Source organism: Pantoea sp. X-Soil-OKNW-556 (genome assembly GCF_059730695.1).
The window spans coordinates 1-57671 of record NZ_AP035992.1; the positions used below are offsets into that span (position 1 = coordinate 1).

The 57671-nt window shown below is 49.7% G+C and carries 45 protein-coding genes (1 of these 45 running past the window's edge); 15 read left to right on the forward strand and 30 right to left on the reverse strand.

Going from position 1 to position 57671, the window contains the following annotated elements; translation table 11 throughout:
* Positions 1-182: 182 nt before the first annotated feature.
* Both AC6I8T_RS23760 and AC6I8T_RS23765 read left to right on the forward strand, forming a co-directional pair.
* Positions 183-1385: an AAA family ATPase gene (locus AC6I8T_RS23760; protein WP_497831658.1), complete on the forward strand. Its 1203-nt coding sequence runs from the start codon at positions 183-185 to the stop codon at positions 1383-1385.
* A 2-nt stretch (positions 1386-1387) separates the two neighbouring features.
* Complete coding sequence (locus AC6I8T_RS23765) at positions 1388-2371, forward strand: ParB family protein (RefSeq protein ID WP_497834526.1); 984 nt, start codon at positions 1388-1390, stop codon at positions 2369-2371.
* Positions 2372-2408: 37 nt separating this feature from the next.
* Here the strand turns inward: AC6I8T_RS23765 and AC6I8T_RS23770 are convergent, their stop codons facing one another.
* Both AC6I8T_RS23770 and AC6I8T_RS23775 read right to left on the reverse strand, forming a co-directional pair.
* Positions 2409-3608: an RHS repeat domain-containing protein gene (locus tag AC6I8T_RS23770; RefSeq protein ID WP_497834527.1), complete on the reverse strand. Its 1200-nt coding sequence runs from the start codon at positions 3606-3608 to the stop codon at positions 2409-2411.
* A gap of 75 nt (positions 3609-3683) precedes the next feature.
* On the reverse strand, positions 3684-5222 hold the full coding sequence (locus tag AC6I8T_RS23775) for a hypothetical protein (protein WP_497834528.1): 1539 nt from the start codon (positions 5220-5222) through the stop codon (positions 3684-3686).
* Positions 5223-5537: 315 nt separating this feature from the next.
* Here AC6I8T_RS23775 and AC6I8T_RS23780 point away from each other — a divergent pair, with 315 nt between their 5' ends.
* Positions 5538-6500, forward strand: coding sequence for a lipid A-modifier LpxR family protein (locus tag AC6I8T_RS23780; RefSeq protein ID WP_497834529.1), 963 nt, complete (start codon positions 5538-5540; stop codon positions 6498-6500).
* 284 nt (positions 6501-6784) lie between these two features.
* Positions 6785-8635: a glycosyl hydrolase family 18 protein gene (locus tag AC6I8T_RS23785; protein WP_497834530.1), complete on the forward strand. Its 1851-nt coding sequence runs from the start codon at positions 6785-6787 to the stop codon at positions 8633-8635.
* Between the two features lie 71 nt (positions 8636-8706).
* Here AC6I8T_RS23785 and AC6I8T_RS23790 read toward each other — a convergent pair whose 3' ends face one another.
* From AC6I8T_RS23790 to AC6I8T_RS23800, 3 genes are all read right to left on the reverse strand, one after another.
* Entirely contained in the window at positions 8707-9000 is a 294-nt protein-coding gene (locus AC6I8T_RS23790; protein ID WP_497834531.1) for a hypothetical protein, read from the reverse strand.
* Positions 9001-9405: 405 nt separating this feature from the next.
* A complete protein-coding gene (gene repA, locus AC6I8T_RS23795) occupies positions 9406-10269 on the reverse strand; it encodes a plasmid replication initiator RepA (protein ID WP_497834532.1) in 864 nt (287 codons plus the stop codon).
* 165 nt (positions 10270-10434) lie between these two features.
* Entirely contained in the window at positions 10435-11670 is a 1236-nt protein-coding gene (locus AC6I8T_RS23800; RefSeq protein ID WP_497834533.1) for a hypothetical protein, read from the reverse strand.
* Between the two features lie 201 nt (positions 11671-11871).
* Here AC6I8T_RS23800 and AC6I8T_RS23805 point away from each other — a divergent pair, with 201 nt between their 5' ends.
* Together AC6I8T_RS23805 and AC6I8T_RS23810 are read left to right on the forward strand one after the other, a co-directional pair.
* The gene (locus AC6I8T_RS23805; protein ID WP_497834534.1) at positions 11872-14034 is read left to right on the forward strand and encodes a glycoside hydrolase; all 2163 of its coding nucleotides are present in this window, start codon (positions 11872-11874) and stop codon (positions 14032-14034) included.
* A gap of 172 nt (positions 14035-14206) precedes the next feature.
* Positions 14207-16402, forward strand: coding sequence for a M60 family metallopeptidase (locus AC6I8T_RS23810; RefSeq protein ID WP_497834535.1), 2196 nt, complete (start codon positions 14207-14209; stop codon positions 16400-16402).
* A 45-nt stretch (positions 16403-16447) separates the two neighbouring features.
* Here the strand turns inward: AC6I8T_RS23810 and AC6I8T_RS23815 are convergent, their stop codons facing one another.
* Positions 16448-17908 (reverse strand): hypothetical protein, encoded by a 1461-nt coding sequence (locus tag AC6I8T_RS23815; protein WP_497834536.1) that lies wholly within the window; start codon positions 17906-17908, stop codon positions 16448-16450.
* Positions 17909-18204: 296 nt separating this feature from the next.
* On the opposite strand from AC6I8T_RS23815, the gene copM reads away from it, so the two are divergent.
* Complete coding sequence (gene copM, locus AC6I8T_RS23820; protein ID WP_497834537.1) at positions 18205-18570, forward strand: CopM family metallochaperone; 366 nt, start codon at positions 18205-18207, stop codon at positions 18568-18570.
* Between the two features lie 46 nt (positions 18571-18616).
* Here the strand turns inward: copM and AC6I8T_RS23825 are convergent, their stop codons facing one another.
* On the reverse strand, positions 18617-22756 hold the full coding sequence (locus AC6I8T_RS23825) for a hypothetical protein (protein WP_497834538.1): 4140 nt from the start codon (positions 22754-22756) through the stop codon (positions 18617-18619).
* A 222-nt stretch (positions 22757-22978) separates the two neighbouring features.
* On the opposite strand from AC6I8T_RS23825, the gene AC6I8T_RS23830 reads away from it, so the two are divergent.
* Positions 22979-23953 carry a hypothetical protein gene (locus AC6I8T_RS23830; protein WP_497834539.1) on the forward strand — a complete coding sequence of 325 codons (975 nt, stop codon included), beginning with the start codon at positions 22979-22981 and terminating at the stop codon, positions 23951-23953.
* A 129-nt stretch (positions 23954-24082) separates the two neighbouring features.
* Here the strand turns inward: AC6I8T_RS23830 and AC6I8T_RS23835 are convergent, their stop codons facing one another.
* The 7 genes from AC6I8T_RS23835 to AC6I8T_RS23865 form a co-directional block, all read right to left on the reverse strand.
* Positions 24083-27421, reverse strand: a complete 3339-nt coding sequence (locus AC6I8T_RS23835) for an ATP-binding protein (protein ID WP_497834540.1) — start codon at positions 27419-27421, stop codon at positions 24083-24085.
* Positions 27378-27974, reverse strand: coding sequence for a response regulator (locus tag AC6I8T_RS23840; protein WP_497834541.1), 597 nt, complete (start codon positions 27972-27974; stop codon positions 27378-27380). The genes AC6I8T_RS23835 and AC6I8T_RS23840 overlap by 44 nt, the downstream gene beginning before the upstream one ends.
* Before the next feature lie 204 nt (positions 27975-28178).
* Positions 28179-29537, reverse strand: a complete 1359-nt coding sequence (locus tag AC6I8T_RS23845; RefSeq protein ID WP_497834542.1) for a ComEC/Rec2 family competence protein — start codon at positions 29535-29537, stop codon at positions 28179-28181.
* A 130-nt stretch (positions 29538-29667) separates the two neighbouring features.
* Complete coding sequence (locus AC6I8T_RS23850) at positions 29668-30360, reverse strand: LuxR C-terminal-related transcriptional regulator (protein ID WP_497831675.1); 693 nt, start codon at positions 30358-30360, stop codon at positions 29668-29670.
* Between the two features lie 188 nt (positions 30361-30548).
* Positions 30549-32042: a phosphoethanolamine transferase gene (locus AC6I8T_RS23855; RefSeq protein ID WP_497834543.1), complete on the reverse strand. Its 1494-nt coding sequence runs from the start codon at positions 32040-32042 to the stop codon at positions 30549-30551.
* A gap of 167 nt (positions 32043-32209) precedes the next feature.
* Positions 32210-32881 carry a LuxR C-terminal-related transcriptional regulator gene (locus AC6I8T_RS23860; protein ID WP_497834544.1) on the reverse strand — a complete coding sequence of 224 codons (672 nt, stop codon included), beginning with the start codon at positions 32879-32881 and terminating at the stop codon, positions 32210-32212.
* 5 nt (positions 32882-32886) lie between these two features.
* Positions 32887-33579, reverse strand: a complete 693-nt coding sequence (locus AC6I8T_RS23865) for a response regulator transcription factor (RefSeq protein WP_497834545.1) — start codon at positions 33577-33579, stop codon at positions 32887-32889.
* A 142-nt stretch (positions 33580-33721) separates the two neighbouring features.
* Here AC6I8T_RS23865 and AC6I8T_RS23870 point away from each other — a divergent pair, with 142 nt between their 5' ends.
* The 3 genes from AC6I8T_RS23870 (at position 33722) to AC6I8T_RS23880 (ending at position 36066) form a co-directional block, all read left to right on the forward strand.
* The gene (locus AC6I8T_RS23870; protein WP_497834546.1) at positions 33722-34459 is read left to right on the forward strand and encodes a prepilin peptidase; all 738 of its coding nucleotides are present in this window, start codon (positions 33722-33724) and stop codon (positions 34457-34459) included.
* Between the two features lie 149 nt (positions 34460-34608).
* On the forward strand, positions 34609-35316 hold the full coding sequence (locus AC6I8T_RS23875) for a hypothetical protein (protein WP_497834547.1): 708 nt from the start codon (positions 34609-34611) through the stop codon (positions 35314-35316).
* Positions 35317-35340: 24 nt separating this feature from the next.
* Positions 35341-36066: a hemopexin repeat-containing protein gene (locus tag AC6I8T_RS23880; RefSeq protein WP_497834548.1), complete on the forward strand. Its 726-nt coding sequence runs from the start codon at positions 35341-35343 to the stop codon at positions 36064-36066.
* A 71-nt stretch (positions 36067-36137) separates the two neighbouring features.
* Here the strand turns inward: AC6I8T_RS23880 and AC6I8T_RS23885 are convergent, their stop codons facing one another.
* Positions 36138-37841, reverse strand: a complete 1704-nt coding sequence (locus AC6I8T_RS23885; protein WP_497834549.1) for a ricin-type beta-trefoil lectin domain protein — start codon at positions 37839-37841, stop codon at positions 36138-36140.
* A gap of 333 nt (positions 37842-38174) precedes the next feature.
* On the opposite strand from AC6I8T_RS23885, the gene AC6I8T_RS23890 reads away from it, so the two are divergent.
* The 4 genes from AC6I8T_RS23890 (at position 38175) to AC6I8T_RS23905 (ending at position 44049) form a co-directional block, all read left to right on the forward strand.
* Positions 38175-40067: a glycoside hydrolase family 18 protein gene (locus tag AC6I8T_RS23890; protein WP_497834550.1), complete on the forward strand. Its 1893-nt coding sequence runs from the start codon at positions 38175-38177 to the stop codon at positions 40065-40067.
* 148 nt (positions 40068-40215) lie between these two features.
* Complete coding sequence (locus AC6I8T_RS23895; RefSeq protein WP_497834551.1) at positions 40216-41268, forward strand: hypothetical protein; 1053 nt, start codon at positions 40216-40218, stop codon at positions 41266-41268.
* A 266-nt stretch (positions 41269-41534) separates the two neighbouring features.
* Complete coding sequence (locus tag AC6I8T_RS23900) at positions 41535-42626, forward strand: hypothetical protein (protein WP_497834552.1); 1092 nt, start codon at positions 41535-41537, stop codon at positions 42624-42626.
* Positions 42627-42687: 61 nt separating this feature from the next.
* Positions 42688-44049: an RHS repeat-associated core domain-containing protein gene (locus tag AC6I8T_RS23905; RefSeq protein WP_497834553.1), complete on the forward strand. Its 1362-nt coding sequence runs from the start codon at positions 42688-42690 to the stop codon at positions 44047-44049.
* A gap of 52 nt (positions 44050-44101) precedes the next feature.
* Here AC6I8T_RS23905 and AC6I8T_RS23910 read toward each other — a convergent pair whose 3' ends face one another.
* The 15 genes from AC6I8T_RS23910 to AC6I8T_RS23980 all read right to left on the reverse strand — a co-directional run.
* The gene (locus AC6I8T_RS23910) at positions 44102-45022 is read right to left on the reverse strand and encodes an Rpn family recombination-promoting nuclease/putative transposase (protein WP_497834554.1); all 921 of its coding nucleotides are present in this window, start codon (positions 45020-45022) and stop codon (positions 44102-44104) included.
* Between the two features lie 371 nt (positions 45023-45393).
* Positions 45394-46416 (reverse strand): hypothetical protein, encoded by a 1023-nt coding sequence (locus AC6I8T_RS23915; RefSeq protein ID WP_497834555.1) that lies wholly within the window; start codon positions 46414-46416, stop codon positions 45394-45396.
* 902 nt (positions 46417-47318) lie between these two features.
* A complete protein-coding gene (locus tag AC6I8T_RS23920; RefSeq protein WP_497834556.1) occupies positions 47319-47828 on the reverse strand; it encodes a hypothetical protein in 510 nt (169 codons plus the stop codon).
* Entirely contained in the window at positions 47803-48177 is a 375-nt protein-coding gene (locus AC6I8T_RS23925; RefSeq protein WP_497834557.1) for a type II secretion system protein, read from the reverse strand. Before AC6I8T_RS23925 ends, AC6I8T_RS23920 begins: the two co-directional genes overlap by 26 nt.
* Entirely contained in the window at positions 48164-48637 is a 474-nt protein-coding gene (locus AC6I8T_RS23930; protein ID WP_497834558.1) for a type II secretion system protein, read from the reverse strand. The genes AC6I8T_RS23925 and AC6I8T_RS23930 overlap by 14 nt, the downstream gene beginning before the upstream one ends.
* Positions 48637-50523: a secretin GspD/PilQ domain-containing protein gene (locus AC6I8T_RS23935; protein WP_497834559.1), complete on the reverse strand. Its 1887-nt coding sequence runs from the start codon at positions 50521-50523 to the stop codon at positions 48637-48639. Before AC6I8T_RS23935 ends, AC6I8T_RS23930 begins: the two co-directional genes overlap by 1 nt.
* Before the next feature lie 6 nt (positions 50524-50529).
* Positions 50530-51045, reverse strand: a complete 516-nt coding sequence (locus AC6I8T_RS23940; protein WP_497834560.1) for a hypothetical protein — start codon at positions 51043-51045, stop codon at positions 50530-50532.
* Positions 51042-51560, reverse strand: coding sequence for a GspMb/PilO family protein (locus tag AC6I8T_RS23945; RefSeq protein WP_497834561.1), 519 nt, complete (start codon positions 51558-51560; stop codon positions 51042-51044). Before AC6I8T_RS23945 ends, AC6I8T_RS23940 begins: the two co-directional genes overlap by 4 nt.
* Complete coding sequence (locus tag AC6I8T_RS23950; protein ID WP_497834562.1) at positions 51544-52056, reverse strand: hypothetical protein; 513 nt, start codon at positions 52054-52056, stop codon at positions 51544-51546. The genes AC6I8T_RS23945 and AC6I8T_RS23950 overlap by 17 nt, the downstream gene beginning before the upstream one ends.
* Positions 52053-52745, reverse strand: a complete 693-nt coding sequence (locus tag AC6I8T_RS23955; protein ID WP_497834563.1) for a hypothetical protein — start codon at positions 52743-52745, stop codon at positions 52053-52055. Before AC6I8T_RS23955 ends, AC6I8T_RS23950 begins: the two co-directional genes overlap by 4 nt.
* Positions 52729-54357, reverse strand: coding sequence for a GspE/PulE family protein (locus AC6I8T_RS23960; protein WP_497834564.1), 1629 nt, complete (start codon positions 54355-54357; stop codon positions 52729-52731). The genes AC6I8T_RS23955 and AC6I8T_RS23960 overlap by 17 nt, the downstream gene beginning before the upstream one ends.
* Positions 54358-55527 carry a type II secretion system F family protein gene (locus tag AC6I8T_RS23965; RefSeq protein ID WP_497834565.1) on the reverse strand — a complete coding sequence of 390 codons (1170 nt, stop codon included), beginning with the start codon at positions 55525-55527 and terminating at the stop codon, positions 54358-54360.
* Positions 55524-55997 (reverse strand): lytic transglycosylase domain-containing protein, encoded by a 474-nt coding sequence (locus tag AC6I8T_RS23970; RefSeq protein ID WP_497834566.1) that lies wholly within the window; start codon positions 55995-55997, stop codon positions 55524-55526. The genes AC6I8T_RS23965 and AC6I8T_RS23970 overlap by 4 nt, the downstream gene beginning before the upstream one ends.
* Before the next feature lie 2 nt (positions 55998-55999).
* Positions 56000-56419 (reverse strand): type II secretion system major pseudopilin GspG, encoded by a 420-nt coding sequence (gspG, locus tag AC6I8T_RS23975; protein WP_497831696.1) that lies wholly within the window; start codon positions 56417-56419, stop codon positions 56000-56002.
* Between the two features lie 459 nt (positions 56420-56878).
* Positions 56879-57671, reverse strand: the 3' portion of a protein-coding gene (locus tag AC6I8T_RS23980; RefSeq protein WP_497834567.1) for a hypothetical protein. It continues 542 nt past the right edge of the window; the window shows 793 of its 1335 coding nt (coding positions 543-1335); the start codon falls outside the window, past its right edge — the gene reads right to left on this strand; it ends in the stop codon at positions 56879-56881.

Here is a 57671-nt window from a genome sequence, read left to right on the forward strand (position 1 = left end):
GGATTTTTAACGTTATCTTCAGGCAGCAACAAGGCTGCCAGCCGCTTTATCATGAAAATATCAGTCAGATTAGATAAATCCAATCCTCGGGAAAAATTCCAGTTTTAATGTATTTTCCTGAAAAATTGGCAGGTGCCCGCTTTTTGTGTATCATGCCAAAAAACATTACATCTGAGGACGTTATGAAACGTGACTATGGCGATGTGCTGGAGACAGCCAAGCGAGCGCACAGTTTATTGCAGGGACTGAGCAATCACATTGAACAGCAACGGGCTGAATTCAACCAAACCGGGTATTATCAGACCTGGTCACGTAACGCGGTGGCGAACTTCCCATTATTAAGTAAACATGCGGTGGTAGCCGCCATCGGTGATATGGAAGAGGCAGGATACGAGTTCGGCAAAAAGCAGACCGGCAGCACCGCGCAATATGCGTTGACGCTGCAAAACGTCATTGATATCTACCAGCACCGCAACGTCCCAAAATACCGCGACAAACATAAAGGCCCGTTTGTGGTGTTTGTGGTTAACCTCAAAGGCGGTGTATCTAAAACCGTCAGCACCGTGACGCTGGCGCACGGCATGCGTGCTCATCCGGCCATGCTGCATAATGATTTACGCATTCTTGTGATCGATCTTGACCCGCAGGCATCCAGCACCATGTTTTTAAGTCATAAAGACAGCATTGGTTCGAAGGCAGAAACCGCTGCTCAGGCGATGCTCAATGACCTCGGACGTGACCAGTTACGCAGTGAATTTATTCAGCCGACGGTAATGCCAGGTGTGGATGTAATGCCCGCATCGATCGATGACGGTTTCGTTGCCAGTGACTGGGATGCGCTGGTTCAGCAATATCTGCCGGGTGTTGCGCCCTCGGAGGTGCTGCGCCGCAATGTGATTGACCGTCTGGCTGACGACTATGATTTTATCTTTGTAGATACCGGACCACATCTGGACTCCTTCATGTTGAACGCCATCGCTGCCAGCGACATTCTGCTGACACCGACGCCACCGGCGCAGGTCGATTTCCACTCCACGATGAAGTATCTCACTCGTCTGCCGGAAATGCTGGAGCGGATTGAGAAAGAGGGCGTTGAGCCTCGTCTGAAAGCAAATATTGGTTTTATGTCGAAGATGACCACCAAGCATGACCATCTCACGTCGCAAAGTTATGCGCGCGAGGTATTTACCAAATCGATGCTCGATGCATCACTGCCGCGTCTTGACGGTTTTGAGCGTTGTGGCGAGTCGTTTGACACGGTAATCAGCGCCAACCCGCTCTCCTATCCGGGCAGTGCCGATGCGCTGAGAAAGGCCAAGTATGAAGCAGAACAGTTCTCCCGTGCTGTTTTCGATCGCATTGAATACATCAGGAGTACGCTGTGAGTATGCATAAACCCGTTCAACGTATTGGTCGCACCATGGGCCAGACGGCTATCGCTAACTTTATCGACAGCAACAATGCGTCACGCACCTTTACCCTGAAATCAGGCAAGAGCGCCACCTTTACCCGACAGCTGATCCCACATGGCGACATTACATCTCGCACCTATGTCGATACCCAGATTAACGGGCGCGATCAGGCAACGCTGACTGAGGAGTCGGTGCGGGACATCACGCGTACCATTGGTCTGCAACAATTCTTCCCGGCAATTGGTCGGCAGAAAGATAATCGTATCGAGATCATGGATGGTTCGCGCCGCCGTGCCGCCTGTCTGTTCGCCGGAGCCAGCCTTGAAGTGTTGGTTACCAACGACGAGCTGGATATCAGCGATGCCCGCCAGTTGGCGGCCGACATTCAGACCGCGAAAGAGCATAACCTGCGTGAACTGGGCTTGCGCTTTGCCCTGATGAATCAGAACGGCATGAGCAAAAGCGACATCGCTAAAGTGGAAGGGATCTCTAACGCCAAAGTGACGCGCGCCTTTCAGGCCGCTTCAGTTCCGGCAGAGTTGATTGCGTTGTTCCCGGTGGTGTCGGAACTGACGTTACCAGACTATCAGTTACTGCTTGATGTGACTGACAACGCCAGAGCAGAAAGCGTGGCGATCGGTGACGTGGCGGAACAGGTACGCAAGCTTATCGGTGAGCATCCGCAGCAGATTAACAGCGCGGATGAACAAAAAAATCAGATCCTTGGCCATTTCCGTGCGGCTAAGCGCAGCCTGGTACCGCCTAAAGCAAAAGCATTGGTAACGGAAAAGCTGGCAGATTTTGACGATCGTAATATGCAGGCCCGTCGTAAGGTGAATGCGGAAAAGCGCGCGATCAGTTATGAATTTGTACGCTTACCTAAAGACGCTGTGGAGCAGATTGAAGCCGCTATCAAGCAGGTATTGGCGGGAGTAAAAGGGGTAAAGATAAAAGAGTAGGCTCCCGAAACGGCGCGATAAATCGCGCCGTTAGCATTTATACGGTGGATTTTGATAATGGATGATATTTAATTACATGTCTGTTCACTAAATATGGCGAGGTATACCAATTGTCGCAAAATAAGCAGAGAAATCGGTCTTCTTCATTGGTTTTCTGACAGAAGGCAACATGAGAGTCACGATTCTTCTTCGAAGAAAAGAGCATTGGACATGTTTCAGTCAAACAAGGGAATCTCTTTTCCATGTGGCAGGTGTTGAAATGTGACTTGCAATTATCTCTCGTAATAAACATTTTTCCACACCCCTCATATTCACAAGGGATTGTTTTTTCTTTACTGTGCGTTGTCATATGCCTCGCAAGCATACTTTTATTTCTCCATGCTTTGTTGCACCCCTCTACTTCACATTTATATATAAACTTGCATCCGTTTTTTTTGCGATGTTTTAATAGTTCTCTATCGGATACATATTTTTTTTTGCACTCATTACATTCAAAGGTTTCTTTGATTTTATATTCGCGAACTTTTGCCGTTACGCCGGAGGGTTGTAATCCATCAGGGTGTGAGGGCCCTGGATGCGGCGTATTATCTTGCTTGAGTACCTCATCAACGTCATGGTAGGACAATACCTGAAGACTTTCCGGTAAAGCTGTCGTGGCAAGAAACTGGTCAACATTATCCACTTCATTAACAGACGAACCTTCCATCATCCTTCCGTCCAGATCACGCAGCGTCTGGGGGTTGTTACCAACCATACGAAACATATTCAGCCCGTCAATGGTGCCTGCCGGGTCACTGTTCAGCCAGCGCATCAGCCACGGCACATAATAACGCCACTCATAGCAAGATAACCCGCTGGCATCGTGCTCCCTGCCAGCATAACGCTGAAACTTGATAGTTGCGCCCGCAAGACTGCCAGTTAACCAACAGGCGGTGCCACCAAATGGATAAAAGCATTCGCGGCTGATCCATTGTCCGACTTCATTCACCACGCCGGTTATGCTGTCGAGGCGGTCGCAGAGGTTAAAATGGGAAAAAGTCTGATCTGTACGGTAAAGGTGGCTGTGCCCCACGACAATGACATGTAATCGCGAAGATTGCGGAGTAGGGGAGGTGCAGATGCGTATTTCCAGACCCGGCAAATAACGCACCTGCTGCCTCCGCTGCGCAGAGGGGGCGTATTTCTCGCTGCGCTGACCGGGAGCGCAATAACGATAAAGTTCATGGTGTTGTGCCATAGTGGTTTTCCTCAATTTACGGAAAACGACTATCACTCATCAGTTATCCATTAATAATATCCACAGAGCACTCTGTTACTCTACCGTTACCGTGATATCGCTGTAATGCGTTTCACCCTGCTTATTTTTCACCTCCAGACGATAAGTGACCTTACCGGTCTTCCCGCCCGGAATCAGCGCTCGTGCGGTGGGTTGATAAACGTTACTGACCCAAACTGCACGGTCCTGCACCTGCAACCAAAAGTCGTCTTTGCCTGAGACGATACTCCAGCGATATTCATCGGCATTTTGGCTTGCCAGGCCATTGAGGTCATAACCTCTGCTTTCCGGGTTAGATTTCACCGTGAAGTCTTTTCCGGCGATCGCCACCGGGGCGGTATTCGCCTCCTCCGCTTTCACTTCGTAGCGGTAAAGTCCGCGTCCGACACCAAAGTAAAGCGCATGCTCCGTGACCAGCGGCGAAGTTACGCCAAATTCTCCTTTCGGTACCGGCAGGGTGAAAAGGGGATTAAATGCTGAGTTGTCTGCCGTGGTGGTAATGGCGCCCACTTCTTTGTTATCGGAGATAAACATTTGATAAAGGTGCTGGCCGCGCGGATCACTCAACATTTTTTTTGCAAACTGCGCGTTGTTTTCTGTCGGGATACTAATTTCAGACAGCAACTGACCGGTTTGGGCATTCAGGGCATACAGTTGCGTCGCGTTACCGGCATAAACCACCGGCGCGTTATCGCGCTCACCTTTGACGATGGTTGCATATTTCAGTAATCCATTCCCCGGCAACTGCTGTGTCCAACTCGGCCCGGCCTCGAGCCCGGATTCCGGCTGCGGATAGAATGAACCACAGCTAAAAGAGGGGGTGGATATCGTATAACCACAGATCAGATTGTCTGCATAACTGATACCTTGCTGAGCCATCGAAGTGATCACTTTTGCCGGTTGGTAACTGGCAGAGGCATAGTCCAGGTAAATATGTTGTGCAACGGATTCGCTTTGCCCGTGATTCACGCCGAAACGCTCACCCTGGAGTAAAATGCGGTGGGGATTCTGCGGGTGGACGATGGCATTACGCACGGCAAAATCCACATTATTGAACTGGACAGCTTCAAACCCGGAGGCCGGGGAGATAAAGGTCAGGTTGCTGCGTTTTTTACTGTTTGTCGGCACTTCTTCCAGCAACACCACCATATCGTATGCATTAGGGGTAACCGCCAGGTTCACATTATTGAAAGCATACGGCTTTTGCTGGCTGTAGAGCAGGCGGGAGGTTTTGGTCGCAGGGTTGTGAAGCCAGACTTCGACCTGACTATGATGTTCATCGGTATTTTTTGCTGAAAGTAAGAAAAAATTCCCCGCCGAGTCCATGCCGGAATAGACCGGCGGTGCGATCATTTGCGATGTAGTGAAGGGGATAAGCTCAGTACGATTGTTCAGGCTGGCATAACCTGAGCGCGTAATGATGTAAGCATGACCCGACGGGTCATTGACCAGTTGCTGAATATTCTCATTGAAATGATGCAATAGCGTTGGTGACTGTGACGCAGTTAATTCACTGGCCAGCACGGCACTGCTAAAAAGCAGTGAAATGCCGAGCGCAATCATCTTTTTTTTCATTTTATTTACCTTTAATTTATTGTCTTTTTCTTAACAAATAGAGAGGAGTGTACGGGATAATAAATCTGAAATAAGATCAACTGGCAATGATATTCACCTGACATCACGAAGTTATCAGGATATTTATGTCACTAAAAAAAGATATTCGCTTTCACCGTTAATTATCAGGTTGCGATTATAGGCTCCAGGGAAACCTGCGATTATGCTGTTGCGGCGCTGTCAGCATGCTTTCATGTAAATGAATTTCGTAGATTATTTATGCTTCTTCATCGTTTGGATTTAATCCGAACGATGACACTATAAAGGTATAACACGATGTCGTTAAATAAAGTCCTTATCCCTGTTGGAGCCATTGCTCTTTCCCTATATTCGGGTATCACCGCTGCCGATAATTTGGTTGTTTCACTGGCAAACGATGATGGCGGTATATTTCAGCGTAGCCAGGATATGTTGTATGGAAAAAAAGCGGGTGGTCAGGATGATTATACTCAGGGGCTGTTCCTCGGTTATGCCCTTGATGTTAACCGTGACAACCAGCTCGCGTTTTATATCGGTCAGGACTTATTTTCCCCCACTGGCGAAAATAAACGTAAAGTCAGCGCGACAGCGGGAGACCGCGCATTCAGCGGCTATCTGTTCACCGGAGTAGACTGGAATAGCGTCAGTAATGACTGGATCAGACATCGTCTGGCGTTAGATGTGGGGGTTGTGGGTAAGGATGCGGGCGGCAAACGCATGCAGAATGCCATGCACCAGGTTATTCAGGGCGATAAATATCCGGCATGGGATGACCAGATCAAAAACCGTTATGGTGCGGTGTTGAAAAGCCAGGTCACGTTGACACCGAATATTGATGTTGCAGGGATTAATGTCGGATTTTACCCGGAGCTGTCGGTGGTGAGCGGTAATCTGTTCCAGTACTACGCCTGGGGGGCCACCCTGGCGTTGGGTAATGATAAACAGTTTAACGCCGACAATGGATATGGTTTGCTTAACCGCCGTGGATTGATGCATCTGTCAGATAGCGGGCTGGTATACAAATTATTCGCGGGCGCGAATCAGCGTTGGGTAGATAAGAATTATACCCTGGAAGGTCGCACGCAGCAGACGAACCAGCAGACAGTGGCGCGCAAACATTTGGTTAACGAGTATCAGGTTGGCGCTGCAATGGGCTATACGCCGGTGATGTTATCGCTCTCATTCAATAAGGTGACATCGGAATATAAGAGCGGGCATGACCACTCTTATGTGCTGGCCAGTGTCGGCTTTGCTTTCTGATTCTGCGTTATGTCTGGCCTGGTGCACGATGTGTTGTGCACCGGGACGGTAGCGCAATACACGCATTTATTTTTCCCTGCGCTTCCGCTGTCATTACCCCGTGTCTGTCTGCTAAGCGGCATAGGGGGCAGCGGTTTTTAACCCGCCATCAGGATTGGTCAGAACATCCTCATCTATTCCTCTGATATTCTCCGCCAACTGTAGGGTTTTCGCATCGTGGTTGCTTGAATAATAACGTATTTTTCCCGGTCGAAATTTATGTTTAATTATTGAGGCCCGCTATTTTGAAAAGAAAACTTAATGCACTGACTCTGGCATTGCTGCTGTGTGGTGCAGGAAACCTGGCACACGCTGCCACGCAGGACGCGGCATCACAGATGCCAGATATCAGTAATAAAAAAGTGTTGCTGGGGTATTGGCACAACTGGCCCGGCACCCGCGATAATATGGGCTATCTCGGCGGTCTGCCATCCAGCATATCGCTGCGCGAAGTGCCTGCGGAATTTAACGTTGTCAGCGTCGCCTTTATGAAAGTTTTCGACGGACAAGACGGCAATATTCCCACCTTTAAACCTTATAACGCCACCGATGAAGAGTTTCGCGCGCAGGTAGCTGAACTCAATGCGCAAGGTCGTCCTGTACTTATCTCTCTTGGCGGCGCTGAAGCGCATATTCTGCTGCATAAAGGGCAGGAGCAGGCGCTGGCGGATGAGATCATTCGTCTGGTTGAGGTTTATGGTTTTGACGGGCTGGATATTGATCTTGAGCAGAGTGCCATTACGGCAGGCGATAACAGCTCGGTAATCCCGGCAGCGCTGAAAATGGTGCGTGCGCATTATCAGCAGCAGGGTAAACATTTTATTATCAGCATGGCACCGGAATTCCCCTATCTGACCACCGAAGGTGCCTATAAACCTTATCTCCAGAACCTGGAAGGGGTTTACGACTTTATCGCGCCGCAATATTACAACCAGAATGGTGCGGGTGTGGATATGAATACTGAAGAACATGCGCAAGTGGGTGTCTGGTATTTGACACAGAACGACGATGCCCTCAAGGAGCACTTCCTGTTTTATCTGACCGATAGTCTGGCTAACGGTACTCGCGGCTTTACCAAAATCCCCGCCAATAAGCTGGTTATTGGTCTGCCGACCAATAACGATGCGGCAGCTAACGGTTATGTGAAAGATCCGCAGGCGGTATATAACGCGCTGGCCCGTCTGACGACGGCTGGAGAGCCAATCAAGGGTCTGATGACCTGGTCCGTTAACTGGGACAACGGGAAAAACAAAGCAGGGCAGAGTTACGGTTACGAATTCGCTAATCGCTACAGAAACACCCTCGACACGTTGCCGGATGTGAAACCGGATGTGGAAGCGCCTTCCATTGTGACTGGCATCACCCACAATCAGCAGAATAACAGCGTCATTCTTAACTGGCAGCCTTCCAGCGACAACGTGGGTGTAGTGGGCTACACCATCTGGCGCGATGGCATGCAGGTGGGGACTTCAATGACAACTGCCTGGGTTGATAACAATATTCAACATCATCAGCCGAACGATGTGGTGTATCAGTATTGGATTACGGCGAAAGACGCGGCGGGTAATGAGTCCCCTGCCAGTCAGAGTGTTGCAGTGGTGGTGAAACCCACGGAACAACCGGATAACGGTCCGGCAAACCAGGCACCAATCGCCCACGCGGGTGTGGATCAAACCGTGCAGAGCAACGCCAGCGTAACGCTGGACGCGTCCGGTTCTACCGACCCGGATAACGATGTGCTGAGCTATGAGTGGAAACAAACCTCTGGACCGACAGTAAACTTTGTTGCTAATCGCGTGACCACCACCTTTGTGGCACCACAGGTGAATAGCGACACCACCCTGACGTTCTCAGTTACGGTGAAGGACAAGGAATTTAGCGCCACAGCGATTACCCGTGTGCTGGTGAAAGCCAAAGTCGAAGAGCCGGGCAATGGTGGTGACACTGGCGCTACAACCGCGTTTAAAGCCGGTACAGCTTACGGTAAAGGCGATAAAGTCAGCTATAATGGAAAAGTGTATCGCTGTTTGCAGTCGCATGTGGGTGCCAATCACTGGGCCCCTGATGCTGCTGTCAGCTTATGGGTAGCTGAATAACGCATACCCCGGCGATACGTAATGTAAAGCGGCTTCGTTTTTACCGAAGCCGCTTTTTCATTTCTGCGCGTTTATTTTTTATTGCCACCAAAAAACCGTAAAAATATCTTTTCCACCGTAAAATCCTTCACCCAATGCAGGAATTTTTTTGACAGCGGAAAAATAACGAATGCGGTGACGAAGGCGAAAATTTCTGGCTCGTCGATATCCGCCAGACGAGCAAAGGCCGGGGAAAGTAACCAACCGCCCAGGGTGGCAACAATGAAAACAAAGGCCGTTAGCCGGTTACTGACGGTCCGACCATAGAAACAAAACAAGGCTGAGCCGAGTGCTGCGCTCAACAAAATCAGCAGTGCTTCCGTCATAATCTTTTCCTGATGGGTTGGGTAAGTCGTCATCGCCATACCGATGAACGGCCAAATTATGCTGCCGGGTGTTTTTTTTATACTCTGACTTTATCTATTTCAGCTTATCCCCGCTTATTCTGGTCTGATAATTGTTTTGATTAATGAGTGTTTAATGAAGATATTATTTTGCAGCTAAAGCATAATTAATTTGCAGTTAACCCGGACACTCAGTTTGCAGATAAATGTGCATAAACATAAATGCGCTGAATTTTGCGGATCCCTTAGCAGCAGGATGCCTTATTTGATTTATTGGGTGGCTATAATTCGCGCGTAAAATGGCGAATAACCAGGCGCACTTTTGTCTCAGGCGAGGGGGATCGCAAACACGGGGCGTGAAGGTCAGGAAAAGGGTCGGACGGAGGATTATTTTGTATCGGGTGGCGAGGATGAAGCCAATCCTCTGCGGCGCAGTTCTTGCCAGATTAACGAGACAAAGTTGCCAGAGATACGCTGTTTAAACGGTAGTTTCTTACTCAGCCAGCTGGCGATGTCATGTTTACGCTCCTCCAGCGACAGAGGAATCAGACGGGCGACACGTTTGCTGGCAGAAATTGCCTGATTACGACTGATAAGTACATTGACACGCTTTTTCGCCAGCCACTCTCTTCTGGCCTGAAATTGCGTTTGTGGTGGCGACTGGCCTGCAACATCCTGCAAACGTTGCTGCTGCTCCTGATAGAGTTTGTCGATATTACAGCGCGTGAGTTTCCAGCCCTGCTCGGTCAGAGCAACATATTTAGGTAAAAACATCTTACGTCTGGTATCCCAGCCCAACGCCTGTAACTCCAGCAAACCATATTTCACCAGTGTGTCGACCAGGCGCGAAATACGCGAAGGAGTCACCGCCTGTTCCGGGATTGGATTGCCGTGGGCATCGACCGGCGACAGGGCTTGCGCCAGTGCGCTCAGGCATACGGTGACTAATCCGGTGGCGAGATCTAATTTACTGATCAGCAGGGGCCAGAGTGCATCAATCAGATTTCTGCGTTCCGGACGAAAATCGCGACAACGTTTGCCAAGATGACGAAACTGGACAAAAAAGATATCACGCGACACCCGGCGCTTGAGGTAGGGTGTGCCCTGTGCCTGATAACCCACCAGATTGTGGTAGGCGCGTCCTAACTCGCCAGGCAATTTTTTGAAATCCGGTGAACGGAAATATGAAGGTGTGCTGCATTTACATTGCGTGGAATGATCTCCACGCTGTCGTCCCTGATTCAGTGCCATTACATCTTCCCTGTGGCGTTATCTCGCAGGGAGAGTAACGCATCTTATCAACGTCTGGAAAGGGCGATGTGAATTGCTGCGATCGACCTCTGTTTTATTTGTGAGAGATGACGCACAAGCGGTAAATCAGGGCGACAGATCACAGCAAAACGTTTCTTCTTCTGCCTATATTGTTGCAGGAGCGTTAAGATCGAAAAGAATACTCAGTTTCCGGTCAAGACCTGTTATTAATGCTGCCGCTTCCTGACTGAAGCCAGCGATAGCGAATGCGGAAGAAAATTGGGCTTGACTTTGCGGTGTCATTTGGGGGACGCGAAGTGTTTTTTTTATGCCTTGCCATTCTGTAACCTCGACATGCGTGACGAAATCAGAATAGTTATACGCGATAAATTTATGGTCAGGGGCAACAGTGATGAGGCCTTTTTCATTTTTATTATCACCGGTGTTTGTGAAGCTAATTATTTTTTTGTAAAGGGTGCTTACGGTGGCTAACAGGGTTGCCATCATGTTTGCATTTCTTGTCATAAAATATCCAGAACGTGTTTTGTCTTTCATTAATGACGCTGCGACGATGCCAAAATAAATATTTGATATGATCAGAGAAAGGATTTCAATGGCCGGGGTGACGAATTTTCCAGAGTTATTTGATGAGAAATCAATCTGTAAAATATCCATTTCTAATTGATTACATAAATACTCAGTTCGTTGTAAATCAGCAATGGGTGATGTCTCTTGCGTGGCAACGGGAATGTGGTCTGGTTGACAGCACCTGCCTTGTTGGCGTGAGCCTGTGAGTTGATAAAAATTTTCTTTATACACCGCCAGATTATGCAGGAATTCAACAGTTTTCCAATCTTCTGTCGTTGTGTTCGTTAATGATCGGAATAACAACAAAAGCTCATGTTGCAACCAGGTTGAAACGCGACGTGATTTCTCGTCCTGCAATGCATAGAGGGGATTGAGAATAGTATTAAATAGCGTGATGACGTGTTCTCGAGGCGTAAAGATGTAGAGCATCTTGTTGCCAATATTCTGAATTAATGCCTTTAGTATTTCAGTGTCGATCTTCTCCAGGTTCAGGATTTTATCAAGTGGTAACTCGCTAGTTAACAGGTAATTCAGTAGCGCCTCTGCTTTTTCAACGGGAGATGATTTTTCCTTTAGCATCGTTTCAATAGTTTTCTGTGCGCTGCGGATGTTTTTTTCTGGCGTACCTGGAATGATGCGATTGAACAACCTCCCGAGGTTAGTTCTTCGCCTTGCAGGGGGCTGCGTTAGTGTCTTTTGAGCATTTTCAATGCATTCAATGTGAGCTGACATTTCATATTGGCTGTGGGTTACATCTTGATCAACAACAACCCAACCTTTCAGATTCGTGATGTTATCATGAATTCTATTCATATTATCCTCTTGCGAAATATTGAAAACTTTCGTTAATGATATCTGGAGTCATATTCAATCACTGAGATAAGTAATGAAGAACGCCTGAATGTTAATGTAAACTCAGGATTATCAGTCTGATTATTATCCTGAAAATCAGGTGTGCAGTCTGACTTCCCCCCTACACTCTGCGCTCAATATCACTTTCGTGAGTGTATTTGCATGAATAAGCTTTTACTCGCTACGTTGCTATCTATTATTGCTTTTTCCACCTCTGCTATTCGCTTACAGCATGGGGCGGAGAGTTTTATGATCGATCCAGCCACGCTTCTAATTCAGGTGGGTGATACGCAGGTCAACGGCCCGCAGTCTGTTCAGACCGTAACCGCGTTGCAAACCACCGCTACTGCGGCCAGTTGGTACTGGCCTGCAAAACGCCTGCATATCAACGCCGATGTGGAGGGGGCCGATCTGCGGCTGACATTTCACAGTGATCAACCTCAGGTACTGAACTGGTTTGGTTTGCCGAATGGCACCCGCGTGTTGCTGTTGCCTTTGGGGGAGGGGAGCCGCATTCCACTTGATAACCCGGAATGGCAGACCTACCTGGTGCATGAACAGGAATCGATTGATACCAATTACGATCTGAAACTGCCGCTCTGGAGCCAACAACAGGATAAAACATACAGTTGGCTACTGCTGACGCCATTTCACAATCGCATCACCTTTCGCCAGCACGGCAACCAGTTAGCGATGCGCAGCCAGCATGAATTTAATCGATTTAATCAACAGCAGCCGTTTGAGGTGTTGTTGCATGTCGGGGATTCCCCGTTATCAGGTGCGTTGCGCTATCGCAGCTGGCTAAGACAAACCGGTCAGTTCATTAGCTTGCGTGAGAAACTGGCAGCAGAGCCGGAAGGCCGGAAACTGATTGGCGCAACCTTTCTGTATCTGTGGGGCAGCCAGTTGCTGGCACCGGAAGATATCAGAAACTGGTCTGGGTTGTTCTCCTTCCTGAAATCGCCTGCGGGGGCGACAGTGAAACGTAACATGGGTGCCGAAGCGCAGAAGATCCTGCAACAATCGCGACCGCAGGACTGGCAGAAAAGCGCACTTATTACCACACTCAACCGCGCGTTGGTGGCGCAGGTGCCTCTTAACGCCACACCCGACGATCCAGATTATCTCAGTGCGCAACAACACCAGGCGGCCAGGGTTCGTCAACTGGCGCAACAGCAATTAGGGGGCTACCTGACGGCCCCTCATCTGTGGGGGCAGGGGTTGTCTGAAGCGGTGATCGACAGTTTACACCGTGCGGGTCTGGCACGGTTATGGTTGGGGACCGATACCTGGACCGCCGCGTTTCTTCACCCCAATGCGGTGGCTCGCGCCAAAGCTGCGGGTTATCTGGTGGCGAGTTACGATTCTTACGACACCGCCGTAGCGCCGGGTCGCAACGATAGCTGGGTTACTGCACAGCTACCTGCGGAAATACGTGAACGTTGCGCCATCGTTCGTGCTGATGGCAGCAAAAAGCCCGGTTTTGGCGGTGAAGGTTATTATATGAATCCGGGTTGTGTACTGCCGTACTCACAACAAAGAATACGCGCGTTAATGCAACTGGCCGGCTTAAACAGCCTGTTTCTTGATGTAGATGGCACTGGTATGGTGGATGATGATTACCAGCCTGCACATTTGACCAGCGCGACACAGATGGCCGCAGCGCGTAATACGCGTATGGCGTGGTTCAGTGAGCAGATCGGGCTGCCTTTAGGCTCTGAAGATGGAAGCGCCGTGACGGCACGTTACCTGATGTTTGCCCACGGCGCGGAAAGCTGGGGTTTTGGCTGGCGAGATAAAGAGATGCGGCATGACAAAACGTCACCTTATTACCTTGGCGCGTGGTGGCCGGATGCCGAGCCCGCGACCTTTTTCCGTGCGGCTCAGCTCAAGCCTCTCTATCGCACCGTCGTGTTCGATCCGCGCTACCGCGTTCCCTTGTATCAGGCGGTCTTTCACGATGCGGTGATCAATACCCATCACTGGACGCTGGATAACCTGAAATTCCCTGAAGTCACCCGGACGCGTGACTTGCTAAGCCAGCTATATAATACGCCGCCACTCTTTAATGTCAGCCGTGCCACGCTGCGGGAGCGTCTTCCGGAGATCATCAAGGCTGATGCGCAGTTTCGCCCGTTGCATCGGGTGCTGTGGAATAAAGCGTTAGTTGATTTTCGCTGGCTTGATAAGGAAGGCTGGGTGCAGCAGACAACTTTCAGTGATGGCTCCGTGCTGATCGCGAATTTTTCCGATAAGAAATTTGAGGGCATTGCACCGCAGAGTCTCAATGCCCGGCTGGCAAGCCGGCCTGTACCCTCTTTCTGACCGCTTTGATTGGGTAGCGACAATGCTACCCATTCGCGCATTTCAGGTTTTACGGTCATTTCCCAATTTGTCAGAGAAAATCCTGAATCCAGACACGCCACCTTCTGATGTCGGTGTTTCATAACTTCGCATTAAATGTTTTTGAAATCATTCGAAACATTTAGAGAAGACTATGAAACAATTTAACTATGGATACCTGGCTTTAGCCATCAGCAGCCTGTTGACGCCATTGCACCTCAGCGCATCTCCCGTACCCGATACCGCAAACATGACGCTGACGCAGCGTCAGGTGAATGACGGCATGGTTCCGGCACGCCAGTTCACCCTTGCGCAGCCCGGCACACCGCATGAATTGCGCATCAGCCAGCAACGTGTTTATGACCAGACTCCGTTGCAATCAACCGGGATTTGGGTCAAACAAGGCGATGTTCTGAATATCAACATTATCTATCCAGCGAACGTGACGGCCCCGTATCTGGAGTCGTTTGTCAGCGTTCCGCATGACCGTACCTGGAAATATACCCACGCGATGCGACAGAGCCTGAAAAGGGGCAACAACACCATACAGGTTGACCGCGATGGGATCTTATACATCGCCAATTACAGTAACCCGATTGCGGGGGATATTCAGGTCGATATTCAGGGCGGCCAACCTTTCCCACGCTTTATTCTGAAGCAAAATACGGCAGATGACTGGCAACGTATGCTGGACGACCCGGAAATGCAGGCATCACCTTATGTTGAACTGCTGAGCGACCGCATGATGATCACGCTGCGCCGCAGCATGGCCGGACAGTGGATCGCCCCGGCAGAGGTCAATGCCATGCTCGCCACCTGGGACAACATCGTCACCTGGACTGAGGATCAGTACGGACTGACGGAGAATACTGCTGGCAGCAAGCATCGCCGCATCCCACATCGTTTCCACTTTGTTGATGGCCTGCCACCACAAGGTGTGGAGAATAATGATGCGTGTCGTGGCGCATTAAATTCATGGACGTGGCGTCTGATGGCCTGCAACGATGATGCGATGCGCACCGTAGTCTATGGTCCAGGAATGGTGCAGAACGGTTGGGGTCCCTGGCATGAACTGGGCCACCAATTTCAGATGGAAGGGCAAAAATGGGACGGGATGGGCGAAGTCAGCGTCAACCTGACGTCTTTATATGTTCAGCGTGAACTCGGTGCCCGCTCACGTCTGGAAACGGCCGGTGATTGGGCTAAAGCCTTTACTTATTTAGGACAACCACAACGCAATTACCATACGCAGGATTTGTTTGTGAAAGTGGCGATGCTGTGGCAACTCGACCTGACCTTTGGCAAGGATTTCTACGCAAAGCTGGGTCGTATTTATCGTGATATGACTGACATGCCCGGCACGCACGACAGCAAAATCCAGCGCTTCATTCTGGAGACGAGTCGCCTGGCGGGTTACAACCTGGTGCCTTTCTATGATCAATGGGGGTTGCCTGCTGACGATGCGACGCGGCAGAAGTTGACACAGCTGGCGCTACCGATGATGAAAGACCCTATCTGGGAGAACCGCGATGAGGATATCAAATATGACTATTCTCAGCCGCAGGATGTGTTACCGGTAGCTGTGGCTGGAGCAAATTTTACCGTCAAAGGTACCAGCGATGCCTCACGCGCTTATGCTCTCGATGGCAGTGCCAGTAAAAATGCCGTCAAGTATAAATGGGATATGGTGAAAGGCGGTGGCGACTTCTATCTGCAAAATGCGGAGGGTGGACAATGGCAATGGGTGGTCAATACCGCTAAAGCGCGAGCGCTGATCCCGATGAATAAGAGCGGTGAAGTGACATACCGGCTGACGGTATGGGATAAAAATGAGCGGGAAGCCTCGAGTCTGATCACCGTAACGGTAGAAAAACCGCAGCAGGTGAACCAGGATGCGGCCTTTGTGAGTGGCGCAGCGTTACGCGTTACGACGCAAGACAACGGCAATACTATGACGTTTAACGGAGAGGTGACAGCCACCACTGCGCCGACCAACTCAGCATCGTATGACTGGACGATCCCGCAGGGTAACAGCAACGGCAGGGCACAGCAGAGTTTTACCGTCAGTAAACAGGCGCAGATACAGAATCTGAACGTGTCGGTGGTGGTGAAGGCCGGGACACAATCACGTACCCTCAGCCAAAAAATTGTGGTGCCCGCGAAAGAACAGCCAGCCAGCGGAGCAGCGGCATGGGATGCGGGCAAAGTCTACACCTTATGCGATAAGGTCAGTTATAACGGGAAGGTGTGGGTCAGTGGCTGGTGGACGCGCGGTGATAACCCCGAAAACAGTGGGCGATGGGGCGTGTGGCGCCCACTGGGAGGGGATAATATGCATGCAGGGTGTTAATAAGTGAGGCGCGCCAGGCCGGTGATTAACCGGTCTGGCTTGATATCAGTTGGCATTTTTGCCGGTCACAGTCTTCATAATTTCCCCTGCAAAAAAGTGAGCGACCAGAGGATCTCCTTTTAACGTTACCAGCACGTCAAAATTAGTTTTGTATTCTCCGAGATGAGTGATATTGGGTGAATTGACGGATTCTGTCGCACCCAGAATATATCTCTGATGCGTATCAGCCGGGTCTAAGTCCTGAATGAGTTTATCCCCTTCCGGATCGTAACCTGTCAGAAAATTATTATCTATATCTTTAATAATCCAGTAACTGTTGGTGATTTTTGCCAGTGCCGGTAAAAATTCAGGTTGAGTCAATTGGTTGACCGAGCGATTAGTGAGCGGTGGGGTGTTTACCGCGGGAGCATCATTCTCACTTTGCTCGATCGATATACGAACCTCATTACAAAAGTCATCAACTATTTTAGCAGGCACACCGGCATTGTCGGTCTTTTCTCTGGCGATTTTATGAATCTCAGCCCATTGTTGGTAACATTCATAAGCGTTGCCAAAAAGTTCTATTAATAACTTTATATTGCCTGAGAAGGATATCTTTCCGTTAATATAAATAATTGTGAAATTCAAGCGTAAGTAATTGTTGGCTTGCACCGAAAAACTAACGTCTTTGCACAGATGCCAGGTTATTGCCGTATTGATATCGGCAGGGCCGTTGCCAAAATTTAACCAGAATGCTTTATTGGTATCATTGTTTTTAAATCCGTTGATGAACATATTGGCGAGGGTTTCAGCCAAACGTACCGTAATATTCTGACTTGCTTCAGTCGTTGAGAGGGAAGCAATCGTCGTGTTGTCGGCAGGCAAGGGGTATTCAGGCTTGTCTGCGTCGCTGCCAAAGCAATAGTCAGACAATCGGTCCAGCCCAAACTCACATATCGCCGTTGGCAGGCGACACAAGGTGTCATACAGCATGTTTTTAGTTGGGTTTTCGGGGTAAATGGTGGTCATTCCGCTCTCAACAAAGAAATTACACTGTACTGAACCCTGATATGCGCCAGAGCCAAATTTGGCGTAGGGGATGGCTTTTTCGAAGTGTTCGAGTTTTTCATAGGTGAATTCACATTTCCATTTTTTAGGATTGAAACTGCCATTATAGGTAAACTTCATTCCCCATTGATGGACAGAAAGTAAATAGAAACCTGCCTGTTCCTTACCTACTTCTAAATGTAAAGGATAAACCGACATGGCATCTCTTGTTATGACCGCTGTCGCTGTACCTTTGAGGTCAATATTAAATACACGAATTTGCGGTCCAAATTGCATTATGTTCATGGTGCTGGTTTTGGCGAGTTCAGCAGAAATTTTCCTGGCTGATGATATCGTGTGACAGACTTTGTTACTTATTTCTTTGATGTGTTGAGCGAATGAGGAAGCAATGTTGCCAGATGTTCCAGGGGCAACGCTGTTTTGCCACGGTGATATCGCAATAGAGTGTGCAGTTATCATAGATGATACTTCTCTCTTTTTTTTGGTAATGATAATTTACCGGATTGCAGGCATGGTTGAGCAACTGATATCAGTTAAACATCAGCATATTTGTTTTTTGTAATCATCATTATCCGGCACGTTCATAATTCTTTGCCTGATTAAGATGGCGTGAAGTCTAATATAAGAACCTTCTTGTGTTGTCTTTGATGTCTTCATTTTTTGCGCTGGATCAAAATTTATTATTTGTTCTCGTGAAACCATTGCAAAAAGTTATCATCACTCACGTTATACTTAAATATCCAGGAAATTTTTATATGAGAAAAATTCAACTTTCTTTGGCCGCGTTGTTAATTTCTGTTCCGGTACTGGTAATGGCTAATCAGACGCACAGTGACGAACACGCGCATCAGATGAGCAGCGAAACCGCAACCTCAGCAGCTTCTCAGGAATATATGCAAGGCATGCAGGGGATGCATGAGGGGATGATGCAGGGATTAAAAGAATCCAACCCGGACCGCGCTTTTGCAAAAGGGATGATCGAGCACCATAAAGGTGCCATCGCGATGGCCGAGACGGAATTGAAATACGGTAAAGATCCGGTGATGCGTGAACTGGCGGAAGATGTGATCAAAGCTCAGACCGCGGAAATCGATCATATGGAAGCCTGGCTGTCAAAATAATCCCTGTCTCGTCGCGGCGCGATTTATCGCACCGCGACGAACCCTGTTATCGCTTCGGTGGGGTAAGGCGTGATCTCTCCAGCTTACTGATTGCCTCTTCAGCCATATTATTCTCCGCTATCTCCGCCAGGAAATAGATCACCCAATTATGGGAGTCGCTATTACGGCTTCCGGTGGTGGTTTCCTTCACATAGCCTGGTCGGTTTTCTGTCAGAAACCGCGCATCCGCTCCGCGAAAGCGGGCTGGCGGGAAATAACCGGCATCATTAAGATTGATTAGCGCGGCAAAGTCTCGTACCCCTTTACGGTTTCCCACCTCTGCGGCATGGGCATAATTGAGCGTTTCCGCCACGCCCTGCGTAAAGAGGGTGATGAGCTGCATCGCCGCACACGCGACGACATTTCCGCCACAGTGATTCAGCTGATGCAGCAATTGGTCAGTGTTGATGGTGCACACCGGATCGCTAAAGCGCGCACCGTCTGTTTCGCCATTCTCAAAGGCGACATAGTTTTTAACGAATCGTTTATAGCCAGCCAAATCCACCGTCATCCTGTTTTCGTCTTCTGCACTCAATTGAATATGTTTTCCTGGGTTAAACCGGTTCAGATCCCGCTTCATCTGACGCAGTTGTTTGGTGAAACGCTGAATAAAACCCTCGTCTTCACGAGCAAAAAAGAGTTGCAGCAGACGATTAACCAATGGACGTTGATGGGCAGCAGTTAAGGTTTTGATGGCGCTTTTCAGCAACTCGCGCGCGTGTCGGCGACCATCCGCCAGGATTGGCGGCAGTAAGTCTGGCCGGAACAAAGTGTATGGATGGTAGCTTGCATAACGTATGTTCAGCAGCGGATTGGCGAACGGAATAATAAGTTGGGTGGCGGGAAGCGAAGCCTGCAATTTTCCGCGTTCCAGCGCCTTAAGGATTTTCGAGGTTTGTTTTTTAGCCAGCATGCCGGAGATAAAACGTTTCAATGCACGTCCCCGGTTGACCAGATTGTGTATACCGGGATAGAGATCGGGGGTACGTGTCGCGAGTCCGTTGAAGTCAAAGGCGGTTCCAATCACGATATCGAGCGGCAAAGGGGGATTTTGCGCTGACGCCAATTTTGCCAGCGTATAAGCTACACCTCTCTCTGGCGCATTGCTGACCAACTCGCTGATGGCGGTCAGTGAACGGGCGACGCAGCTCAGCGGTTTCCGGGCCAGGTGATCCAGTAACGTCGTCATACCGCTGAACTTGTCACTCGGGAAACTGCGGGCAAACGCCGACCACCTCTCCGCGGAGGAACGAAATAGCGTTTCGATGTCATGGTTATGTTGCGCAAATATCATTTCTGTCAGATGGTGATGCAGCTCCTCTGTGGCGGGGACCACAAAATCATACCGCCCCAACCGGCCTTGCCAGTCTGCCCCGGTGGCCAGAATAATATTCAACCGACCTGTTTCGCTGGCGTACTGCATGGTGTATTTCAGTGGCAGTGCCTGATAGATCACTGCTTGCTCTTCGGCGGTTAAAAAGGTCTGTTTGTCTTCATGCAGTTTGATGACGCCATCATATTCGGTGCTAAACAGCAGCCAGCGCCCCGCGCCGCGTATCGCGAAACAGGTCGCCAGCGGTTGTCCATCAAATTCCACTAAGTGAAGGACGGGACGCGAATCTGTGCACTGAAGTAGTTCAGTCAGCTGTTTTCGTTCGATGTGATCGCTGCTACTTAACGGACGGCGATCGTTAAGCGTCTGAAGATAGTTGGCGAAACGGAAAGTTATTAAACGGCGTTGCCGTTCGGCAACGGCGGCATAGCAGGTGGTGTTATTCAGACAGCGGTCACTGTTTCCCTGCATTTTTACATAGATCGCATCGGTGATGGGAAAGGTGGGGCGGAACCAGGGATCATCAGGGGAAAAGGCACCTTTCAATGCGGGGGGGATATCCACTTCGATACGATGATTGATGCCGAACTGCGTTTGTAGTTGGTTGTAAGCCAGATTTTCCAGAGAGATCAATTGACTGCTAACCAGGATATGGCTGTCATCGGCACCGGAGTGATAATAAACCCGGGCCATCACCCGGCTGGCGCTATTCAGGCGCTGCGCCTGCGCAATCGCCAGTCCTCTGCGGCGTTCAAACGCATCATAATGTTCATTCAACTGCTCATTCACCCACCTCGAGGCCGTTGCGTACAGATCAAGGTCAGCCAGTGAGTCTGACTGCGTCAGGCTACGTAACTTATCAACCATTTCCGTCAGGCTGTACGCTGCGAAGCCCTGTTGCACGGCGGGGTTATTCAGAGCGATTTCCAGCAGCAGGTTTTTGCGCATAACCGGGCTGGTGGTTTGACGAAATTGTTCCAGTAAACGGGTCGCGGCCACCGGAATGTCCTGCGGCCATTTAATGATCTGAATAATGTCCGGGAAGGTGGTGATGACTTTAACCAACGTCATCGACTGCCAGCTGTCACCATCAATAAACAGGACATCAGCCAACAAATTTTCATTAAACTTAAAGACTTCGGTCAAGGCGAGAATAAAATCTACCGCATGCACCTCCCAGCGTGCCGGCCAGAGATCCTGACGTTTAAGACGCTGAAAGTCGGCCTCTTTCAGGCGCTCAAATAACGGATCGGCCTCTGTGTGATTATATCCCCGATACACTTCAAATTGCCTGATCGCCTGCGGGTAATATTGATACCAGTTTTTCGGGTAGATAACGGCAAATTCATTCCCCCTGAAGGTTGTCAGCACGAGGGTAAGCGGCAACCGTTTTTCCCCCGGTATGCCATCCGGGTAGCGAAACAGTAACGTGACCTGGCGATTTCTGGCGGGCGGAAGCAGCCCCCAGTCGCGTTGCATACGACTGATAAAATCACTGACCAGGGGGATGCCAGGGTTTAAGGCAGGGACCGGACGCGGCGAGGCGAAAATCTGCCCATGATGCTTTGCATACAGCTGATTTAACTCTTGCGCCTGAATTATGGGCGGGAAATTCAGATCCAACATGCCTGCCAGGGTGTGTAAGGTATTGACGGCCGTTGTGGCAACATTGCCGACGTGGGTATCAGCGGCCTGCCGCAGCGCCAGTGCCTGGTGTGCCACGGGTGTAGCAACAGCCTCGCGAATACCATCACCGCGGGTATCGGAAGGTGTCAGATGCAGCAGTTGCGACGTTTCAACGGTGTGGATATCGCGGATCCGCAGTGCCGAACTCCCCACCTGAACCTGGTTGATAAGATGCAGATTGCCGCTGCTGTCCTGACCGGTAAAGGCAGTGACCTGACCACCGTACGGCAAATGCGTTAGGGTTTGGTTGGTCAGACACTGTGGGATTTCATTAGATTGCAGCAGACGGAAGAAGGAATAACTGTGATCCGCAGGCAACTCGACGGCAGGCAGGCATTGTGCGGGAGTGTTAAGGGTATGGGCGGTCGATCCAGCCAGAAAAGCGTGGGGCGCACGTTGGTGCCATTCATCTGCCCGCGTCTGATTCCAGATGGCCAGTGACTGCGGGGGTGGCGATGTGAATACAATCTCATCCATCGTGAGTATGGAGTAGAGAAAAGTCAGGGGATCGCAAACCAGCAACTGTTGCAACCACGGCGGCAGCGGCAAATAGCTTTTACCCAGGCTGAGGATCATGGGCAGATTAATAAAGCGCTGTTCCTCAGGAAAGCACAACAAATAACGATGAATCAGGTATTGCTCAACCCGTCGTTGCCAGACATCTTCCGGGATAGCTGACTTTCTACAGGGCTCCAGGGCGGTAGCCAGGGTTTCACACACCTGATAATTGATGGCCAGAGGTTCGGCAACAAAACCGCTAAGTAGCGTGCGAAATAATGTTCCCAGCGCTTCCGGCGTGTTTTGGCCGGATGTATCACCATCAATAAGGTACAAACAAGACAGCAGTTGTCGATTTTGCGCAATTTTCTCGTCTGCTGCGGTGACATTGAGAATATCGTCAAAGCAGGGTGGCGTATGCAATAAACCAGCGCAGCGGGTTATTTGCCGATTGATGAAATCAACGCCTCTGTCGATACCTGGCAGGGTGACGCGAATAGCGTTACTCAATAAAGGCATTGGCAGGTTCCGAATCCTGATCACCATCTGTACCAACTGCCGGATATTTTCCGGCAGATTGAGTGAAAATGACTGAGGCGGCTGGACGCTGAACAGGGGGAGATTGACCATTCCGTGGTTCCTTATAAGTCATGAGGAGAGGAAGAATAGCAGTTGATGGATAAAACTGCGTTTTCCGGCGTTTACAGTGACAAAATAATGAAATTGGACTTAACTCAGAGGATTGCTGAGAGTAACTGGTTAAGATGATCATTTACGGCACGGAGTTTTTATATCAACTCGCCACTGTCCTGGGGGATGCCGCAAGTGAAGCGGTGAATAAAGGGAGTAATTATGCCACAAGCGATTTCGCCAATAAACTCGGCAACAATATCAAATATTGATTGTGAAAGTCAGAAGAGTAAACCCTCTATTTTGAAAAGGTTGGTGTCATTTTTCAATTGTGCCGCTTCTCCGAAGAGTTTTCACAGCAATCGAGATTATTACAATGAAAAAACACATGCCAGTCTTGCTGATAAAATAGCGCGCAGTCGTGATAAGAAATTTTATCATGTTCTGCAAGGGAGTAGTGATTCTATTTCAAAGTACTTTGATATTGACATTGAAGTTAAAAAGAATTTTTCTGATCTGGTGAAAGAGTTTTCTCAGGCGTATGAAAGATATTATACCAAAGGGAATAATATAAACGAACTACGTCGAAAGATGTCTAATCTGGGTTATGATATAGACCCCATTAAACAAGTCGTCAGTGTCAACATTAATCTTTACCGCTACGAAAATGTTACGCATAGTATAGAGCCATATAATGCTTCAAACAGAAGTGATCGTAGGTTTTCGGCAACGGTTCGTGATGAGATCTGCCGACTATACTTCAAAAAGTCCAGTATGGAGCAAATGGTATCTGAACTCAGAGAGAAGTTTTTCAACTATGAAATTACCATTATGCACCAGAGGGGGGCTGCCAACACTAAATCCGCAAGTGACGCGGTTTGTGTTTTTCAATTTTCGATAAAAACCAATAAAGATGTCTTTCGGATTGTGGCTGAGAATATCTCTTTTTCAAAGATCGAGGCTGAAAAAAAGTTGACTTCTGAAGAGAAGGCAGAGGCAGAAGAGTTTATTTCAAAAAGAAATCAGTTAGATCATGACATAGATTCTTTTAAAGAACAGTTGATGGAGGGTGAGTTACAATCTAATACATCATTTGATGCGGATTTGAAAAGCAAAGTTGCAGAACGTGATTCTTTATTGAATGTTTTTGCAAGCACTCTGGAAGTTATGGTTAATAAAGTTTACACACGGCGATAGTAATCATCCGTACAGGAAACATATGAAGAGCTCTGCTATATCTTCAATCTCGTTTGGCTAAAACGTTATTCCGTAGCGGCGTGATTTATCACGCGAAGGTAAAATAGCGCAATAGATCGCGCCGCTACGTCAGACCTGTTCTGTCCTCAGCGCCACATCCAGCCGCGTAAGGCTTCGCTGCATCACCTCTGAGAAATTTATCACTAAAGTCTGAATATCTGCTCGCGCCACGCGCCCGCTGTCGAGATATTCCGGGAGCGACTCCAGCACCAGGCAGGCGCGCAGTGCCGCAGCCATCCCCAGCAGGCTCCATGATGCTTTCAGCCGGTGTGCAATGCGGCTGAGTTCCTCCGGCTCAGGGAAGGGCGATGTCAACAACGCCAGGTCGCCACGAATGGCATCATGCATCTGCTGCCGCATCTGCTCGATAACGTCAGGTTGATGATTTGCCAACGCATAGAGTGCTTCAAGGTTCGGCTCCTGCCGCGTCTCAGGGTTATGCTGTGCCAGCGCGTGATGCAAACGTGAAGCGGTCAGGGGTTTACGTAGCAGGTCGTCCATACCAGCATGCCGCGCGCGCTCCTCTTCGCGTGGCAAGGCATTGGCGGTGCAGCCCAGCATTATCGCCGGGGCGCTACCCTGTCCCAGCAGCTCACGGATCAGCAGGGTTTGTACCAGTTCATATCCATCCATCTGTGGCATCTGGCAGTCGGTAATCAGAATATTGACGGGCTGGCGGGCGATAAAATCCAACGCCTCATCCGCACTGCCACAGCAGCTGGCCTGCATACCAAATTTCTCCAGTTGCAAACGTAGCACCGTCAGATTGGGGGGGAAATCATCCACCACCAACACATGCTGGCGCGACAACTGGGTGGGCGTGATGGGGGTGTCGACAGGTTGTTCCTCGGTTCTTTCCAGCGGTATATGGACCTCGACCTCAGTGCCTTGCCCCTCCTGGCTGGTTACACGCAGCGTACCCGACATCAGTCTCACCAACTGGTGGCAAATGGCCAGCCCGAGGCCGCTGCTTTGCGGCGTGGCCTGGTCGACCTGAAACCAGGCCTGTCCCAACTGGGACTGCGCTTCTGCCGACATCCCGATGCCGCTATCGCGTACGGTGAGGATCAACTTGCCCGGCAGCTCACGCGCGATAAAACTCACGCCCCCTTCTCGGGTGTATTTGATGGCGTTGCTGAGCAGGTTGGAGACTACCTGACTCAGGCGAGTTTTATCAAACAGGTAATGGTTGTTGTGAGACAGCGCCAGCTCGCTATGCCATCTCAGTCCCTTAGCCTGCGCACTGCGGCAGAATATTTCACCGCTGACACTTAACGCCTGATAAAGATTATGTGGCGCAAGATCCAGCTGCAATTCCCCGGCTTCGATGCGCGAAAGGTCAAGAATGTCGCCAATCAGATCGCGCAGCGTGACGGCTGACTGCCAGGCAATATCCAGATTTTGATTGTGATCGCGCTCCAGCTCCAGCAGCCCGAGGACCGCGTTGAGCGGAGTGCGGATATCGTGGCTCATGCGTGCCAGGAACGCCGATTTTTCCTCGCTGGCTTGTTTCGCCTGCGACAGTGCATGATTCAGTGCCTCGGTCAGCGCGGCTTTTTCGCTGATATTGACCCAACCGCCGACCATTCCGTGCGGCCGACCACGGTTGTCACTAAAGCTGCACAACCACCAGAACAGGGTGGTGATGCCGTCATCCAGCGTGGTTTCGCCGGTGATCGGTAGCGGAGAATTCAGCAAGGTCAGACGCTGCGGCAACGCGAGTTGTCGGGCGATAGCGCCCAACGGCAGGTCAGCCAGAATGGCACCTTCCTGTAATGTTGGGGGCAGAAAGGGCGCGCTGCGGAAGGCGTCATTAAAACGCGTCAGGGTGCCGGATGGATCACAGACAAACAGCGGCACCGGTGCATTGTTCATCAGGGTTTGCCACAACGTCAGGGCATTATGTAACGCGACGGTATCGCGCTCACGCTGCCGACGTTGTATTTGCGCCAGACTGAAGGCCACCAACGCCAGCAGCACCGCGCACAGCGCCACGATCCCCAAAGCAATAAGCCACAGGTTATTGCCCGTCAAACGGTTACTTTGCAATGCCACCAGACTTCTGGCGCGACTATTATCGACTTCAGTCTGGCTGACGGACGCCAGTACCTGCCGTACCCGCTGTGTATCGGCATTATCGGCGGCGCTGATCGTAAACCAGAGCGGCGTTTCAGCCAGATCAAGTGGGGTCAGTCGTAGCTGCTGTTCATTTTGTTGTTTTAATACATAACCCAGGCTGAAGATCTCCCCCGCCAGGCCTTCTGCTCCTCCGGCATGCAGTAAGGTCAACCCTTGTTCCAGGGTATCCACGATCACCAGATTATCGGCAGACAGTCGGTCTTGCAGTTGGCTTAACAAGGGCGAATAACGCAGTACGGCAATCCGTTTATCTTTTAGCCTGGTGAGAGAACCGGAGAGCTGACTCTTTGCGGCGCTGACGATCCCCCAGTTAAGGGCGTCAAACGGCACCGCCAAAGGGTCAGGTGACGTTGCAGCGGCAATGATTTGCAGATTAATAGGAACGTCAGGGCTACCCTGAACAGGGGTTTGCAGGGCGAATGTCAGGCTAAAGCGGCTTTCAGGGAACATCGCCGTCAGCAGGTTATACCAGACACCGCGTACCTCACCCATTTCATTGATTTGCACCCACGGCGGGGGAGCATCCGGCACCACGACCTGCACGGCAATGGGCGGGGCCAGTTCCGCGTTGGGGGGATAACGCGCACTGAAAACGCTGCCGGTGGGAAGTAACCATTTTTTCTCCAGCTGCCCGGCATCCGTCTGGTTGAGCGTGGCAATACGCTGGTTAACTTCGACTATCAGATTATGTCGTGATGGCAGCGACCAGGCGTAGAAATGCAATGAAGGTAGCTTGCTGTCACTGCTCAGGACCAGGTCGGTATTAGGGGCATGTGACAGATAGCGATTGAGCAAAAACGCCGGGGCGATCAATTGATTGGCTTCACCGCGTATCAGTCGTTGAATATTCTCATGCAGATCACTGTCGCCAGGCTGGTTATCCGGCAGCGAGGGACTGACCGGGATCGCGGGAAAGCGTAACGTGGCTCCCTCGCCAGGGGGGTTGGTTTTCAATATGCTGAGTGGAAAGGCCAACAACGGATCGCTTCCCGCCAAAGAGGGCAGCGGTGGGGTTGTGGCGATCAATAAATCAATCTGTCTGAGATTTAGCGCATTCAACGCGTCTTCACGACTATTCAGACGGACCAACTGTGGCGCGGTAAATAAGATGCTGGCTTCATCGGCCAGAATGGCGTCAAAAGGGGCGGCTTCGTTGAGGAGTCCAATACGCAACGGAGCGGCGTGCGCGGCGGGTACGCACAGCGTAAACAACAGAAGGAAAACGTTAGCTGCCCAGCCCCAGGCTTTGTGCGCACTGAAAAAGTTCATAATCGTTGGTGGCCCCGAGCTTGCGCATGGCACTGTTTTTTTGCGTACTGATGGTTTGTTTGGTGCGGTTGAGCTGCTCGCCAATCTGGTTGACCGTCATGCCGCGCAACAGCAGGCGTAGTACTTCAATTTCACGTTGAGTGAGATGGGCTTCGGGTTTGCTGGTGTCACTTTGCTGTTGACGTGGACGGCGCAGGGTCCTGATAAGCTCAGTTGACAGACTGTTTTTGCTCAGTACTGCATGCACGCCATGACGGCGCAGGGCAGCCAGGAGTTCCGGGTTGCTGATCATGGTGATCACCACCACCATACTTTGTGGATAGCGACGTGTCAGACTCTGCACCATCGCCAGGCCATCTGGAGCCTTTTCTCCGGGCATACTGAGATCGGTGATAATAATGTCCACCGGTCGTTGCGCCAGTTGCGTCATCAGTTGGTCAGCGCTGGTGGCTTCATGGACGATCTCATACAGATCGTGGCGTGTTTGTAGCAGGGTACGTAACCCCAGCAGATAAACCGGGTGATCATCCGCAATCAGGACTGTTTTTTTCATAGGCACGAAGTCTCAAAAAGGGGCTGTCGCTTCTACTATATAGCAGAGATCGCGGGGAGACTGCTTCCCCCCCACACGAGATGTGACTGGCTCTGCAAGATATTTATACTGCCATCAGCACAGGAAATGAGTTAGCAGGTGATTCTTAGCAGAGTAGCCCGGGCTGATGGCCGGTTCGCTATCTGTTAATGAGAACCAATAAACCTAATCTAAATGATAAATCTGCTTTGCAAATTTATTATAAAGAGAGAGCTTGAAAAATTTGTACTTTGGAACGTTCTGCCAATATCTGTCCGAGGTAAAATCAACGACATAACCCTGGTTTTGCGCAAGCGAAATAGCTGTATTTGATGGGTGTTTGTGGTGGTCATTAAAACCGAAGCTAAAAACAAATTTTGCCTTTTTGTTTGCGGGTAAGGGGAGTCTTGCTGGTGTCAGCTTTAATGACGGTAAATGCTTTGAACCATGATGGGAGGCTATAACTGAGGTATAGCTCCATTTAAGCCAGGCCTCTTTTATTTGATAATCAGCATCTCCAGGTATGAAGACATGCATCTTGTAACCGGTCTGCTGTGTGCTGAGAATATACACAACTCCCCTGTTGTTCGAGTTTTCGTCTTTTTTCCCACAGGCGTACAAGACCACTTTGTTCGCACCCAGTGAAATTTTCCCTTCGGTTTCATGGTCAATAACCATAAAATTGTTATTTTTAACAATCTTTAAAATTGTCTCCCATACCAATAATCTTGATTCATACTCGAATGCCTTGTATAGATCCCCTTTATTTATTATGTCTATTGAGAACGGGAAATACCAATAACAATCCAGTAAAAAATTAAATTTCACATGCGTTGCAAGTTGAAAATGGTCTTCATCCCAATGAGAAAGGAAAACGACTTGTGTAGTATGCAATTGATCGTCGAACCGGTAGGTTCCATTAGTAATGACGTTCTTAGTGATGGGTGTACCATGCCCTACATCAAACAACCCCCTGGTAATACCATTGCTCGTGATCAAGCGTGACAGCGCCCCCTGTCCTATCGGTTCAGTCACTAAGTTTATGTTGCGTGATTTAATATATTGCGCATGCTTTATTTTAGATTTGTAACGAGTGGATAAAATCCTTTCCGCTACCTTATTATACAAGTAGAACTCTCTCCCCTGCATTAAATCTTCGAGCCGAAGGTCAGAAAGGTGCAAAAATGGCTCTGTCACAGGTGTTATTTTGATGTATCGGTAGCCTTCCTGAATGTTTTGAAAGTAAGCAAATATTCCGCCGTTAGCCTCTTCCTTGTTGGAAGAGGTAAGAATAAATATAAGTGGTTTTGTTCTTCTTTTAGTGGTGCGACTAAGCCAGGTCCGATTTATTTTTAGGGGCGCGTTACTATTATAAAAAATCTCTGCTCTTAAAAGCTGGATGTTGTCATGACTTTGGTTGTCTAAATCTTCTGCCAGATAACCATCAATTGTCCAGACTGAACGGGAAAACCCACCTACAGTTGTCGGTTCTTCAGATTCACGAAATTCATGCGAAACATAACCTATAAATTTGACTTCTTCCATCTGAAAACGCCTTGTCATCTGGACATAAAATCATACGCTACAACATGTTAACCGCAAATGCTCAAGATTTAGTAAACTCATCAGCATTTCCAGGACCTGTCATGCAGCGAAGATGACGTGTTTTCAGATATCAAATCGCAATATCAAACATCTGGGTTTTCGCCATCAGGCAGTAAAGCTGGCAGTCGCTTTTCACCCCCAGTTTCTCCATCGCCCGCAGTTTGTGGGCGCTGACGGTTTTGTTGCTGAGGTTCATCTGTACCGAGATATCGGTCAGTGACAACCCTTTGCACAGCATACGCAGCACATCAATCTCGCGCGGTGAGAGTTCCTGACCGGTGAGGGAGTAGTTATCACGACGGAACATCGAGTCCATCAACTCACGTTCGATATACACTTCACCGTTAAGCACCGAGCTGAGGGTGCGCAGCAGGGTTTTCTCGCAGGTGTCACGGCTGATGTAACCTTTGGCACCGGCTTCAAGCGCCAGGCGGATCAGCAGGGTGTTTTTAAACGGTGACATCACCACGATTTTCATCGCCGGGTATTTACGGCTGATCCACTTAATCAGGGAGACGCCGTCCATTCCACTGATGGGGTTCTGGGTCTGGGTAGTGGAAAGCGAGAAACCGAGGAACAGGATATCGACCTGATTGTGCGACAGCAGCGCCATCAGTTCCTGGGGTGAGGCGGTGTCGCCCAGCACGGTAAATTCGGGTTTATCAAAGCTGTCATTGGCAGCAGGTGGCATATTGGTGATCATCGACATCACGCCACGACGAATAATGGTATGTTCATCAGCAATAACGATACGGGCTTTCATGTTGCATCTCCGGGAAGTGTAAAGGTGATACGGAAGCGCTCACCTGATGCGGAGAAATATATCCGCCTGATAAAGAGGTTTCTTTAGTACGGGTAAGAAAACCATAGCCGGGATGTCGGGAGACTCCGCTGACAAGACGATTTTCTCTGCTATCAGGGGGGAGGTCGTGTCCCCCTGCTGCTGATTGCTTATTGAACAATGTCATTCTCGTGTAACGCCAGGTACGGAACCCTCTGTTGCCCGTTAAACACCGTTCGTTGCTTGTCTGAGAGTTGTTCAGGCGCGTGTGCCGGAATGAGATCGCTGCTGATGCCGGCAATCCAGGAAAACAAAGCAATAAATTGGCTGGCGCTGATGGGAGTGTCGTCGGTCAGATGTTGGTGGTCATTGCTGGTAAGGATAAACAGTGGGACATGGTAGTTTTGTCGGGCGTCGCTACCGTGGCGTACCGGCCTGTCGCTGTTGTCGATGGTCATCCCGTGGTCAGAAAAATAGAACAGCGCAAACGGCTCGCCATTCTGTGCCAGAATCTGGTGTGCCTGCTGCAAAAACGCATCGAGTTTCTGAACGGTGGCGAGATAGCAATTGACGCTTTCATGCGGAGACACGCGGAAATTGATCGGGAAGCCATTTAAGCGTGAGCAGCTATCCGGATGAGAACCAATCATATGAAGAAAAATCGCATTAGGCGTGTCGCTGTGTTCTGACACAATGCTGCGTAATGGCGACAGCAGGGCCATATCGTCCGAATGATTGCTATTGTAATCACCTTTTTTAAAGAAGTTTCTGTGGTTAGCCCTGCTGGAGATGATCGTGGCGGGTGTATCAGTGTCACTGAGAAAACCCTGATTAGATAGCCAAAACGTATTAAAGCCGGCCTTATTTGCCAACGCCACGATGCTGTTGTTTTCCTGGGCGTTGACACCATCGGTTAGTGCGAGCGTACGGGGTAATGACAACCAGGTGTTTGGTGCGGTTGAGATATAATCAGTGAAGAAGGTTCCGGGAACAGTATTTAACCACGGCGTGGTGTTATGTTTGTAACCGTAAACAGAGAGATAATCTCGGGTGACACTCTCACCAATCACCACCACGACATTTTTATATTTTATCTTGCCGCTGATAGTGTGAAAATCATCAGGTGTCATAAGCGATTGCGTGAGTTTATCCAGTTCTGCGCTGACCTGTTGTACGTGAGTGATGGTGGAAAAGATGAATCGCTTGGGCCAGGAGTTGATGTTGATTAATATAAACGCAATGAAATATACCGCGCGATATTGGGTGTTGAAGTCTTTGCCATACTTGAAAAATAAACCAACTGCACAAACGGCGAAAAATAGAAGAAACCATGCTGTGACGCTGACACCCCTTACAAACTCCAGACATTCCAGCTGGTTAGTCTGGAAGACTGAGGCAACGTAACTGTAGTCAATTTTGCCAAAGCTGTAACCGACAGGTATGTAAAGGGAAATGGCTAACAAGACCAGGCAGGCCAGGATGAGGGTAAGTAGATTCTTTCTGGCAAGCAGTAGTAGGGTGAAAGTTAATAGAGTATTAGCATTGCCTGGATATCCTGTGGCGGCAGGAATAATGACAGAGGCAGTCGTGGCCGGGATAACCCATTTTAATTTTTTTATGTATTTCGATGTCTGACTCGCAGCATTAACTGTCTTCCCTGACATGATCATCTTACCTGGCATAATTAAATAAAAGTCGTCTTGCTAAACGATAAAAACTACGCGGAGTTATTTAAGAGTTAAATGATCGAGGTGGGAATTATTTCTGATAATGAAATGAGAAGATAAAGCATAATTAAGGTCGGTTTTTATACCGACCTGATTAAAGCGGATTAAATTACCTCATCGAAAATCTGTGCGACCGTCATCAGACAATACAGCTGACAATCACTTTGCACGCCCAGCTTTTCCATGGCATGAATCTTGTGTGCACTGACGGTTTTATTGCTTAGCCCCATCCGACTGGAGATCTCGGGTTGTTCCAGGCCTTCATACAAGCTGCGTAATACGTCGACTTCACGAGGCGATAAAGGTTGGCCAGCCAGAGAGCCGGTTTTATGCAGCAATATCGCGTTCATCAGGCCGCGCTGAACAAAGACTTTGTTGTTCAGCAGTGAACGCAGCGTGTTTTGTACCGTTTTCTCACAGCAGTCGCGACCAATGTAGCCCATTGCTCCGGCTTCCAGCGCCATCCGTACCAGCAGGGCATTTTTATAGGGTGAGATCACCACCACCTTCAGCGTGGGATAGTGCTCCCGCAGCCATTCGAGCAGGGTGCCGCTGCCATTGCCCACCTTTGCCAGCGAGAAACCAAGAAAAAGAATATCGACCGGATGCTCGGCCAGCAGCGTCAGTAGCTGCGACAGTGAGTCTGCATGACCCTGAAGGGTAAAAACCGGTCGGGAAAAAAAGTCTCCGCCCAGCGGTGGCAGTTGATGGATCATTGCCATCAACCCGCGGCGGACCAGAATGTGCTCATCAGCAACAACAATACGTGCTTGCATAACTATCAAATCGCAATATCAAACATCTGGGTTTTCGCCATCAGGCAGTATAGCTGGCAGTCGCTTTTCACTCCCAGTTTCTCCATCGCCCGCAGTTTGTGGGCGCTGACGGTTTTGTTGCTGAGGTTCATCTGTACCGAGATATCGGTCAGTGACAACCCTTTGCACAGCATACGCAGCACATCAATCTCGCGCGGTGAGAGTTCCTGACCGGTGAGGGAGTAGTTATCGCGACGGAACATCGAGTCCATCAACTCACGTTCGATATACACTTCACCGTTAAGCACCGAGCTGAGGGTGCGCAACAGGGTTTTCTCGCAGGTATCACGGCTGATGTAGCCTTTGGCACCGGCTTCAAGCGCCAGGCGGATCAGCAGGGTGTTTTTAAACGGTGACATCACCACGATTTTCATCGCCGGATATTTGCGGCTAATCCACTTAATCAGGGAGACGCCGTCCATTCCGCTGATGGGGTTCTGGGTCTGGGTAGTGGAAAGCGAGAAACCGAGGAACAGGATATCGACCTGATTGTGCGACAGCAGCGCCATCAGCTCCTGGGGTGAGGCGGTGTCGCCCAGCACGGTGAAGTCGGGTTTATCAAAGCTGTCATTGGCAGCGGGTGGCATATTGGTGATCATCGACATCACGCCACGACGAATAATGGTATGTTCATCAGCAATAACGATACGGGCTTTCATGTTGCATCTCCGGGAAGTGTAAGGGTGATGCGGAAGCGCTCACCTGATGCGGAGAAAGATAACCGCTTGATAAAGAGCATTCTTTAGTACAGGTCAGAAAAAGGAGCGGGGCGCTCCGGTATCTTATTTTTTGGAGGAGAATATGTGGGTGCTTTTATTTGCCGTGCTGGGCGCGGTGATAGGCAGTTTTTGTAATGTGGTGATCTATCGGCTGCCACGCATCATGCTGGGGCAGACGCTAACACTCTCGTGGCCAGCGTCGCATTGTCCCTATTGCCAACAGCCAGTGAAACCCTGGCACAATGTTCCGTTATTTAGCTGGCTGCTGCTGCGTGGTCGTTGTGCTCATTGCCAGCAAGCGATCTCCTGGCAATATCCGCTGGTGGAAGCGCTGATGGCGCTGCTTTATGCGTTGGTGGTGTGGCAACAGGGGGTGACCAGTCAAAGCCTGTTTGACCTGCTGATGATTTCGCTACTGGTGCCGCTCTTGTTTATCGATCTGCAAACCCAGCTGTTGCCAGACCGTCTGACGTTACCGCTGTTAGTGCTGGCGTTGTTATTCGCCGTCAGTGGGAAGGGCGTGACGGATTTTACCGCTGCGGCTCTCGGCGCAGGGATAGGATTTGGGCTGCCCTGGTGCCTTTCGCTGGTGTTTCGCTGGTTGCGCGGCTACGACGGCATGGGGATGGGCGATATGAAGCTGTTTGCCGGATTGGGGGCATGGCTTGGGGTGCAGCCGCTACTAACGTTGTTCAGTGTCTCTTCACTGCTGGCGATTGCCTCAGCGGTATTATTCCTGCGAATTAAAACCGACCAGCCATTTGCCTTTGGACCTTATCCAATCATTGCGGCGATAGGCTGGGTGCTGATTTATCGTTAATCGCATAAAGTTAATATACTCACCGTTCTCCAGGTTAACGTTTTTCGTCGGTAACGGGTGAGAGAAATATCATAGTATATTCACAATGAAATCCCTCTTATTGCTAAATAATAATGAAGTCATCCAAAAATGAAATAAGAGGTTCTCATATGAAGAAGATATTGTACAGTCTCGCATTAATCGGCGCGGTAGGAAATATGATGCCCGCTTCTGCTGCCGAAGTCAGTCTGATGGTGGCAAAATGTAATGTAACAGACAAAAAATGCGCGCCGCCAACACCGATCGTTGAACAATGGCCTGGACTGAAAGGCACGCCTGCTGCAAATATTGTTAATGGCGGCATCGATCCGCAATCAGGTTATATCACCTTATTCTCAGGTCTTTCAGTCGGTTTATTCAATCCTGGAATAGATAAATATTATCATGTCAGTGATGGCGTTTTTACTTCAGCCCCTGAATTCCTGCAAAAGGAAGGGGCTGATGCCGTTTTCGATGGTATTAACAATCGGAGTGTTTATGTGAAAAATGACACTGCCGTTTATTATGGTGGGACACAAGGGACATGGTGGACCCCACAAAGTTTGGCCATTATGTTTCCTGGTCTGGCTGGGACAATTTTCTCTGGCAACATTGATGCTGCCGTTCCAGTGCCGGGCACCGAAAATGAACGGATTTTTCTGTTCGCCGGAGGTTATGTTGCAACGTTGAACCTTAATACGCGTCAGTTTGATGGTGAACCCAGGCCAGTTACTGAGGTGTTCTCCGGTTTATGGGAAGCCTGGCGGGGCGTATATGGCGCCTTCAGCATCGGGGATGATGTTGTCTATCTCTTCTCTTACCTGCCTCAGGCTAAATAAGTCACAGTAAAAAAGGATTTTGACATGAAACAATATCTGGCGAGTCTGGCACTGTGTGGTGCCCTGAGTTATACCCTACCTGTTTATGCGGCAGGGGTGGATTACCTGGTTGCCATATGCAGTTCGGTCAGCAACCAGTGTGAAACCCCAATCCATGTCATCGATAAATGGCCGGTGTTGAAAGGCACTCCGTTTGCCAGCGCGATTAATGGTGCAATCGACTTTGAAATCACTGAGGGTAGTATTTATTCCGGTACTAATCTGGCGGATTTTGTTCCTTCCACGGGGCAATACTTGTTTATCAGTGATGATATCTTCGCTGAAGCGCCTGAGTTTTTGCGTCAGGGGGCTGATGTCATCTTCAATCTTCCCAGGACAACAGCATTTCTATCTGGCGGTTCCATCTTCATCAAGAACGATACTGCTGTTGTCTACCATGCTAACTGGAAAGAACCACAAAAAACTACCGCGATGTTTCCTGGCCTTAGCGGCACGCTATTCGCCAGGAAAATAGATGCCGCGATGCCAGTCCCCTTTACTGAAAAAGAGAAAACCTATCTTTTTTCTGGAGGATACTTTGCGGTACTGAATGCCAAAACCGGCCAGCTGGAAGGAAATCCGCAAAAAATAAGTGATGTCTGGTCAGGATTGCCGGCAGACTACCATGGTGTTAAGGGCGGCTTTGTCGCGGATAATAATGTCTATCTGTTTCTCCATAAACCACAAGGCGGTAGTGTCACGCCGCAGTAAATAAATACGTCGCCTGGCTGGCGTTGATTTATCGATAATGGCGCCATCCAGCGCCATTATGTTTCCATTGCTTATTCCGCATTCACCCGCATTGAATAGGGTTTATTGAAGTTGAGGTATTCACCGTTATCCGCTTTAACATTTTTTAAATGGGTATTGCTGACATAGTGCGTGAAGGTCGCTGTTCGTCCATAGGAAAGGTTACTCCAGTCGGAGAGCGTCACGGAAACCCCTTCGTCTGCTTCAACGTAGACTTCCGCGCCCTTAATCCAGGCAGGTAATTCATAGCCCGCATTACCGCCAGCCGGCAGACAGAATTGTTGGCTGGTGGTGATTTTGACAATACATCCCAATGGTGTCTCGCTGGTTACGACGCGCATCGACGCGGGGCGCGAGAAATCGAGGAACTCGCCATTATCGGCTTTGACATGTTTTAGCTGCTCATTGACCACCGTGCCGTTAAATGTGGCGGTCCGGTTATAGGAGAGGTTGTCCCAATCAGAAAGGATGACGGATGTGCCATGATCAGCCAGAACATACACGTTGTTTTTATAGATCGAGCTGGGTAACGAATAAGCCTTTTTCTCGCCAGGCAACATGCAATATTTCTCGCCACTATCAAGACTGACAATACAACCATTATTATTCCGGCCGAGATGGTCAATCGACCAGCGCTGGTTCGCCGCACCGGTACATTGCAGTAGCGCCACTTTATTATTGGTGCCGCGGTCGGTCAGGCATATATCAGTTTTCATTTTTTTGATCTGCCCGCCTCTGCTGATGTCCCAATGGAAATTCGGGCTGGTATGATCACAGGTGCGTAGCGCAAGATCCCCCATGTCAGGTTCGCTGGATGCCAGGCAGTAATTATCCCTTATTTCCAGACTGCCGGCCTTTGAATACACCCAGCCGCTTTCCCCCCGGACGGTGCAGGCTTGCAGCGACAGACTCGCCGCTTCGCTGATCGAATCAGCTGTCAGGCATCCTTGATCTGCTTTGCTTTCCAGTAAACCGCGCAAGGAGTTACCCAGCCCATTGCGCTGCACCGGACCGCTGTCCAGAACTGCAACGCTGGAAAAGTCCTTACAGTCATCAACGATACCGCTATCAGCAACCTGACCCTGCCAACGATTTCCGCCTGAAATACCGATGGGAAATGAAAATTGTACCGAACTATAAGGCTGACCCAGGCATGTGGCGCGATCGCTATTCCATTCAAAATACTCGGTCCAGCTTTGCAGATAGGTTGTGAGCTGGTTGGCAGTGGTTTTGACACTGCCCAATTCAAATTCTTCAACGGTGCCATCTGGTTGTGTTGCCACGACGCTACCGGTAAACCAGCCCCCACCTGTATGCTCTACATTGAACTTATAACTTCCACCTGTGGTCCAGAAGTGATTAAGACGACAACTGTAACCGGCTACGCCTTCAGTGAAGGTGACGCAGTAGGAACCGGCGCTACCGGCCTTCGCTTCCGTAGCATTCCAGACAGAAAATAAGAAATGTCGTTCCTTTGGATCGACATCATTGCTCTGCATGCCAATATAACCGTACTCAAAATTAGTATTAAAGCCGAACTGATTTGACCAAAAAAGATCCGCAGCAGCACCGGGGTCGCGGTTAACATTCAGCGTAATATTGAAAGAATCAAATCCCGCCGGGGGGTTAGAATAGGTAAAGTTTGAATGGGAACCAGGGGTGTGGCCAATAGCGAGGGCAGAGGCAGAGGGAAGAAGTAATGTCAGGCAGGATAGCTGTAGTATTTTTTTAAACATAACAACTCCATTCGTAAATAAGAGACATTGAGGGGCGATGCCGAAAATTCACAGTACATCGCTTAACTCGTCAGAATTAAGTGACAGGGTATTTAATAAATAGGGGTGTACGCCATAAGACAACCTGAATATCTCGATAATCTCAGGTTGATATATGAGGGTTTTCATATAATTACTACCTGGGGGGGGTGAAAATCAGCCGACTTTGATCGGGGGTGGGCAGGAATTTCCCACCTCGCCTTACCACATTTCATAAATTCAGAGAGAAATCTCCTGCAGAGGACTTCGATATACTTCTCTTGTTTTTACTTAATGAAAAATTCAGAGGAAATTTTGAAAAAGCTCACCTTATCTTTACTTATCGGCACCGCATTATTAGCGCAGGGCGCTCAGGCGGCTGATCAGCAGCGCGCGATCAGTTATTTTACCTCCTGGAGTTCCAACGAATTTACTGCTGAACACCTTAAGCAGAGCAAAATGGACACCTTTATGCTGTCTTTTGGTCGCTGGGACACTTCGGGAAATATCTCAACATCTGATGAATTACTGAAGTCAGATTATGCGCCAGAACATATGGCGCCAACCTATATTGCATGGACTCAGACTAAATTTGCCAATCCGAACACCAAAATGATGCTGGCGTTCGGCGGTGAAACTTTCGAATATATGTGGTCAGACTTAGCCAGCGAGACGAACCGTGAGAAGATTGCTCAGGGCATGGTTAAGTTGTTGAATACCGGTTTCCCGGTATACAAAAAGAACATGCAACCGAGTGAAATGGCCGGTGAATGTTCGGCGACCGACTGGAACGGCAATTGTGATATGACCAGGTATCAGCGTGCCGGTACCGTTTATCTGGACGGTATTGACTTCGACTACGAAAAACAGGCACGTCTGACACCGGAAGAGAATGACCATCTGCTGAAACTGGCGCAGCGTGTCAAAGCGTTGCTGGGTGCCAACAGCAATAAAATCCTCAGCCTGACCACCTACCATGTGGGTGCGGATCCGGTCAGTTGCCTGGAAAATAAAACCCCGGATTGTTCTTTCAACGGAGGATCTATCCACTTTGGTGAAGTGTTGAACCTGCTCCAGCAAAGTAAAGGTGTGTTCGATTTCTATAACGTCATGGCTTATGACGCGGGTCATAATTTTAAATATGATGTGGCTATGCGTAACTACGCTAACGCAGTTGGCGACAAATCTAAAATCGTGATGGGCCAGACCATTAACAGCCAGTGGGGTGAGGGTGATATTCGTTGGGTAGAAACGCGTGCAAACAACGTCGCCCGTGCGGAATGGCAGGCGGCCAATAATTATGGCGGTTTCTTCGTCTGGACTCTGGGTCGTAATGACCAGGAAATGCGCATTAACGATCAGATTGCCTACGTTGCAGAGATGAAGGATGCAGCCGATCGTGGTAATGGTGGTGTGATTGACAAGGCTCCAATCGCACAAGCTCGTTATCCCGCGGTTATCACTGGCGCATCAGATTATGTTGAACTGGATGGTTCTGCCTCTTCCGGTCCGGAAGGCAGTGCACTGACTTACAAATGGGAACAGGTTTCTGGTCCGACAGTGACACTGATGAACAGCGATCAGGTGAAAGCGTCCTTCTCGTTGAACAACCCGGTGCAGGATCAGACGTTGCGGTTCCGTCTGACGGTCAACGATGGTGCGAAAGATTCCGCCCCGTATGAATTCAATATCCAACACAAAGTGCAAAATGACGAAGAAGTGGTAGATCAGGCACCGATTGCCAGCATCACCGCTACACCGACTGCGCTGAAAGAAGGGCGTGTCACCCTTGACGGCTCCGCTTCTTCCGACCTGGAAGGTGCAGAACTGACCTATAAATGGGAACAGATTGCCGGTACCCCGGTACAACTCAACAACGCGGCAAGCGTGCAGGCAAGTTTCGATTTAGGTAAAACGGCTAAGTCGGAAAGCTTGCAGTTCCGCCTGACGGTTAACGATGGCAAACAGAATTCTTTACCGAGCGTCGTGAACATTCAGCATCTTGCCAGCAACGAAGAACAACCAGGTGGGAACACCGGTTGGGAATTGGGTAAAGCCTATCAGGCCGGTGATAAAGTACAGGGCCGTGATGGTAATACCTATGAATGTCGCGCTGATCACGGTCGCAACGGTTGGTGTGGCCTGGCAAGTGCCTACGAACCTGGCATGGGTTGGGCATGGCAGGAAGCCTGGACTATCGTTAAATAAGTCAGTTGTAGTAAGGTTTATAAAATTAATCCCCCGTTAACCGAGCACCGGTTAGCGGGGTTTTTTATGGTGAAATCGGTCAAGTTGGCTATGGTAAAAGAGGAAGTAAAGAACGTTTAATAAATGGATCATATATAGGGAACATTGAATGGGTACTGATTATTTTCAACACCGTGTTAATTCGTGGGAGTTTAATAATAAAATCCACTTAAAGAGATACCAAAAAGTTAACCGGGTCACCGAAAATGTCACCGGAGCGTTAAATGATATCAAGAATCAAACGGAGGCGTTCACTCCTCATTCCAATACCCGGAAACGTGATCCACTCCCCATGTTAAAAACAGACACATGGGACAAACTCCTGCTGACAGGCCTTTATGCATCGACAATCAATCTTACGCCACTTCTGACCAATATCCAGGCCACGGACAGGATTCAGGCAGTAAGCCTTTTGTCACCACTCGCGGCAGAACAGCATCAACCCGTTGGACTCTTACAACCCATACCCATACGGGAGAAAAGGGAAAATATCCCTGAAACTTTCGAGTTATTGAACGCACGGGCAGATGCGTTGCATGCCTGTGGCGGCAAATATCAGGAACGGATAAATGAAATGCTCGAACCCATACCTCAGATATCTGATGAAATTATCCATTGTGGCAGAGTGTTTAATACCATCAGGATAGCCATACAAGAGCAAAACCTTTCACTTACCAATATTAATAGTACCATGTGCATGGCGGAATGTCCGGCAACGATGCGGGTGTTACTCAGCGATATTGATGTCTATCGTACGAAAGTGGCTGAATTAGATACCATGCTTACCCAACTGAATGACTCACTTATCACCTACGATGACAGAAAAATCAGAAAATCCATACTGGATAAAAGAATAGCGCTTAATGCTGCCATTGAGCAACTTGAGACGTTAAGTAATCGATGTATCGTGATGGCAAATAAGGCCGCTATCATCCAGAACAAGTATCAACAAGTCTCAAACAATATTGTCTTTCATTGTGATGATTTGCTGAGTGGACGGTTCAGATTGCCGGATTTTGATATCAATGCCTCCGATCCATCATATTATTTGCTAATGGATAATATCAATAAGGTGAGGGTTATAAAGGGCAATATCGATGTGCTGGAGATGCAGGTTAGAAATCAGCTCAGCATATTAGCAAGAAGGCCAACGATTTCCTGAAAATAGCCTGCGCCATCGGCCATTCATTGGCTGGCTGGTGCGGCCATCAGGGATTCGAATTAACTCATTACTCACTCAGGTATATATTGAATATCTGTTCTATCAGATATATGCAAAAGCAGATGCATATCTTGAAATCACAATTCCCACCACAAAATATCATAAAATCTCCACGCTGAATTGCCTACAATCACTGCCGTTTTTCCTGCTTCCAGGCGAATGTCTGGTCCTTAAAATATCAGCAATTTGATAACAATGGAATAATAATGCCGATTGCTTCAGTTGATTCAGCCAGGTCCCGGGCTTTAACTAATCCTGAGTTGAATGGTAAAGAATTTAAGTCAAAAAAAACTGACTTTAAACAAAATTACTCACAGGCTATGTTCAGAAACACTATGGATGGGTTCAAGATTTCATCAAATTCCGTCCCATCCTCTCCTCAAAGTGTTAATGAATTAAAGCCGGTAACGTTAGGACAGAAAATTCTCGCGATAAGTGCAGTATTGCAGACTATCAACTTTCCGAATATCGCCGTGTCAGCAATAAATTCTTCTGCATCGGCGGTATCTACAGTGGGAGCCAGCAGCGAGACGGCAAACATATTTATGTCACCCGTGGAAAAGGGGATGGCCAAACTCTCCAGATTAAGGCATCAAAGATATAAAAGAGATCACAAGTTAAAAACCGGACCACAACGCGAGAGCTACAATAAAATGCGCCGATGCGTCAGTGGTGGGCAAAGAATCGTGGCTGGCTTTGTCAGCAAGCTTCCGGATAAATCCAGTGAACATCAGCTTTGTAGCACGGTGTATGATACTAACAGAATACTTAATGCTGATTTAGATCTGCACTTAACCTTGAGCAGTGACACAACCTGTCTGTGGGAGTGTCATATTACATCTGGTCAGGTTAAAAACAATCTGATTACGCTGTCGCGTGCACGGATTGAGTTGCAACAGGCAGAAATAGCCAGCGGTGATGATCAACAGAAGAAAACGATTCATCAGTATCTGGAAACTCTCGACCAGGCTATCAATAATGCAAAACAAGTCACCGATAGATGTGAAAATTTGAAAAAGACAGAAAAGGAATTTATTGCTGATTACGATCAGCAACAATATAAGTTTGAATTAAACTGTGCGCCTTTATTCAACATTGAATGGCCAGATTTACCGGGGATGCCCAATAATCCGGGATATTATGGGGCACAGGAGATACTCGATTTAACACGAGAATTAGTCGGTAAACTTGAGGTCAGGGCGTCGGAAGCCTATAACAGGCTGCCGAGCGTAGAACTTGTACCCGTGCCGGGTAGAATTCCAATACTTATGGCGCGTGCCACTCCTCAGCAGGATTAATATTTATCGGACATGATAACGGGTATTTTTCAGACAGGTTTTAACAGGGGAATACCTGGAAATGATTACTGAACAATACCGTTATGTCCGTGAAGGGCAGCGAGCGATAAAATCATCCTTCCGGCAAATTAAAACAGTGCCGCAGCAGCATTGGGTGGGTTACCTGCCCGGCCTGGAAATTCGTATCGCCCGCAGCAGTCGAGAGCTGACGGCAAAACGACAGGTGGTGATGCTCAACCAGGTTTGTATTGACCAAGGGTGTTCGGGGAAACCCGAACATGGGCTGCGGATCCAGGTACGCTTCAATACCACTGACCAAAGCGGCAGTCATACGCTGGAGCTGAATGTACAAGGTAAAATCCTGAGTCACGAAGTTTATTATCCCTGGGGCGGCACGGCGAGCTGGCGCGTTAGTCATCGGAACCCTGGAGCAGGAAAAATCCGGCGCTATGCGGGTAAAGAGCGGGATGCCAGCGGGTTGGTTTACTATGGTTATCGCTATTATGCCCCCTGGCTGCGGCGCTGGATCAATTCCGACCCTTTGGGCAATGTTGAGGGGGAAAATACCTATCGCTTTGTGCGCAATAACCCCATGACGCTGCGCGATAACGATGGGCGAATGGCGGTCAGCGATCAAGAGGTTTATGCAGCGAATGCTTATGCAGACTTTGTTTACCATCACAACACTTCGAAAACCGCTAGCCACGGTGTACAGGCTACTGAGATGGAGCTGCAAGTCATCAATCGCATGCATCAGACCGGCGACCCTCGTTTTAGCCGGTTATCCCGGCAGGGTCAAAACAGCGGGATTAAAGCGTGTAAAAGTGGCATGGCTGCCTTTATTTTTCATGAAGCGGCAAAGGACGACAAACCGGAACGCTATGTGGTCAGCATTGGCGGCACCTCTTCAGGAAGCTACGCTTCGAAAAATTTGACTGCACGCATGTGGAAAAACCGCTCGATATGGCGCAGGCAGATGTCGGCCAATGTGGCGAATTTCTTCGGCAACGTTCCGCAAACCTATAAAGATGCTGATGAATTGGTTAATGCCCTGATGAAAGAAGTTCCGGTAAAAACAGCCGTGACCATTACCGGGCATTCGCTGGGGGCAGCAGCCGCGAGCTATGCCGCGGCACGTAATTTTTCCCGTGGATGGCCAGTGAAAATGGTGGGTTTCTCGCCAGCCCAATTAGGGCGCGGTGCAAGGCAGGGGGCGTTGAGTGGCCTTGATATGCAGGAGCAGGAATTACTGGAGCAACATATGCGACTCATTTACCTGGATGGGGACCCGGTCCCGGTTTGCTGCGCCAGAAAGGGCGGGCATCTTGTCCCACCAATGGTATTACCACGATTACGCGGTCAAAGCACACTGAGCTTGCATGTCGACTTCGCCTCACGCATCAGCACAGAGTTCCGGTCATAGCGACCTTATGTAGCGGCGGGATCATTGCGCCGCTACATAATTAAGCAAGGCTTCAGGCGTTGAGTTGTTGCAATTCGCGTTCGGTCAACCCGGAGGCTTGCAAAACGGTTGCGAGATCAAGTTTCATGGCGAGTAAACGGCGTGCAGTGCTCAGCTTTTCCTCCTTAATGCCTTGCTCGATACCTTTCTCGAAACCCTCTTGCATACCTGACTGACGTGATTCCTGTCGCCATTCTTGTTCAATCGTCATAATGTGCTCCCTGAGTTGCGGATTGCCCTGGGTCAGTGCTTCGATAAATTTGTCGCGTGAAGCGGTTTCACCGGTTTGCAGGATGTAGCGAACTGCCGCCACCATTTGCTCATCGGTATTGTACTTCAACGCAAATAATGTCGCCAACGGGTCGAGAATTTCCTGCAAGTCTTTACGGCGTACATGCTTTTGCAGGAATTCAAGAAGCGCCAAACTTTCATGCGTCAGAATCTCTTCATCGGAGACTACCGTGATGTCGATAAGCGGAAAGGGGCGGGAAAATACTTCTTTCGCCAGTGTGGGGTTGTGTAGTACATCCAGCCAATTCATCGAATGAGGGTAGGGGCTACTTTTGCCATGATAAAAAAGGAAAGGCACCACTAACGGAAGCTCATCATGACCTTCATCAAGATGGCGCTGCATGGTCGCAATGGCATAGCGCATCATTCTGAATGCCATGTGCTTATCGGGGGTGCTTTGATGTTCAATCAGGCTGTAGACAAAACCCTGACCACAATCGGTCTCCATCGAAAAAAGGACATCGGAGTAAAATGCGCTCAGATCATTTTCGATAAAACTCGTCGGCACCACTTGCAAACTTTTTAAATTACAATGTGAACGTATTTTCTCGGGAAGATACGTTTCAAGGAATTTTCTGGCGGTCGGTAAATAAGTCAGGTGTTTTTTGAAGAAAGCGTCATGTGGTGTTGCTGTTGCATTCATTGTGCCTTTTCCCTTGGTTGTTTTAATTCCGGCTGAGGCTATCATGATGGTTTGAAATAAATAAGTCGTTAAAACCCTATTGGTTGAAGTGTGATCAGGGATAATATGCTGGACGAGAGTTTTGTTTTTTCTAACAGGTTCAACTTACATTGTTGTGCTGTTATCCATTGATTCAGAGAAGGAAAGGGTGGCTTTTTGAGTTTTTTATCTGCAAACAGAAATAAGCTGTTCGATTTAAAAGAGGTTGTAGAAATTAAAATTATTATATTTTGACGTGCGTCGCAAACAAAATACTTTTTGTTGCAGCGTTTTCATGCGCCAGCAGGTATGACGGAAATATAAAACCCGCCTGAATGCAGGCGGGTTTGGATTTAAAACAGATTTGGATGCAGCTGATAATGCAAAACGTAGTAACTGGCATAGGCGAATAATGTCAAAAATACCAGTGTAGCAATAAATGCGGCGGTACTGCCCAATGCTGAAGCAATGGGTAACGTGCGTCGAGGGGTAAAGGTGATGGCAAGCAACGGGACGATAAACAGGAAATGACCGACAAAATCTATCAACCCAAAGGGGATCAGTGCCGCCACCACAAAGAAGGCCATCAATCCGATAGCGGCATATCCGGCAAGTTTTCCGGTCAGGATATGCCACGCACAGCAAAATTCGACAAAGCCACAGCCTCGAACGAAGAATTCCCAGTCCATACCCATCGCCAGCCAGGGGCGCTCTTTTAACAGCTGGAAGAACAGGTCGGGCTGCATAAACTTCTCAATCGCTCCCCATAAAAATGAGTAGCACAGCACCAGTCGCAGCAGTTCAATCTCCTGTCCACTCTCTCCTTTTTGCCGCACGCTTTGCATAATCAAATAGAACGCAGTGCCGATAAACACCAGGTAATCCAGCATATGGAAGGTGCCATACAGCTGCACGGCATAGCTATACAGGAACAGGATGCCCAGCCCGGCGATAAAGCTACTGCGGCGGTGAAAGGCGGTTACGCCGATAATAATATGGATGTAACGCAGCAGCGGGTTATCCGTCACCAGTTCCGGCGTCAGCATGATGTAGGGAAAGCCCGCCGACAGACCGAGAAAAAACAAACCGGTGCCATAGCGCATGATATCGGGCACAAAACTTTGCAGGATGGAGAGTTTATCCTGCCACTCTGGCCGGTCAACCGGCGAGGTCCATTCACGATCCAGCCATGAGGTGATATAGATAACCACCACCGATAACGCCGTTAACCACCATATTTGAGGTTCTCGGATAATGGCATATAGCGACTCCGGTTCTTTGGTGGTGTCAAATTCGACAAACCATTTAACATGGGCATAGGAAATAAGCGGAACGGCTAGAAGAAGGGTTATGGCTGCGAGCAAGCGATTTTTCATGATTATGACCTTTACGCAACGTAGGGGAGAAATTTAATTATAGTGACTACCCTGTTTTCTGATATTTTTTTGTCAGGCTAAAGTTAGCTTGCTAATGAATTTGTGCCTGATAAACGCAGCGCAGTCTGCTGGTGGATTTATAATATCGGATATTCAGATTTATATCAGATGATGAGATCATTACCTTGTGTTTTTTGGCTATATTGCGATGAGTGATTTTTAAAGAGGTCTTCATTTAAAAGGAGAACAATGATGCAGGTTACAGATGTGATTTTTGTGTCGTCAGTTAGATCAATGTTGACCGCTGTTGGTCGGGTTTTTCTTTAGGGAAAAATATTATTAAGGTAGAAAATAGCAATGTTCAACTCGTCTCTCAGGAACATAAAGAAAATAATGTTAAATTAGCAGTGCACCGAGACATTTCCGAAATAATAAATAGGCGTGAGGGGGAGGGCAATCAGCATTAATTGATACGGTTGAAAGGCTGAAGTTGGTTTGCGGTAAGGTCGTTTTGCTCTCAGATGAACAGAAAAATGATTTTGTAGAGAAAGGATTTCCTGAATCAAAAATTAAAAGATTAACCTCCACATGAAGACCAGGTGGATGAGGTTGGACAATATTTTGAGTGAGATTAAAAATTCTGGCAGAGTATTTTTTCGCGAAAATGAAATAAGAATGCACCTGGCTCCTTATGTTAGTGTTGAAAATCTGAAGGAATACCAGTCTGAATGCGAAAATCTAAAGCTCCCGCCGCAAAGTCTTATCGAATTACAGAGGTTCGCTACAGGAAATAAAACCCAGCTTGATGTTCTTCTGGGTGATGGGACCTCGATTTTTGCGTATTTTAACATGCCAAATAATCGGACTTAATCTGAGCATGGCAAATATTGCCTGTGGCAATTTCACTTGTCACAGGCCGCAGGCAGTGGTGCCGTTAAATCGCTTTTCACCACAAACTTCCAGTCTTCATAGGTCTTCGCTTCGGCAAAGTCGGTCGCGTCTTTCGCAAAGCCGGTTTTCCGCAGCGGAATGCCTTCACTCTGAGTGGCGACACCCAGCCATCTGCCATCGGCATCCAGGATCATTTTCCAGTCTGATTTTTGTGTCAGAGGATCGCGGTAATGCTGGCGCAGATGATGTACCGGTTTTGACCCGCGCCGGTCCTCAAGCAGTTGCTCGAACCGGGTGGGATAGCAACCGTTCCCAACTGCGCGGTAAGCCGTGATGGCTGCGCGGATCTGCTCGCCGCGAAACAGCAACTCGGTTTCCTGCTGTTGACGATGGCGCGTGGTCACTTCATCGGTACTTTTTAGCAGCGACAGCGCAAGCACTGACAAGCCAATCAGCAGCAACAGGTAGGAAAATCCCCCTTGCTGCTGGTGTAAATCAGTTGTCGAAGGCTTCATCATCATGCTGCTGCTCCTGGTTGCCCAGCGATGGCGAGTTGACATCGATCACCTGACCGGCTTCATCGGTGACGGCTTCCCAATTGTCACGTCGGTTGGTTACCGGATCGAGTGGCATCTGCCGCAGATAACCGGCCTCAACCAGCTCATCCAGGGCGTACGGCCCAATCACCCGGTCGCGGCGGAAATTATCAATCGCGCTGCGCAACGTGTTCAGGTTGTGCTCCAGCACCACCTGTTTTGAGCGGTCGATCTGCGAAAAGAAACGCGGTGCGACTAGCGTCATCAGAGTGGCGATAATGGTCATCACCACCAGCAGCTCAATCAGCGTAAAACCTTTTTCACCATTGCGCATAGGGCACCCCGTTACGTCCCGTGGCTCCACTGCTGGAGCTGATATCATAAACATCTTTACCGCCGCTAAACTCTCCAGGCGGTTGATCGGCGGCGCGCAGGCGCCAGGTTTCTTCATCCTTGCGACCTTCGCATTCGCACATCGGGTCGCGTGGGATGCGGCGTAAAAAATAGATTTTTGTGCCGTTGGGCGATTGTTTATCGACCACACCCTCCACCAGCACGCTAAGCGTGGGTGGATAGCCGGATGCATCGGATTTTTTTTCAATGCGATCGTCAGCGGTGGCCTGTTTGTAACTGTCAATGGCGGTGCGGATCTCGCGCAGTGCGATGCGTAACGCGTCTTCCTGGCGTTGCTGATGATAATGTTGCACCAGTGGGGTCGCGGCCGCAGCCAACGTCCCCATCAGCGCGAGGGTTACCATCATCTCAATCAGAGTAAACCCACGTTGCCGTTGCATTACTCCTCCCCGGCAGCAGCCTGCTGGCCCTTAACCGCAGGTGAAGGTAAACCGGCAGAATGGTCAGGGAACTGTGCTGGCGGTGCCAGACGCGGCGCATCAAAATGTGGTGTGACCTCTGCGGGCATCGGACCGCGTAATTGCAGGCTTTCACCCGGCAATTCGTCGGTACCCATTTCGATGGTGCTGACGTGGCTGCCCGGCAGATCGAGGTTGCGGTCGATGGTTGGGGTGATCAGCAGAATAATTTCGGTACGTTTTTTATCGTCTGATTTGCTCTTAAACAGACGACCAACGCCCGGAATTTTACTCAGGTAAGGCACGCCATTATCGGTATCGACATTATTCTGTTTAACCAGGCCAGCCAGCATCTGCGTTTCACCATTGTTGCTGCTCAGCACAGTATTGGCCTCGCGGCTGTTGGTGCTGTAGTAAGTCGCGCCATTTTTGGTCAGCGGCGCACCCAATGTGCTCAGGACGAACTTCACATCCATCGAGATGTTGTCATCCATGCTGATGTCTGGCGTCACCTCCAGCTTCATACCCACATCCTGATATTCCACTTTCTCTTGCATGATGCCGTCAGAGACGGTGGAGGTGAGGACAGGCATTTTTTGGCCGATATCCACCATCGCTTTTTTGTTGTTTTTCACGCGAATACGTGGGCTGGCCAGCACTTTGGCATGGCTGAGCAGGGATTGCATATCCACTGACATGCCGCTCATGCTGACCATCAGATTGTTAACGTTGATGGCGCTAATCGGTACGCCGCTGTCGTTGCTTGCCCGACTGGTATCGCTGCCTTTACCGAATGAGAGGCCGATAGTTTGCGGGAAATTCACACCGAGTTTTTGCACGTCATCGGAGCTGACTTCCAGCACTTCCACTGCCAGAGTCACTTCTGCTTCCGGGCGATCCAGCGTTACCAACAGACGTTCTGCTTTCTCCACGCTCTCTTCAGTGCCGCGCATGGTAATGGAGTTGGTGCGTTCATCGACATGAATATCTTTCAGTTTCACCAGGTTACGCAGTGCCACGTTTACTTCTTTGGCTTTGGCATAAGCCAGGAACACGGTTTTCACCACTACATCGCGGTAAATCTTCTCTTTTTGCGCGGTGGCCGGATAGATCAGCAGCGTATTGGTGCTGAGAGCCTTTTTGCGCAGGTTGTTGGACATCAGCAGCACATCAATCGCATCTTCAGCGGTGGTGTCTTTGGCGATCATACTGGCGGTCGCGCTGGTGGAGACATCTTTATCAAAAATAATATTGATGCCGGTTAACTGGCTGATGCTATTGAAGATCGCCACCAGGTTGTGCTGACGGTAGTTGAGTGAAATCGGCTTTTGCAGCTCACGGCTCAGACGTTTTGACGGCTGATTCATGGTCGAAATTTCACGCAGCAGATGGTCACGCAGCGCGCGCGCCTGCGGCCAGTTAGGATCTTCTTCCAGCACCTGTTTCACTTTACGCAGCGCCAGTTCCGGGTCTCTGGTGCTGACCTTCACGGCTTCACGATAGGTTTTATCCACCGCGCGCCAGGCGTTGATTTTGGCAAGTCCCTGCTGGGCACGCAGGTTACCTGGCTGGTACAGCAGCGCGCTGTGCCAGTTTTCAGCCGCCTGTTCATAGTTATTTTTACGCACGGCAATTTCAGCGCGTTTAATATAGGTGCTCACCAGTTGGCTGCTGAGATCCGACTGTTCGGCGCGCAAGGCGATATCGTTCGGATGCGCGACGCGCTCGCGATCGATTTCCAGCAAACGGGCGGCCATGGTTTCTGGCGTTTGTGGCGTAGCCACTTCAGCGTGAGTGGTCGGTTTCTGTTGTGCACAACCGGTCAGCAGTGCGGTTAAAATGGCGAGTGTTAATGTTGCTTTTTTCATGATTACTTAACGTGTTGGTTTATCCTGCAAATCACCCAGTTCCAGGCGTTTGCGCGTGTGAGTGGCCTGCCACTCGAATAAGAGGTGGTCATCAGCCACTTCCACTAAACTCCATCCTTCAATCGGCGAACTGCCGATCCAGATCTTCCCTTCGGCATCACATTTGTTGCATACCGGCCAGGTTTGCTGACCGTCTGTCACAATGACAACGCGCTGTTTCTTGCTCCACCACGCCCCCATCGCTTTTAACGGCAACGGCGGCGCTGACGGTGCTGGCGGCGGTGGAGCCAGGCTCTCGCTGCCATTACTGGCTACCGGCTTCGCCGGACCAGGGAATAAATTCACCCACTCTTTGATGACGGGGGCTGCGGGGGTACTGGTTGCGGCAGCAGGGCGCGTGCGTTGCGCGGTGGTGCGTGATGACGGGGTACTTTCCGTCGGTTCATCCGCAGAAAACTGACTCCATAGCACCAGGCCAGCTGTCACGACGATCGCTACCTGTAAATAGCGTGGAAGTTTCATGACGCCTCCTTTTGCAACCGCAAACGCAGGGTGATTTTTAGCTGGTCAGTAGCCGGGCTGGCGCGCTGCAACGACAGTTGGTCGATATGCAGTGGCAGCGTGCGGCTCAGGTTATCCAGCGTCTGCACCAGCGGCAGATATTCCCCTTTCATCGGGATATCCAGACGTAATACTTTGCGTTCACCCTGTTGTTCCAACTGGTAACGGCTTGATTCCACGACCAGGTTATTTTTTTTTAGCTGTTCAAAAATGAGTTGTACCTGCTGATATTCATTCAGACTGATTTGCTGCTGGAGTGCAGGTTGCTGCTGATCCAGTGGCAGCGCATCACGCAATGCATGCTGCAACTCGTCGAGCTGCGCCTGTAGCTGCGCGCTGTGTGGCAGACTCATACCCAACCACACTACCAGCAGGCAAACAGGCAGCGCGCTGAGCGCAAGTGGAACTTTGCCGATGCGATCCGTCAGCTGCGCCAACCGCCAGTACCAGAGATCGCGATCAACGGATAGCTTCATCACTCCCCTCCTCAAAACTGACATCCAGCACCGCTGTGACGGGCCACTCCGGGCTCTTTTCAGCGACATCGCGATGATTTTCCAACACCACTTTGGCGGGAATTTTCTGTAGGGCCTGACTGAACTCCAGCAGCGCCGCGAGCGATTTCGCGTTCACCTCCAGCCGGATGTTGTGTCTGGACGGATTGACATCCGCGGTGCGCAACGCCACACCCGGATGCAATACGCTGCCGATGTTTTCCAGCAGTACCAGAGCCTGAGCCGTGGTTTGCTGTTTCTGTTGCTGACGCAGGATTTTTTGCTGTGCTTCGCGCAGCTTGCGTAATGCCTGCTGCTGAGTCTGCAATGTCTGTTGCGCCTCGGTGGTTTCCTCTACCAACTGATGCTGTATGCCTCGTTCATGGAGGATCAAACCGCTCAGAGTCAGGCTAACTAATGTGGTCGCCACTAACACATAACGTGCCCAGGGCGGAGTCAGGGAGAAACGTGGTGTCATGCTACGGTCTCCTTTCCGTCCGCGACGGGCTGCCAGTCGGTGGTGTTGATCACATAACGCGGGCTATCGGGCATGCCTGCCAGACGGCCAATAATGTGCAGTTGCTCGCTGGGTTGTTGTTCGGGCAAATCAAGTGCGTAGACATCGCGCCATTGATCTTCCTGACGGCAGGCGACACGGCAGCGTTGGGCACCCATGACGATGAATACACCTTCCTGCGGCAAATGGCGGCCGTAACGATTCAGCAACAGCTGAAATGGCGTCACCACGCCCTGAAAACGGAGCCTATGCAGGCGAGCCTGCTGGGCCAGCAATTGCCAGCACTGTTGTTGCAGACAAGCGATCAAGGCGGGTTGTCCCCAGTTCACCTCTTCAAAACGCGCCTGCCAGTGCGGATGTGAGAAGCGTTTGCTGGCCTCGCGTTGGGCTAATTTCAGCAGTTCTTGCGGGGTTTTGATCCCCGACGGCCAGGACATAACCAGAAAATCCAGTTCGTCGCTGTCGAGGTAAAACTCGATAGCATCCAGCCAGGCCATTGCTTTCGGGCGCGCGCTTAACACCGCTGTCAGCGCGGTTTCCAGCGTCTCATCGGGTGTGCGGTCATGCATGAGCACGACCTGCGTACCGTGGCGCAGACGCAGCGCATGTGGCCAGATATCGCACTGCCAGGTTTTAGTGAGCGATAACACGGTTAACTTCCTCCCAGGTGGTTTTTCCTTCCAGCACGGCACGCAGCGCGATGGTCGGCAGCGGCACAAAGCCGTCCTGCAACGCCACCTCGCGTAGCTTGCGTTGTGATGCGCGTGCCAGCATGGCTTCCTTGATGCCGTCGCTAAAATTCAGTACCTCAGCCAGCGCCAGTCGGCCGCGATAACCGGTCTGGCGACACGACTCGCAACCGCGCCCTTTACGCCAGTTGGGTTTCAGGTTCTGCAATGGGCTGTTATGCCACGCTTGCTGCGCCTCGGTACTGGGTTGACTTGCTTCACCGCAATCCGGGCAAATCTGGCGAACCAGACGTTGTGCCACCACGCCATTGAGCGCGGTGATCAGGCTGGCCGGTTCCACCTGCATATACAGAAAACGTTCCAGCACGCTGAATACATCGTTGGCGTGCACGGAAGAGAGAACGACGTGACCGGTCAGCGCGGCCTGTACGGCGATACCGGCGGTTTCGCCATCACGGATTTCACCCACCAGAATGATGTCCGGGTCGTGACGCAGGATGGCGCGCAGACCGCGGGCAAAGGTCAGCCCTTTTTTGTCGTTTACCGGGATCTGCAACACGCCGTTTAACTGATACTCCACCGGATCTTCGATGGTGATGATTTTGCTTTCACCGCTGTTCAGCTCACTCAACGCCGAGTAGAGCGAGGTGGATTTCCCGCTGCCGGTCGGCCCGGTAACCAACACCATGCCATGCGGCAGGTGTGTCAGTTGGCGGATGGCGCGCAACGTGTGGTCGTCAAAACCCAGGGTTTCCAGGCGTAAATTTTGGTCGTGTGATTTATCCAGCACACGCAGTACGCCGTCTTCGCCGTAGATACTGGGCATGATTGACACACGGAAATCGACCGGGCGCTGCTGAATCATGGCCTTGAAGCGCCCGTCCTGCGGGATACGACGCTCAGAGATATCCATGCAGCCCAGCACTTTGATTCGCGAAATCACCTGCTCAGCATGTTGCAGCCCGGCACAGTGACGGATGTTGTGCAACACGCCATCGATGCGATATTTCACCATCAGGCCGTCGGCCACGGCGGAAAGATGAATATCACTGGCGCGACTTTGCAACGCGTCATACAGCGTGGCGTTAACCAGTTTGATCACCGCATGGGGTTCGCTGGCGATAGCCGCCGGGGTGATCTCAAGACAGCCGTTTTCGGTGCTTTCTTCACTTTGTTGTTCCAGCTGGTCCAGCGTACGCTGCTGCTTGCCGAGCGCGTCCAGACGCGTGTTAAGCCACGTCAGCGAGGTCAGGACCGGCAGTGCATTGAAGCGTCGTGCCCACTGGCGCAGCGGCAACGAGAAGGGATCGGCGAGTGCCACCAGCGGCTGATCGTTCAAGCGTAACGGCAATACACGTTGCGCCAGGGCCTCAGTCAGTGGGATCTGGCTGAAATCCTCGATCGCCTGGCGACATTCTGACTGCGTCAGCGGGGTTAATCCGAGTGCGGTCGCGGCGGCAGTCAGCGCATGCGGGAAGCTTTGCAGCAATTCGCTTAATGCAACACAACGCTGCTCCTCTGGCAGTTGAACCAGACTATCGATGCAGACACCGCCAAGATGTGAATGGGACATTTATTGTAATCCTCCGGCCAGCTCGAAAATGGGCATGTACAGCAGAAACACCACCGCACCGACAATGCCGCCGACGATCATCATCAGGATCGGTTCAAAAATTTTGCTGAATTTCTCAATGGCGCGTTCCAGCGACTCGTCGTAAAAAGCGGCGATGCGTTCACACATGGCCGGTAGTTCGCCGCTGCGTTCGCCGACCTGCAATAAACGCGTGGCGACCGGAGTGGTCATCTGCTGTTTATCGAGCATGGCCGACAGCGACTGGCCGGCTTCCACGTCGCGGATCACCTGCTCGATACGGACACGGTGGTCGTCTGGCAGGATTTCACTGCCGAGTTTCAGGGCTTCAGGCGCGGGGATTCCGCCCTGTAGCAACAAACCCAGGGTGCGATAAAAACGAACCAGTACGGAGAGCTGATGCTGTTGCTGGAGCTGTGGCACTTTAAGCAGCAAGCGGGTAACAACCCGGCGCGTAATGGGTTGACGCAGGGTCATCACCAGTGCGGCGATACCTGCTATGGTGCCGGCCAGTAGCAACGAGCCGTTGTCCTGCACCAGACGCCCCCACCAGACGATAAACTGCGCGCTGCTGCTGAGGTTTTTCATGCCATCGAACACCGCAGCGAAGCGCGGAATAATAAATCCAAGCAGGAAAAACATGATGGCCCCACCGGCCGACATCACAATCGTCGGATAGAGCAGGGTGGATTTTATGCGCTTGCGCAACACATCCATGCGTTGTTCATAGTGCTGGAAGCGCCCCAGCGCCACCGGTAAATGCCCGGTCTGCTCAGATGACGCGACGGTGTTGATCAGCAGTGGCGGAAATACATCCGGCAGGCTGGCCATCGCCTGGGAAAGCTGGGCGCCTTCGTACAAACGTTTGATCAGCGTATCCAGCACCAGCGTGGACTCGCCTTCGCGGCTGCTCTCACGCAGCGCTTCGACGGCTTCGACCACCACCAGTCCGGCTTCGAGCAGAGCGATCAGTTCCTGTAAAAACAGGTTAAGAGGAAAATGTTTATCACGCCGAGCCTGGCGTTCGGCCACCCTGATGACAATGCCACCTTCAGCTTCAATACGCAGGCTGGCGTTGTCGGCTGATTCAGCCATAACAGACAGGGTGACGCGTTTACCCTGTTCCAGGGTGGTTACGTCGTAATGTTTCATGATAGCGAGTGTTTAGATTTATGTTTGGGGCCTTTTTTTAATTGCGCGTATTGCGGGGCCACCTTCTTAATATATTTCTGCCGTAAGACTTGATGCTTATGCGTTTTACCCGTGCCCGCGTTATAGGCGCCGACGGCTTCCCATGAATAACCAAACTGGCGAATATTGCCGGCAAGGATCCATGCGCCAGTCATGACACTCTGACAGGGGTCATTAATCAGATCTTTTTGACTAATACTAAATTTGCGCAACGTCTGAAAATGACGGCTATTAATTTGCATCAGGCCAACATCGATAGTGCCATCGGTATTTTTATTCACCGCTTTGGGATCCATATTGGATTCCACAATCGCGATCGCCTGAAGGAGTTCAGGCTCAATACCGTAGCGGTCGCCAGCTTGTTTCCAGCAGGTTGCCATGCCGGAAAAGGCGGGTACGAGCAGCAATACAGCCAATATTCTGCCTTTCATGGTTAGAACCCATAGGTAAGCGCTTTTCCATCTTTGCCAGTGGACATGATGTCAACTTCATTAATGGAATTTTTCTCGCGGGTTGGGTTATGCCATTTATAGGCATTGCCCCACGGGTCCAGCGGCACGTTCTGGCTCAGGTACGGGCCATGCCAGTTCTCAACACCGGCCGGTTTTTCCGTCAACGCTTTCAGCCCCTGAGCTTCAGTAGGATAGTGACCGACATCAAGGCGATATTGACCCAGCGTATCCGCCAGCGAGCGCATCTGGCGCATGGCAGTTTTATCCTTGGCGCCATCAACCTGAGAGAAAACCTTCGGACCGACAAAACCCGCCAATAGGGCGATAATCATTAACACCACCAGCAGCTCCAGTAAGGTGAAGCCGCCTTGTTTTTTCAGCAGAGAATGTACTTTGTTCATAATAAGTGCGTGCCTTATGGTTATATCTGAAATTGTTGGCGTGAATTTTTCATGAAGTTGCTCTGATGGAGTAGCTGACGGCTCTTTGTTCATTACCGAATCGTCGTGTAACGTCCAGGAATTATCTTGCTCAGGGGGGCAGCCACTGCGCTCGCGCTTCATTGAAGCCTCCCGTTGTTTATTGTGTAGTAACAGGTAGCCGAGGATTATTGAAGGGCAGAACGGGGATAATTGGGACAATAACGATCGTATTTGTTTGTGATTTCTTTATATTTTCCTGAAAATATAATAGGTAGTTGTGATAATTGGGCTTTATTTGATGATTGTTAAGGGAAGGAAGACTTCAACATGTTGGGCCGTCTGCGTATTGATCATGCTGACGGCCTGGTAAGATAAGCGTTTTTCAGCTCTTTCTGGCAGTATCAGGACATAATACGCATACCTGAAGAACGTCATGGTTTATGCAGTGTTCTTGACCTGCGAGGGGTTGAACTTTTTATTTAAACGGAATTTAAGTCCGCGAGTAACGAGATTCGTCATGTTAGTTGGAAGGTAATAAAATTCATCACCCTGCCTGACCTTTTTTATGATCTTATATTCTTTCATTTTTTTCAGCTTCACGACTATTGCTGTTGCCGTGTGTTTACCAGAAAATATGTCATAAAGTTTTGGTGTGTTATGTTGTAAGCCTTGCGCCTGTATAAGAGTCAGCAGTGTAATGGCGAGTTGAAGCTGCTTTTCACCGTTGCGGGCGAAATAAACCATTGCAGCCGATAAACCCTGGTGCTTTTTATACTCCTCCTGAGTAATGCCAAATGCCGAGCGAGGTGGGATTTTAGACTTATCCTCTTCAGTCATGGCTGACAAGGACAGTTTGTTTATCTCAAGATGAGAAATGGCCACCTGCGTGATATTGGTCGGCCAAAAATAAACCTTTCCATTGCAAAAATCACGGTGGATGATTCCTTTTTGGACTAGCTGGCTTAGTAATTCAGACAGATTATTGCCAGGTGGCATTTGTTTTATAATATCTTCAATGCTTCTCCTGTTGTCGGTGAATATGTAGTTAAGCAACGAAGTAATAAATCCATTTTGCTTAATATCCAGGTCGTTGAGCCAGGTAAAAATACGATCATCCGGTTGGTTAATAATTTTCGTGGGCTGAGGTGCTGACGCTATTTTACCGGCAAGAAAATGTGTGGGGTTGATGATGTTATAAAACTTAGCGAAATCAACCACATGTTGTGCGGCA

Coding starts and splice junctions, on each gene's coding strand:
- AC6I8T_RS23800 (WP_497834533.1), bottom strand. CDS start 11,670: ATGAATAGAATTCATGATAACATCACGAATCTGAAAGGTTGGGTTGTT.
- AC6I8T_RS23875 (WP_497834547.1), top strand. CDS start 34,609: ATGAAGAAGATATTGTACAGTCTCGCATTAATCGGCGCGGTAGGAAAT.
- AC6I8T_RS23790 (WP_497834531.1), bottom strand. CDS start 9,000: ATGACGGAAGCACTGCTGATTTTGTTGAGCGCAGCACTCGGCTCAGCC.
- AC6I8T_RS23870 (WP_497834546.1), top strand. CDS start 33,722: ATGTGGGTGCTTTTATTTGCCGTGCTGGGCGCGGTGATAGGCAGTTTT.
- AC6I8T_RS23825 (WP_497834538.1), bottom strand. CDS start 22,756: ATGGTCAATCTCCCCCTGTTCAGCGTCCAGCCGCCTCAGTCATTTTCA.
- AC6I8T_RS23775 (WP_497834528.1), bottom strand. CDS start 5,222: ATGAAAAAAAAGATGATTGCGCTCGGCATTTCACTGCTTTTTAGCAGT.
- AC6I8T_RS23845 (WP_497834542.1), bottom strand. CDS start 29,537: ATGGAAGAAGTCAAATTTATAGGTTATGTTTCGCATGAATTTCGTGAA.
- AC6I8T_RS23935 (WP_497834559.1), bottom strand. CDS start 50,523: ATGAAAAAAGCAACATTAACACTCGCCATTTTAACCGCACTGCTGACC.
- AC6I8T_RS23805 (WP_497834534.1), top strand. CDS start 11,872: ATGAATAAGCTTTTACTCGCTACGTTGCTATCTATTATTGCTTTTTCC.
- AC6I8T_RS23780 (WP_497834529.1), top strand. CDS start 5,538: ATGTCGTTAAATAAAGTCCTTATCCCTGTTGGAGCCATTGCTCTTTCC.
- AC6I8T_RS23760 (WP_497831658.1), top strand. CDS start 183: ATGAAACGTGACTATGGCGATGTGCTGGAGACAGCCAAGCGAGCGCAC.
- AC6I8T_RS23830 (WP_497834539.1), top strand. CDS start 22,979: ATGCCACAAGCGATTTCGCCAATAAACTCGGCAACAATATCAAATATT.
- AC6I8T_RS23850 (WP_497831675.1), bottom strand. CDS start 30,360: ATGAAAGCCCGTATCGTTATTGCTGATGAACATACCATTATTCGTCGT.
- repA (WP_497834532.1), bottom strand. CDS start 10,269: ATGGCACTGAATCAGGGACGACAGCGTGGAGATCATTCCACGCAATGT.
- AC6I8T_RS23960 (WP_497834564.1), bottom strand. CDS start 54,357: ATGTCCCATTCACATCTTGGCGGTGTCTGCATCGATAGTCTGGTTCAA.
- AC6I8T_RS23970 (WP_497834566.1), bottom strand. CDS start 55,997: ATGAAAGGCAGAATATTGGCTGTATTGCTGCTCGTACCCGCCTTTTCC.
- AC6I8T_RS23840 (WP_497834541.1), bottom strand. CDS start 27,974: ATGAAAAAAACAGTCCTGATTGCGGATGATCACCCGGTTTATCTGCTG.
- copM (WP_497834537.1), top strand. CDS start 18,205: ATGAGAAAAATTCAACTTTCTTTGGCCGCGTTGTTAATTTCTGTTCCG.
- AC6I8T_RS23815 (WP_497834536.1), bottom strand. CDS start 17,908: ATGATAACTGCACACTCTATTGCGATATCACCGTGGCAAAACAGCGTT.
- AC6I8T_RS23950 (WP_497834562.1), bottom strand. CDS start 52,056: ATGACACCACGTTTCTCCCTGACTCCGCCCTGGGCACGTTATGTGTTA.
- AC6I8T_RS23865 (WP_497834545.1), bottom strand. CDS start 33,579: ATGAAAGCCCGTATCGTTATTGCTGATGAACATACCATTATTCGTCGT.
- AC6I8T_RS23905 (WP_497834553.1), top strand. CDS start 42,688: ATGATTACTGAACAATACCGTTATGTCCGTGAAGGGCAGCGAGCGATA.
- AC6I8T_RS23885 (WP_497834549.1), bottom strand. CDS start 37,841: ATGTTTAAAAAAATACTACAGCTATCCTGCCTGACATTACTTCTTCCC.
- AC6I8T_RS23835 (WP_497834540.1), bottom strand. CDS start 27,421: ATGAACTTTTTCAGTGCGCACAAAGCCTGGGGCTGGGCAGCTAACGTT.
- AC6I8T_RS23925 (WP_497834557.1), bottom strand. CDS start 48,177: ATGCGCAATGGTGAAAAAGGTTTTACGCTGATTGAGCTGCTGGTGGTG.
- AC6I8T_RS23945 (WP_497834561.1), bottom strand. CDS start 51,560: ATGAAGCTATCCGTTGATCGCGATCTCTGGTACTGGCGGTTGGCGCAG.
- AC6I8T_RS23860 (WP_497834544.1), bottom strand. CDS start 32,881: ATGCAAGCACGTATTGTTGTTGCTGATGAGCACATTCTGGTCCGCCGC.
- AC6I8T_RS23765 (WP_497834526.1), top strand. CDS start 1,388: ATGCATAAACCCGTTCAACGTATTGGTCGCACCATGGGCCAGACGGCT.
- AC6I8T_RS23930 (WP_497834558.1), bottom strand. CDS start 48,637: ATGCAACGGCAACGTGGGTTTACTCTGATTGAGATGATGGTAACCCTC.
- AC6I8T_RS23770 (WP_497834527.1), bottom strand. CDS start 3,608: ATGGCACAACACCATGAACTTTATCGTTATTGCGCTCCCGGTCAGCGC.
- AC6I8T_RS23920 (WP_497834556.1), bottom strand. CDS start 47,828: ATGATGATGAAGCCTTCGACAACTGATTTACACCAGCAGCAAGGGGGA.
- AC6I8T_RS23915 (WP_497834555.1), bottom strand. CDS start 46,416: ATGAAAAATCGCTTGCTCGCAGCCATAACCCTTCTTCTAGCCGTTCCG.
- AC6I8T_RS23940 (WP_497834560.1), bottom strand. CDS start 51,045: ATGAAACTTCCACGCTATTTACAGGTAGCGATCGTCGTGACAGCTGGC.
- AC6I8T_RS23895 (WP_497834551.1), top strand. CDS start 40,216: ATGGGTACTGATTATTTTCAACACCGTGTTAATTCGTGGGAGTTTAAT.
- gspG (WP_497831696.1), bottom strand. CDS start 56,419: ATGAACAAAGTACATTCTCTGCTGAAAAAACAAGGCGGCTTCACCTTA.
- AC6I8T_RS23910 (WP_497834554.1), bottom strand. CDS start 45,022: ATGAATGCAACAGCAACACCACATGACGCTTTCTTCAAAAAACACCTG.
- AC6I8T_RS23810 (WP_497834535.1), top strand. CDS start 14,207: ATGAAACAATTTAACTATGGATACCTGGCTTTAGCCATCAGCAGCCTG.
- AC6I8T_RS23965 (WP_497834565.1), bottom strand. CDS start 55,527: ATGAAACATTACGACGTAACCACCCTGGAACAGGGTAAACGCGTCACC.
- AC6I8T_RS23880 (WP_497834548.1), top strand. CDS start 35,341: ATGAAACAATATCTGGCGAGTCTGGCACTGTGTGGTGCCCTGAGTTAT.
- AC6I8T_RS23900 (WP_497834552.1), top strand. CDS start 41,535: ATGCCGATTGCTTCAGTTGATTCAGCCAGGTCCCGGGCTTTAACTAAT.
- AC6I8T_RS23855 (WP_497834543.1), bottom strand. CDS start 32,042: ATGTCAGGGAAGACAGTTAATGCTGCGAGTCAGACATCGAAATACATA.